The following is a 56,337-nucleotide window of genomic DNA, read 5'->3' as shown; positions in this document are numbered from 1 at the left end:
GGAAGGAGCCCCTCACTACCCGCCGGGCCACCTCAAGCCCGGACCGAGGCGGCCCCACTGCCACGGGCAGGCAGAAACGCCACCATGAGCCTCAGCGCTACAGCGACAGCGCGTGAAGGCCCCCATCCTTGCGCCTAGGTACAGGACATGTACTTCAGGCAGCACGCGAGAAGCGCCGCTGGTCACGCAGTAGGTACCTAAGAGAGGCTCGCCTGAACCCGAATCGCCACTCACGACGGAGCGACCGCGCACCGGCAGTACGTGCCGAAGTGCCCGTAAGGGACCCGTGGGCCCTACCGTTGCCCGTCCACCACGTACTTGCCGCCTTGCTGACGGCGGTCCTTCTCGTACGGGTCGATGGAGTTCGGCTCCGAAGTCTTCCTCGGCTCGAGGCCCGTCCGGTCGGTTTTGCCCGCCTCCTTGGCCGCGCCTTCCGTTTCCACGGTCTCGGGATTGGGGTCGATCTTCCCCCGGTCCTTGTTGGCGCTTTCCCAGTCGGCGAACAGTTTCTTGAGGTCGTCGGAAAGCTCGCCGTCCGTTTTCGCGTAGGCTTCGGCCGCCTTCCTGAGCTGTTCACCGGCGAGGATGAAGCGAGCACAGCTCGTCCTCATGAACTGTTCGACGGCGTCGCGGATCTCCAAGGTCGTGTCGTCGCCCGTGCACGTCTGCTCGTCACGGCCCGCGAGGTGCCGGTCGGCGATATCCGCCCCGGCGAGGATCCGCAGTTGTGCCGAATAGCCTTCGGCCGCTTCGAAGCAGGTTTGCGCCACCCGCAGGAGGAAGTGGACCTCGACCCTGATCCCCTTGTACTTCGCGCGGTCGGTCTGGTTCGGCAGCGTGTTCGCGGTGAGGTCGTAGAGTTCGAGGTTGTAGCTGTGCACCCCGGCCATCGCCTTTTGCAGCGCCAGCACATCCCCGCCGAAGTCGTCTTCGAGGCCGCTCAACGCGTTGTGTTCGTCCTGGATCGAGGTGGTGAGCTTCTGCAGGATGTCCTGGAGGGACATGGCGTCCTGCTCGACGGTGTGGCTCTTGAGGGCCGCGCCGACGAAGCCGGCCAAGGTGAGGACGGCGCCGGCCGGGCCGAGGACCTTCCCGCCCGCCTCGTTGACGGTGCTCACGACCTTGCTGAGCTTCGCCCCCGCGGCCAGCAGATTGCTCACGATCCCGTGGATCGCCTGCGCTCGATCGAGCTTCTCCAGGATCGCGTCCGCGGTGGAGATCGTGAGAGTGACCTTTTCGTCCAGTTTCTTGGTGGCCCAGTTGAGTCGTTTGATGATGTTGAGCCGGGTCACCTGGATCGTGGTGGCGCGCGTGGAGTACAGGGTGGACAGGCTGGCGAGGATGAGTGCCTGGTTCAGGATGGTCGGCGCGATCGAGGCGAAGAATCCGGCTTTGAAAGCCTTGGCGGCGAGCCCGGTCCACTCGATGAACCATTCCTCGTTCGCGCTGGTCGTACCGTCCAGCCACTCGACGTTCCGGACGACCTCGCCCTGCCCGAGCAGTTCGGTCACCCGCCCGTTCTTGTCCTGGAAACCGAGGTTGCCCGCGACGTTGAGGAACGTGTTGTGGGCGGTCTCCAGCTTCGTGAGATCAGGCCCTTCCAGCTGCGGGACGAACTTGGCGACTTCCTGCCGCCGGTTCCAGGCCAGCCGCTCGATCTGTGCCAGATTCCGTTCGACATGGCATTCCACGTACTTCTGGGTCTGCGGATTCCAGCCCTGGCAGTGGACGTCCTTGTAATGGCCGAGCATGCCGTCCATGACCCAGGTCAGGTATCCGCAGATGTCGTCGGAGCCTGCCAGGTGACCATACGATTCGGCGGGCCACTGCCAGGCCCATGGCTCCGCCGAGCACGGCACGGTGGTCGAGAGGTTCGTCATGGCGTCGACGGCGTCTTCCATCCAGCGTTTGGTGAGCGCCTTGAGGAGGTCGTCCAGCGCGCCGTCGAGCATCCTCTTGTACTCGCTGAGGGTCAGATACTTGCCGGCCATGGAGGCCCCCGCTTCCCGCTCCCTGTGACAAAGTCATGGGGAGTGTAACGGCGAAGGCGTGATCGCGCGGCCGAACCGGAGGAAAAGCGAAAAGCCCGGACATCCCCCTGTCCGGGCTCTTCACCTCGTCCCCCTTGCCCCTCGCTCAGGATTCGCCGGGCTGTTCCGGAGTCAGTAACCACGCGGCGGCGTAGACCGGGATCGCGAATCCGGCGGTGAAGAAGACGCCCGCCACTAGGGCGATGCGCAGGATCGCCGCGTCGACGCCGAGGTAGGCGGCCCAGCCGCCGGCGACGCCCGCGAGCATCTTGTCGGTACGGCTGCGGTAGAGCTTCTTGGTGGCCACGCTGTTCGTCATGGCTCCATGGTCGCCCCGGGACGACCCCCGGCACATCGGGGAACGGCCCCGACCCGACCCTGGAATCCGACCCTGAGGGGCACGAAAACCGGATGCTCCCGGGGTATCCGCGCGAGTACAACTTGCCGGGTGAAACACGACAGCCCCGAATTCGCCGCCATCGCCGAGCAGGGCACGATCCTGCGCTGCCAGGTCGGGTCCGGGCTGCACGGCACCGCCGTGCTCGGCCAGGACGACCGGGACGAACTCGGCATCTGCATCGAGCCGCCGGACCACGTGATCGGCCTGAAGCGGTTCGAGCAGTACATCTTCCGCACGCAGCCCGAAGGCGTCCGGTCCGGTCCCGGCGACCTGGACCTGATCGTCTACTCGCTGCGTAAGTGGCTGCGCCTCGCGGTCAGCGGGAACCCGACCGTCCTGTTGCCGTTGTTCGTGCCCGAGAACGAGATCGTGCGCACAGCGCGAGCGGATGCTGGGACTGCGGGGCAAGCCGGGACGGCCGGAGCTGATCGAGAAGTACGGCTTCGACACGAAGTTCGCCATGCACATGGTGCGCCTCGGCGTGCAGGGTGTGGAGCTGCTGGAGACCGGACGGATCACGCTGCCGGTCCCCGAACCGTGGCTGAGCTGGCTCCGTGAGCTGAGGCAGGGCAAGAAAACCCGCGAGGAAGCACTGGAGGCGGCCGAGTCCCTCGAACGCCGTCTCGACGAGCTCGTGCGCGTGGCGTCGCCGTTGCCGGCGGAACCGGACACCGGCTGGGTCGACGATTGGCTGGTGCGGACCTACCTCAGGGCATGGAAGATGCCTTGATGACGATCAAGGCGAAAGCGCTCATCTTCGGGGTCGCGGTGCTGACCGTGCTGGGAATCGGCACGGCGGGCGCCGCGCCCGAAGGCCATGGCGCGCAAAGCAGGCTCGACGTCGTGCAGGCCCGCGGCGAGCTCCGCGTGTGTTCGACAGGGGATTATCGCCCGTTCACCTATCGCGACGCCGCGGGCTCGTGGAGCGGGATCGACATCGACCTCGCGGGCGACCTCGCGAAGCGGCTCGGCGTCCGGTTCCAACTGGTTCAGACCACGTGGAAGACAATCGCCGACGACGTCGGGCGGAAATGCGACCTGGCGATGGGTGGCGTGTCGGTGACCTTGGACCGCGCGAAGAAGGGCTTCTACACCGTTCCCTATCTTCGGGACGGCAAGACACCGATCACCTTGTGCGAGAACGAAAAGCGGTTCCAGACCGTGGAGCAGATCGATCAGCCGGGCGTCCGCGTCATCGTGAACCCCGGCGGCACCAACGAACAGTTCGCCGACGCGAACCTCGAACGCGCGACCATCGTGCGCCATCCGGACAACAACACCATCTTCGCCGAGATCCTCGCCGGTCGCGCGGATCTGATGATCACCGACGCGACGGAAACCCGTTGGCAGGCGAAGCAGGATCCGCGGCTGTGCGCGGTGCATCCCGACCGGCCGTTCACCTTCTCCGAGAAGGCGTACCTGCTGCCGCGTGACGTCGTGTTCAAGGAGTGGGCCGACCAGTGGCTGCACCTCGCGTTGAACGACGGCACCTATGCGCGCATCGCGAAACCCTGGCTCGGCTGAAACCGGTTTGAACCACTTCCGTTACCCATCCGTATCCCTGGATGTGGGTGAGGAGGACTCAGACCGGAGGAAGACATCGATGATGAACAGCGCCGGGAAACACCGCAAGCGTGCGACGATCGGCATCGCGTCCGTTCTCGGGGTGGCCGCCATCGCCGCGGTGATGTTCGCGGTCAGCACTCCGGACGGGCAAGCCGCGGAAAGCTGTCAGGGACTGGACACCGCTCTCCAAAGCAACCTCGATTTCATCGCGGGCCAGCAGGCGGATCCGGACGCCGTCTCCGCGGCGCGGATCGCGAACCGGCAGGCCGTCGTCGACCTCATCCAGCAACGCCGCGAAGCCGCGGGTTGCACCGAAGAGGTATTGGCGGACGGCGGCGAACAAGCGCGGAACCCGGCCGCCGAGCAGGACGCCGGGATGGAAGAAGCAGTGGCGGGTGAAGGCGAAGTCGTTTGCCCTGGTTCCACGGTGACGCTGTCCGGCGAGGGCGGCGCGCCCGCCGCGTCCAGCAGCGAGTTCCCGCCGGGCACCAAGCTGAAAGTGACGAACCTGGACAACGACAAGTCCACGACCGTCGAGGTCACGGGCGTTTCCGGCAGTTGCGCGCTGCTGAACAACGCGGCCTTCGAACAGGTCCGCGAACCCGGGAAGTTCCTGATCCGCCGGGCCACCATCGAGCGGGTCGGCTGAGACACCCGCACCGGAACGGGGAAGACGCGGACGGATCCGGTGCGGAGGCGGCGCGAGTCCTCCTGGTCCCCTCGGCCAGGAGGGCTCGTGGTCGTTTGTATCTCGCTTGTACGCCCTTTCGGGACGCTTCTCACGAAGCGCCGAGAAAGGACATCCGATGAGATTCAGACGAGTGGTCACGGCGGCCGCCACCGCCTTGCTTGGCATGGCCGGGCTGGCGATCACCGCGACGTCGGCCGAGGCCGCCGTCGGACCGCGCCCCAACTTCCAGCTCCCGTTCCCCTGCAACCAGGTGTGGAACGGCGACAACGACAACAGCAGCGCGCACCGGGCCTACGAAATCGACTTCAACCGCGGCAGTTCGGCGGGGGCGGACCTCGGCGACACCGTGGTCGCGGCCGCGGCGGGCAAGGTCGTCATCTCGGCGCACCAGGGTTCGGAGAACGGCTTCGGCAACTTGGTGAAGATCGACCACGGTGGGGGATGGTCGACCTACTACGCGCATCTGAAGGTCCGTTCGGTCGCGCTGAACGCGCAGGTCGCGCAGGGGCAGAAGATCGGCGAGGTGGGCAACACCTCCAAGCCGGGCAACAACATCAGCCCCCACCTGCACTACGAAGTCCGCACCAACGACTCGTCGTGGCCGAGCAACATCAAGCCCGCGTACTTCAACGGTGTGAGGTTCGGCTACCCCAACGCCAACGTCACCTCCAAGAACACCTGCAGCGGCAACGGGAACCCCAACCCGTACGACGCCGTCGAGGTGTGCGGCGACGGTTACAAGGTCATCGACTCGCAGGCACTCGGCAGCGCGGCGACGACGTACCTGCTGTACAACGGCACGAACAAGAACAACTGCGTCACGACCATCAAGTCCACCTCGGTCGGCACGGGCAGCGCGGTTTCGGCCTTCCTCGAAGTGGAGGGTTCGGCGCGCAAGAGTGATTCCGGCAGCTTCGAGTACTACGCGGGTCCGGTGAGCGCGGCCGCCGGCGCGAAGTGCGTCAGGTGGGGCGGCTCGGCCGGGTCCGCCAGCTACGAGTCACCGCTGGAGCACTGCGGCTGACCGAGCCTTCCCGGTCCGGCAGCGTGAGATGAAGGACGCTTTCATTGCAAAATTTGCAATGAAAGCGTCCTTCATCTCATCTGAGGTGGGCGCGGACGCGGGTGAACCGGGCTTCCCAGGCCGCGCGGACCTCTGGAGCGGCTGCGTGCGCGGCGAACAGATCCGGGGCGGGAGCCTGGAGCGGCACCGGTAGACGTCCGTCCACAGGGGACAGTGAAGTGCCGCAGACGTCCCCGGTCAGCAGGGACATCGTGCCCAGACCGCAGGCGAAGTCCAAAGTGGGCAGTGCGCCCGCGAGCGCCAGCCCGGCGGCGAGCCCGACACTCGTCTCGACGGCGGAGGACACCACGCACGGCAGGCCGCAGGCTTCGGCGACCTCCAGCGCGCGCCGGACCCCGCCCAGCGGCGCGACCTTCAGCACGGCGATGTCGGCCGCGCCCGCCACGGCCACCTTGAGCGGGTCTTCGGCCCGGCGGATCGATTCGTCCGCGGCGATCCGCACGCCGACGCGGCGCCGGACGTCCGCCAGTTCTTCGATCGACGGGCACGGCTGCTCGACGTATTCGAGCCCGCCCGCCGCTCGGTCCAGTTCACCGATGGCCTTGACCGCGGTGTCCACGTCCCAGGCCATGTTCGCGTCGACGCGAACCGCGCCCCTCGGACCCAGCGCCGCCCGCACCGCCTCCACCCGGGCGCAGTCCTCGGCGAGGCTCACCCGCGGGTCGGCGACCTTCACCTTCGCCGTTCGGCAGCCCGACGCGGACACGAGTTCGTACGCCTTCTCCGCCGGCACCACCGGGACGGTCGCGTTCACCTCGACGCTCTCCCGCACCGGCGACGGCCATCCGCGTTCGCTCGCCTCCAGCGCGGAGGCGAGCCACGGCGCGCTTTCGGCGTCGGAGTAGTCGGAGAACGGGCAGAACTCGCCCCAGCCCGCGTCGCCGCGGATCAGCAGTCCTTCACGGACGGTGATGCCGCGGAACCGTGTGCGCAGGGGGATCGCGTAGACGTCCATCGACACCGATCATGCCACCGCTGGAATCATGTGCCGATTCACGCGATAACGGACAGAATGAGCGACGTGGCACTCGACTTTCGCGTGCTGGGGCCCACCGAGGTCACGGCCGACGGGCTGCCGGTTCCGTTGGGTGGCAGCAGGCCGCTCATCGTGCTGGCAGGCCTGTTGCTGCGCGCGAACACGGTGGTGACGGTCGAGGAACTGGGCCGCTGGCTGTGGCCGGACGACCGGCGGCGGTCCAAAGGAGCCCTGCAGACCTACATCCTGCGGGTCCGTCGCGCGCTCGGCGACGAGGTCACCATCCGCACCGAACGCGGCGGTTACCTGCTCGAACTCGACGAAAGCCTGCTCGACCTCGCCCGCTTCCGCGCGCTCGCCGCGGAGGGAGCGCGGGCCGCGGGAGACGGCGATCCGCGCCGCGCCGCGGACCGGTTCGCCGCCGCGCTGGCCGAATGGCGCGGCCCGGCGCTGCAGAACGTCCACTCCGAAGCGCTGCTTCGGGACGAAGCCGACCAGCTGGGCGAAGAGCGGCTACGCGTCCGCGAGCAGTGGGCCGACGCGCTCATCGCCCTCGGCGATCACGCCGCGGTCGTCCCCGAGTTGACCAGGTTGTGCCGCGAAAACCCGCTGCGGGAGCGGCTGCACGAGCAGCTGATGATCGCGCTCTACCGCTCCGGCAGACAGGCCGAGGCACTGAACGTCTACCGTCGGATCGGCGCGGTGCTGGCCGAAGAACTCGGCCTGGATCCCGGCGCGTCACTGCGGCGGGCGCACCACGCGATCCTGACCGGCGAAGAGTCCGGCGAGACCACATTGGACTCCGAGCTGACGCGGTACCGGCTCGGCTCCGAACCGCTGATCCCGCGTCAGCTGCCCGCGGATCTGCGGGTGTTCTCCGGTCGGCAGCGCGACCTCAAGGCACTGCACGAACTCGTCCCGGAAGCGCTGGACACCGAGCGGTCGACGTCCATCGCGTCGATCGAGGGGATGGGCGGCATCGGCAAGACGACCCTCGCCATCCATTTCGCGCACGAGGTCGGCGATCGCTTCCCCGGCGGACAGGTGTACCTCAACCTGCGTGGATACGGTCCCGGCGAGCCGGTCGAAGCCGCCGCCGCGCTCGAAACCATGCTCGTCTCCGTCGGTGTCCCCGCCGACCGGATCCCGGCCGGCGCCGACGGTCGCGCGGCCACCTGGCGCACCCACAGCGCGGGCCGCCGGATGCTCATCCTGCTCGACAACGCCGCGAGCACCGAACAGATCCGGCCGCTGCTGCCCGGCCCCGGCTGTCTGGTGCTGGTGACCAGCCGCTGGCAGTTGCAGGCGCTCGTGGCGACTCACGGCGCGCGTCGCGTCGCGCTGGGGGAGCTGCCGCACGAGGACGCGATCGCCCTCGTCGCTTCGACGATCGGGCTGGACAGGGTCACCGGAGACCCCGAGGCCACCGAACGGTTCGTCCGGTACTGCGGCGGGTTGCCGCTGGCCATCCGGATCCTCGCCGTGCGGGCGGCGCAGTTCCCGGACCTCCCGCTGCGGGAGTTCGTCCGGCTGCTCGAAGCCGAACAGGACAGGCTGGGCTCGTTCGACCTCGCCGACGGCGACGAGACGAACATCCGGGCCGTCTTCTCGTACTCGTACCGGGCGCTCGACGAACGAGCCGCGCGGATGCTGCGGCTCCTCGGCCTGCCCACCGGCGGCGACTTCAGCGCGGCCGCGGCCGCGGCGGTGGCCGGGGTCGACATCGCGGAAGCGCACGAGGATCTGGCGAAACTGGCCTCCGCGCACCTGATCGCGCGGTCCCGGCCCGGCCGGTACCAGTTCCACGACCTCATCCGCGCGTACGCGGCCGAACTCTCGGCGGAACTCGACGGACCCGAGGCGCGGAAGGGCGTGCTGGACAGGCTGCTCCACGCGTCGCTCGCTTCGGCGCTGAACGCGTCGCGGCTTTTGCGTTCGGACCGGCACTACCGGCTCGTCGAACCGGAGCGCTTCGACGGCGCCGGACTGAAGTTCGGGCACTACGAACAGGCGCTCGACTGGTTCGACGAGGAGGCGGGCAACCTCATCGCCGCGGTGAACGTCGCGTACCGGGAGCGGCGGTACCGGGAGTGCTGGCAGCTGGCGTGGCTGCTGCAGTCGTACTTCATCGTGCGGTCCCGGCTGGAGGACTGGCGTTCGGTGTTCGGCGTGGCGCTCCGCGCCGCCCGTGACATGGGGGACCGCTCCGGTGAGGCCGCCATCCTCAGCGGACTCGGAGTGGCCTGTGGGGTCGCCCGCCAATACGAAGACAGCATCGCTTACCTGAAGCAGGTCGTCGAACTGCAGCGGCAGGTCGGCGACCGGCAAGGCGAGGCGCGGGCCCTCTACAACCTCACGCTGGCCAGCCAGGACCCCGACACGGCCTGGGAATACGGGACGCGCGCGTTGCGGCTCATCCGGGAGAGCAACGTCGGCGCCGGCATGGAGGCCAGCGCGCTGCAGGCCCTCGGCGACATCTGCGCCCAGGCGGGCCGCTTCGAGCAGTCACTCGACTTCGCCGATCAGGCCTTGGCGCTGGAGGCGCACGCGCTCCCCGACGAAGCCCGCTTCACCCTGCACACCAAGGGCATCGCGCTCGTCGGGCTCGGCCGTGGCGACGAGGGCATCGCCTGCATGCGGCAGGCCGTCGAGATGTTCTTCGCCCACGGCGAGCTCTACGAGGCGGCCGACGTGCTGGCGCAGCTCGGCGGAATCCATCTGCGGCGCGGTGATCCCCCGGCGGCACGTGAATGCTGGCTGCGCTCGGTCCGGGTGCTGACCGAACTGTCGCATCCGGACGCCGAGGACGTCCGCACGAAGCTGGCCTCGCTCGTGAGCGACGCGGTCAAGGCGGAGTGAGGCACGGGCGACCGGCGTGCCGACCCCCAGTCGCAGCACGCGAGTACGCCCGTGACCTCAGTCCCTACCTAACAGGACACCGCTCACTGCGCGCTGACTGTGCAGCGTGCGCGGTCAAGCCAGGAGTTCCGCGAGGGCGATCGCGTTCTTCGGCGCCTCGACCTTGACGTCGTTGTCGAAGTAGACGTACGTGTCGCGGCTCCAGCCCTTGATCTTCCGGGCCCACTGCTTCAAGGCCTTGTCGCTGTACCCGCTGACGTACAGTTCCTCGTCGCCGTGCAGCCGGACGTACGCGAACTCGTCGCTCGTCATCTCGTCGACGAACGGGAACTTGCCCGCGGTGTCGGCGACCACGAGCGCGATGCCGTGTTTCCGGAACAGTGCGAGGCTTTCGGGCTCGGCGAAGCTCGGATGCCGTACTTCGACGGCGTGCCGGAGCTTCCGGCGCGGCTTCGGATCGGTGTGCGGTCCGGCCTTCAGCTTGTCGTCGTGCTTGTGCGCGAGCTCGGCGGCGGCGTGACTGGTGCGCGGCAACAGCTCGAAGAACCCCTCGACCCGCTCGGCGTCGAACGTCAGCCGCGGTGGCAACTGCCAGAGGAACGGACCCAGTTTCCGGCCGAGCGCCAGCACGCCGGACGCGAAGAAGTTCGCCAGTGGCGTCTCGACGTCACGCAGCTGCTTCATATGCGTGATGAAGCGGCCGCCCTTGACGGCGAAGACGAAGTCGTCCGGTGTCTGCTCGGCCCACGCCCGGTACCGCTCGGGACGTTGCAGCGAGTAGAACGAGCCGTTGATCTCCGCCGAGTTCATCCGGGACGACAGGTATTCCAGCTCGCGCCGCTGCACCAGGCCGCGAGGGTAGAAGTCCCCGCGCCACGGTGGGTAGCGCCAGCCCGAAGTGCCGACTCTGAGCTCCGCGACGTCGATCACCGCCTTCCCGCGTTGCCCTGATTCCCCCTCTCCCGCGCGCGCAAACGCGCCCTCACGCCCACGAGAACCGCCACCTGCGGGTCTGGACCAGGCTGGAAGCGAATTCGCGCAGATTGCCCGGCTGACCGGCGAACGCGGGCAGGCAGAACGAACGGTGCTCGGCGGCGACCGTGAGCGCGCGGCCCTGGGTGCGCGGCGGCGCGGCCACCGACAGCTCCATCGAATCGAAGCCCAGCACCGTGAGCGTCGCGCCGAACCGGTCTTCCCAGCTGCGCAGGACCGCGGACAGCTCGTGGACCTGATCGGTCGCCTTGATCATGCCCGTCCAGCCGAGGATCGCCGGGATGTCGGCGGGCCGCTCGGTCTGCACCAGCGCCAGCCGATGCTGCCCGCGCGCGGCGAGGATCGAACCGGTGTTGCCCGCCTCGGCCAGCGGATCCGCCCGGCGCGACGGACGGCGGGCCAGCCCTGGGAACTTCGCGCCGAACGGGCGCAGGCAGGCGCCGTCGCAGCACGACGTGTCCCACCAGCGGGCCAGCACCTCCGCCGGATCCACCGAGGAGATCCGGTGATCGGCGGGAGCGAGCCTGCCGCGGTCGTCGATCCAGTCCTCGCCGTTGGCCGCGAAACGCTGGTCGTGCGGGATCAGCACCGGCCACAGCCCGGAGCGGTCGAACTCCGCGACGCAGCCGGTGTAGCGCTCCGGCCTGGCCAAAGGCAGATCCGAAACCCAGATCCGGCCGTGCCACCGGCCGGGCGGCAGGGTCTGGACGGGCGGCGTACCCGGGCGGAACGGTGCGATCGTCATCGGCTTCCCCTCGAACTGGTGTTCGGTCAACTCTACCCGAACACTAGTTCGAAGCACCGACAGTTTTCGATACCCCGTTTGCGGGATGTCGCGGGTGCCGCCTCATGCGTCACTGGTGTCACAGTGGCCACAGAAGGAGTGTCCACAGTGGACTTTTCGCGTGGTCGGCAGCGCCACAAGCGGCGCGTGAAGGACCCCTTTCCTCGGCTCAGCCGAGGAAACTCGACCTTCACACCTTCCGGCGCCCCATGCGAGCAATCGTGGTCAGGCGGGCTGGATTCTGGTTGTGGTCGACCGTGGAGGCCGTTCCGTGAAGGCCTCCTTACCTACCCTGAAGGTAGTGAAGGAGGCCTTCACGGACTTCGAGGCCGCCGGGAGCGAAGCGATAGCAAAGGTCCCTTGCTCTCTTTTCGCGGGCCAGGCCCGGGTCCCTACATGGGGCGCAGCAGGTCGTCCGCGTCCACGATCCGGTACGCGTAGCCCTGTTCGGCCAGGAACCGCTGCCGGTGCGCCGCGTACTCCGTGTCGACGGTGTCCCGCGAGACGACCGAGTAGAAGTGCGCCTGCCGTCCGTCGCCCTTGGGCCGCAGGAGCCGTCCGAGCCGCTGGGCCTCTTCCTGCCGCGAGCCGAACGTCCCGGAGATCTGGATCGCGACCGAGGCCTCCGGCAGGTCGATCGAGAAGTTCGCGACCTTCGAAACGACCAGCGTCCTGATCTCACCGCGCCGGAACGCGTCGAACAGTTCCTCGCGTTCCTTGTTCCGGGTCGCGCCCTGGATCACCGGCGCGTCGAGTTCGTCGCCGATCATCTCCAGCTGGTCGAGGTAGGCCCCGATGACCAGTGTCGGCTCGCCAGGATGCCGGTCGACCAGCGATTTGATCACCTTGGTCTTGGTGTCCGCGGTCGCCGCCAGTTTGTACCGCTCCTCGGCCTCGGCGGTCGCGTAGGCGAGCCTCTCGGCGTCCGTCAGGGTCACCCGGACTTCGGTGCATTCCGCCGGCGCGATCCAGCCCTGCGCCTCGATGTCGCGCCAGGGGACGTCGTATCGCTTCGGGCCGATCAAGGAGAACACGTCGCCTTCGCGCCCGTCTTCGCGCACCAGGGTCGCTGTCAGCCCGAGCCGCCGCCGCGATTGGAGGTCCGCGGTCATCCGGAACACCGGCGCGGGCAGCAGGTGGACCTCGTCGTAGACCACCAGGCCCCAGTCCCGCGAGTCGAACAGGTCCAGGTGCCGGTACTCGCCCTTGGTCTTACGCGTGACCACCTGGTACGTCGCGATGGTGACCGGCCGGATCTCCTTCTTCTCCCCGGAGTATTCGCCGATCTCCTCCTCGGTGAGCGAGGTGCGCGCGATCAGCTCCCGCTTCCACTGCCGTCCGGCGACGGTGTTCGTCACCAGGATCAGCGTGGTCGCCTTCGCGTGCGCCATGGCCGCGGCGCCGACCAGCGTCTTGCCCGCGCCACAGGGCAGCACGACGACGCCGGACCCGCCCGCCCAGAACGCCTCGGCGGCCTTGCGCTGGTAGTCGCGCAGCTCCCAGTCGACCTCGGCCAGTTCGATCGGGTGCGCCTCGCCGTCGACGTAGCCCGCCAGGTCCTCCGCGGGCCAGCCGACCTTCAGCAGCGCCTGCTTCAGCCGTCCGCGTTCGGACGGGTGCACGATGACGGTGTCCTCGTCGATGCGCGCGCCCAGCATCGGGCTGATCTTCTTGTGCCGGAGGATCTCCTCCAGCACCGCGCGGTCGATGGTCGACATGACCAGGCCGTGCGCCGGGTGGTTGGCGATCTGCAACCGGCCGAACCGGCCCATCGTGTCGACGATGTCGATGAGCAGCGGCTGGGGCACGGGGAACCGTGAGTAGGACGTCAGCGCGTCGACGACCTGTTCGGCGTCGTGGCCGGCCGCACGGGCGTTCCACAACGCCAGCGGCGTGATCCGGTAGGTGTGGACGTGCTCGGGCGCGCGTTCCAGTTCGGCGAACGGCGCGATGGCGATCCGCGCGTCGTCGGCCTGGCTGTTGTCGACCTCGAGGAGCACGGTCTTGTCGGATTGGACGATCAGCGGGCCATCGGTCACATCGTCCTTTATACGTTCCGGCCACACCGGCTCCCGTCGCGGCACCGCTGGTGGAAGGATGTGCGTCAGGTGAGGAGGAGGGGACCTTGACGACAACACCGACCGGCGGCCCGCCCGAGTACGACCCGTTCAACGCGCCCGCGCCGCTGCCTCCGATGCCGGAGGTGGGACCGCCGACACCGTTCCCGAAGCCGCGACCGCTGAGTGTGCCTGCCAAGGTTTCGATCGTGCTCGGCGTCGTCGCCGCGCTGGGCCTGGGGAGCCTGGCCGCCTGGGGGATTTCGCAGTCGAGCAGGTACGCCAAGGTCGAGGCGGGCAAATGCCTGTACCTGACCGACGAGGCGGGCGGCAACCAGAGCTACACGACCGCCAGCTGCACGTCGAGCCGTGCGACCTTCCGCGTCGACGAGGTGCGCACGGGCTCGTCCGACTGCCGCGATTCCGACTACATCCAGTTCGAGCTGTACGGGAGTTCGTCGAGCAAGAAGGCCCAAAAGACGCTCTGCCTGGCGCTGAACGTCGAGACCGGGGACTGCCTGCGCGACGTCGTTCACGAGACGCGGATCGCGAAGGTGCGCTGCACGGACATCAGCGCGGAGGCGCGGGCAGTCGTGACGCGGGGGTCGTCGGAGAGCGCCTGTTCGTCGGACGACACGGCGCTGCACTACACCGGGCCGCCTGAGCGCACAGTGTGTTTGCGGCCGACCGGGGAGAACATCTAGAGACGCGGTCTTGATCGGGTTTCCAAGCCAGGCCTGGGTGCGCCGAATGAGCCACTGGCACCAGCGGGACTGGCGCCGTGTTGCTTGCCCGGCATCGGCTCAAGGCCGCGGCACCAGCGCCTGCACGTCGAGCCGGGCGCCGATCATGCCCGAGTTGTGCATCAGATCGGCGACGCGTTGCAGCCGGATGCCGTTGAGGGAGACCGGGTAGGTCCCGAGCGAGATCAGCGAAGCCGTGGTGCGGTCGATGTCGGAGAACGTCGGCAGCGCGTCGCGGACGACGGCGGAGTCGGCCGCTCGCACCTGCGCTTCGCCGAGCACCTTCCGGAACACCGCGAGCGTGCGGGCGTTGCCCTGGCCGAAGGCCCCTGACGAGACGTAGGCCGACATCGGGAAGTCCAGGGTCGCGCCGCGGGCGCCGTCGGCGAGGATGCTCGCCCCGAGTTCCTTCTCGGCCCTGGTGATGTACGGCTCCACCATCCACGCGGCGTCGACTTCGCCCGCCTGCAACGCCTGCGGCATCCGGTCGAACGGGTGCTGTTCGAACTGGATCCTGGTGACGTCGATGCCCGCGGTCCCGAAGACCGAGCGGGCGGCCAGCACGCCGATGTCGTCGAGCATGTTCACCGCGATCTTCGGTGACTTCTTGAGCGTCGGCTCGGTGTAGTCGGAGCCAGGGAGTGTGACGAGCGCCATGGTGTTGCGGCCGGCGGTGTAGGCCTCGCCCTGGAGTTGCAGTGGTGTCCCGGCCGCGGCGGCGCGGAAGATCGAGACGTCGCTGGCGAACGCGATGTCGACTTCGCCCGCGGCGAGCTTGCCGATCGCCTGGTCGCCGGGAACGTCGACGAGGGTGACGGAAAGGCCCGCGGCGGTGAACTTCCCTTCGGCGACGGCGACCCGCAGGGGTGCCGTGTCGATGGGGCTTCCGACGCCGACGCGTAGTTCCGTCCGTTCGAGTGGCGCGTCGGTGCTTGCGTCACCACCTGAAAACACTCCGCAACCGGCGGTCGCCAGCAGGGCCGCTACCAGCGGAATCGCCAAGACGCGCATCTTCGTCACCGCTCACCTACCGAGAGAATGTGCTCCTCCTTCTGGATCGTATGGTCCGTGCCCCATACGATCGCCTGCGGGAGACGCCGGATTGCGCGGCTTTCGATCGTCCTCGAACCTTGTTACTCTACAGTAGGTTCGGGCTCTCGTCCCCGATGTCAGCCATGGGAAAGGGTCCCGTGGTGGGAAAAGGAAACCAGGTGGCCCGTCGCGACAAGCGTCCCCGTGGGGGCGACGCGGCGGAACGGCATCCTCGTGTCGGCGGACGATGGCGGCTCCGGAACTGGCACCTGCGTACCAAGCTCTTCGTGGTGCTCCTGATCCCCGCGCTCGCGGTGGTCGCCCTCGTCGGGCTCCGGGTCGACTCGGATCTGCGTGACGCCCGGCAGCTGGCCGAATTCGCCACCCGCGGCCGGGTCGACAGCACCGTCGCCGAAGCCGTGCACCAGCTCCAGCGTGAACGGGACCTCACCGTCCGGTTCGTCGCGGGCGATCGCAAGGGCGACGTCTCCGAACTGACCGAGCAGCGCAAACGTGCCGACGAAGCCATCGGCACGTTCGACCGCACCCTCGGCGAAAGCAAGAACAGGCTCGGCGACAAGGCCGCGACGAGTCTGCAACTGACCAGCGACCGCCTGCGTGTGCTCACCGGACTCCGGTTTTCCGCGGAACACTCGGCTTTTCCCGCCGACGCGGTGCTGCGTTCCTACAGCGAACTGATCTCCGGCCTGCTCGACATCAGCGATGCCACCGCCGCCGACGTGTCCGATCCGGATCTGGGGAAGCTCCGCCTCGCGGGCAACGCCCTCGCGCGGGTCAAGGATCAGATGTCGGTCAAGCGCGCGATCATGGCGGCCGCGCTCGCCCAGGGCGGTCTCAACCGCGACCGGACCCGCGCGCTCCTCGGCGCGGAGGCCGAACTCGCCGCCGCCCGCAACGACTACCGCACCTTCGCGACACCCGAGCAGCAGCGGATGTACGACGACACGGTGATCGGCCTGATCGTCGACATCGGCAACGACATGGTGGAGTCGGCGCTCATCCGCGCCGAGAACGATCAGGGGCTCGGCGGCCTGGACCCGAACCAGTGGGACACCTCGGCCACCTACACGGTCAATCTGGCCCACCAGGTGCAGCAGGCGCTGCTGGTCCAGTTGCAGGAACGCACCGACGCCCTCGCGGCACAGGCGAGAACGTCCGCGATCTGGGACGGCGGCATCGTCCTCGGCGTCCTGCTCGTCGCCGGCGTGCTGTCCGTGATCATCGCGCGCTCGCTGTTGCGGCCGCTGCGGATCCTGCGCCGCAGCGCGCTCCAGGTCGCCGAACACCAGCTCCCGGCGGCCGTCGAAGGTCTGCTCAGCGATCCCGAACCGCAGCCGGAGAACCTGCGGCGCCGGCTGGCCGTCGCGCCGGTCCCGGTGTTCAGCCGAGAGGAACTCGGCCAGGTGGCGCGCGCGTTCGACGCGGTGCACGGCGAGGCGGTCCGGCTCGCCGGGGAACAGGCCATGCTGCGGGAGAACATCAACGCGATGTTCGTGAACCTGTCGCAGCGGAGCCAGGATCTGGTCGAGCGGCAGCTGTCCGTGCTGGACCGCATGGAGGCCGACGAACAGGATCCCGACACGCTCGCCGGCCTCTTCGAGCTCGACCACCTCGCGACCCGGATGCGCCGCAACAGCGAGAACCTCCTGGTGCTCTCCGGGACCGACGTCGTCCGTGAGGACGGTGGCGCCGTCGTCGCCGACGAGATCATCGGCGCCGCGCTCTCGGAGGTCGAGCACTACCAGCGGATCGAACTCGGCGCCGCGCCGCGGATCGCGGTGCGCGGCGAAGCCGTCAACGACCTCGTGCACGTGGTCTCCGAACTGCTGGAGAACGCGACCCGCTATTCGGACCGGAGCACGATGGTGCAGGTCGAGGGGCACGAGACCGAACGCGGCGAATGGCAGATCGACATCACCGACCACGGCGCCGGGATGCCGCAGGCGGAGATCGACCGCACCAACGCGCGGCTGGCGAACCCGCCGGACGTCGACGTCGAGGTCTCCCGGCGGATGGGCCTGTTCGTGGTCGCGACACTGGCCGTCCGGCACCGGATCGACGTCCGCCTGCGGTCCGCCGACGGTGGCGGGATCACCGCGGTGGTCGTCGTGCCCGCCGCGCTCATCGTCGAAGCGCCCCAGCCCGCCCAGCTGCCGGAGCCCCCGCCCGTCGTCGTCGTTCCCGAGCCGGAACCCGAGCCGCCGCTGGAAGTCCCGCCGCTGCCCGAACTCCAGGAGAGCGTCGAGGAGTCGCGGTTCGCCGCGCCGGTGCTGGATCCCGGGCCGCTGCGGCGCGCTCCCGTCGTCGAACGCGAGACCCAGCCGGAGTGGCCTTCTTCGGACGACGACGCCGTCAACCATCTCGAGCTGGACTCGCCGACCGAGCGGATGCCCAAGTACCAGAGCGTGCTTTCGCAGTGGTTCGACCACGGCGGCCCGCGCGAAGGGCCTTCGCCCGCCGAACCCGGCCCGCCCTCCTTGCCCTCGTTCGAACCGGTGAAGGCGGCCGAGGAGAGCGCCGCGCGGGAGGAACCGGCGCAGGACCCGGACGAGCCGACCGAGCCGACGCTGAAGCCGGTGCCGCCGAAGGAAAAGAAGCCGGAGCCGGAACCCGCTTGGCCGACACCCGCCGAGCTGGAACAAGAGGACGGGGCGGAGGAGACCTGGCCGGTGCTCCCCGCCGTCGTTCCCGAGGCCCGGTCGCAGGACGACAGGCCGGAGAAGCCGCGAGGGGAGAGGCCGATACTCTCACTTTCCCCCGAAGCGGTCCGCGAACGGATGACCAGCCTGCAAGGCGGATTCCGGCGCGGTCGCCACGCCAGGGGTGAAGACAACCCTTCGGATTGAGCGAATGTGCGGAGCTGCGATGTACCCGGAAGGCGACCCTGAGCTTGAACCCGCCTCCATCGCGGCCGCCGCGGGTTCACCGACAGACACTGAGCGAATTGGAAGGTCCATGAGCCCGAAAACCGGCCTGCTGGAAGTGATCGCGCTGACCGCGGCGGACGCGGAGCGCGCACAGGATGGCGGGGCCGATCGCCTCGAACTGGTCAGCGACATGGCCAGCGACGGTCTCACGCCGTCGGTCGAGACGCTGCGCGACGTACTCGCCGCCACCGACCTTCCGGTGCGGGTCATGCTGCGTGACAACATGTCCTTCGCCGCCGGTGATCTCGACGGACTGCGCGTGGACGCCGTGCGGCTGATCGACGCGGGCGCCCGGGAGTTCGTGCTCGGTTTCCTGGACCTGGAAAGCGAAATCGACGTCGACGCCTGCGAGACCTTGGTCAAGGAACTCGACGGGCTGCCGTGGACCTTCCACCGCGCCATCGACCGCGCGCGGGACCCGTTGCGCGCCTACGATCAGCTGACCGCGCTCGGCTGCGACACGGTGCTCGCGGCCGGGCATCCGCACGGCGTGGCGCACGGACTTTCGGTGCTGCAGCGGCTCGCCCGCCGTTCGGACGGGCCGCGGCTGCTGGTCGGCGGGGGCCTGCGGGCGCAGCAGGTGCATCTGCTGCGGGCCGGTGGGGTGGGCGCGTTCCACGTCGGCAGCGCGGTCCGTCCCGGCGGCTGGGAGTCCGATGTGGACGTCGCGGCCGTTCGCGAGTGGGCGGCTCTGGTCAAGGAGTAGGCAGGCCCGAGCAGGCAAGTACGTGAAGGCCCCCTTCCTTGCGCCAGACGCAAGGAAGGGGGCCTTCACGTACTTCCGGATACGGTCGAACTCCTGGCATTGACCCTCGAAGTCGGCAAGGAGGCCTTCGCCGCATCGCGCCCGCGCCAGACCGTATGCGAGGGGTCAGGTTCAGACCACATACGGTGATACGAGGTTGCATCTTCAACTATCGGGTTCCGACCAGATACCGTGTGGTCATGGCTACCCGCACCGTACGTGACGCGACCAGGGAACTGCTGCGCGATCTGGGCCTGACCACCGTTTTCGGCAATCCCGGCACGACCGAGATCGCCTTCCTGACGGAGTGGCCGGACGACTTCACCTACGTGCTCGCGCTCCACGAGGCGTCCGTCGTCGCGATGGCCGACGGGTACGCGCGGGCGACGAGGCGGGCGACGCTGGTGAATCTGCACTCCGCCGGCGGGGTCGGCCACGCGCTCGGGCACATCTTCACCGCGTACCGCAACAACGCGCCGCTGATCATCGTCGCCGGCCAGCAGACCAGGTCGCTCCTGCCGGACGATCCGTTCCTCGGCGCCGTCGAGGCGGCGAACTTCCCCAAGCCGTACGTGAAGTGGAGCTGCGAACCGGCGAGGGCCGAGGACGTCCCGGCGGCGCTGGCGCGGGCGTATCACGTCGCGACCCAGGCGCCGATGGGGCCGGTGTTCGTCTCGGTGCCGGTGGACGACTGGGACGTCGAGACCACGAAGCCGATCGTCTCCCGGCCGACGATCCGCGGTTTCGCGCCCGATCCGTCCGCTTTGGACGAATTGGTGTCCGCTTTGGACGCCGCCGAGCATCCGGCGATCGTGGTCGGCGCGGGTGTCGACGACGAGGGCGCCGTACCGGATCTCGTCGAGCTGGCCGAGAAGGTCGGCGCGGGCGTCTGGGCGTCGCCGATGGCGGCGCGTTGCTCGTTCCCCGAGGACCACCCGCAGTTCTTCGGTTTCCTGCAGCCGGAACGCAAAGCGCTCGCGAGCGCGCTGATCGACCACGACCTCGTGGTCGTCATCGGCGCTCCGGCGTTCATCTACCACGTGTACCGCGGCGAGTCGGAGATCTCGATGCCGCCGCTGTTCCTGGTCAACTCCGACGAGCAGGTCCTCGCCAGGGCCGAGGCGGGCACCGGCATCCGCGCGACGCCGAAGCTCGCGATCCGCGCGCTGCTGGAGCGCGCCACGCCGCGGGAGGCGCCGAAATCCCGCACCCGGCTGGAAAAGCCCGCCGCGGTCACCCCGATCACGCCGAGCTTCGCCTACTCGGTGATCTCGGAAGTCCTGCCGGACAACGCGATCGTCGTCGAAGAGACCCCGAGCCACCGCAACGAACTGCACGACCACCTGCCGATCAAGTCCACCGACTCTGGCTTCTTCACCGTCGCCAGCGGCACCCTGGGCTACGGCCTGCCCGCCGCCGTCGGCGTCGCGCTGGCCCGTCCGGACCGCAAGGTCGTCGCCATCCTCGGCGACGGGTCGAGCATGTACTGCGTCCAGGCACTGTGGACGGCGGCGCAGCACCACCTGCCGGTGACGTTCGTGATCTTCGACAATTCGCAGTACGCCGCCGTGCGCATCCTCGGCGAGGCCGCGGGCGGCGAGAAGGTGCCGGGCGTCGACCTCGGTGGCATCGATTTCCCCGCGCTGGCGAAGAGCCTGGGGCTGGGAACGTCGGTCGTCGAGAAGGCCGAAGACCTCAAGCCGACGCTGGAAGCCGCGCTGCCGGACGAGCGGCCGCATCTGGTGCACGTCCGCATCGACGCGAACCCGCGCACGCTGTACTGAGGCGCTGGGGCCGCCTCGTGATGTAGCGAAGGCCTCCTTCCCCGCCATCAGGGTAGGCAAGGAGGCCTTCGCTACTTGGACGTTGTGAAGCCGTTGCTAGTACGTGAAGGGGGCCTTCATGTACTTGTCGAGGCGTAAGGCAAATGTGTCGTGTGCCGGGGTTGGCGGCAGGGCCAGGGCCTGGCGCCTTCTCGACTGTCCATAAGGGACACGTTCCGAGACGGCAGAGCCCGATTTGTGCGGATTTGCAGGGGGGTCGTGAGTGGCGATTCGGGTTAGAACCCGAATCGCCACTCACGACCCTCGTCGCGAACCGCGCATCTGGTCATCCCCTCGACGCGTCAGCTCTTCGCGCGCACCTCGGAGGCGGCAGCGTCGGCTTCGGCGTCCTGCTGCGCGAGTTCGTACTCGGCCGCGTCGGAAGCCGCGGTGACGGCGGCGGCGTTCTCGGGGGTGCCACCGTGCAGCAGCCGCGCCACTTCACCGCGCAGCGTCACGAACTCGGCGGACTCGCGCGTGGTGATCTGGTCCCGCTCCGCGGGCAGCCCGACCGGCAGATCCGCGACGATCTTGGCGGGCGACTTCGACAGCACCAGCACCCGGTCCGAGAGGTAGACACTCTCGTCGATGTCGTGCGTGACAACGAGAACCGTGCTGCCGTTCTCGCGCTGCACGCGCCGGGTCAGGTCCTCGAGTTCGAATCGCGTCTGCGCGTCGACCGACGCGAACGGCTCGTCCATCAGCAGCAGGGCGGGGCGGCTGGCCAGCGCTCGCGCGATCGACACGCGCTGCTGCATACCGCCCGAGAGCTGCCACGGGAACTTCGAGCCGACTTCGGAAAGACCGACCGAATCCAGCGCCTCCTGCGCCCGCGTCCGGCGCTCCGAGCGGCTCAAGTTACGCCACCGCAAGGGGAATTCGACGTTCTTCGCGACCGAGAGCCACGGGAACAGTGAGCGGCTGTAGTCCTGGAACACCACGGCCAGATCCTCCGGCACGCCGGAGACGTCGTCGCCGTGCAGGCTGACGCGGCCGGACGTCGGCTTGATCAGCCCGGCGATGCAGCGCAGCAGCGTCGACTTGCCGCAGCCCGACGGGCCGACGATGCTCGCGAGCTGTCCCGCTTCCACGGTGAACGACAGATCGTTGACCGCGATGTGCGCCTTTTCTCCCGCGCCGTAACGGTGGTTCAGCCCGGAGACTTCGAGCATGGTTGACATCTTGCTGACCCTTCGAAAACTAGAGACGGCCGTTGCGGGTGGGCTGCCAGCGGAGCACTCTCTGCTCCACCGCGAGGAAGGCCGCGTTGAACCCGAAGCCGAGGAGCCCGAGCAGGACCAGCCACGACCACATGAGCGGGAAGTCGAACGCCTGCTGGGCGTCCATCAGTGACCGGCCGATGCCGTTGTAGGAGCCGACCAGTTCCGAGATCACCATCAGCAGCAGGGAAATGGACAGGCTCAGCCGCAGCCCCGCGAAGATCTTCGGCCCGGCGGCAGGCAGCACGATCGAGCGCACCCAGTACGACCGCGGGGTCCGGAACGATTTCGCGGTGTCGATCTTCACCTGGTCCACCGACCGGACCCCGTCCACGGTGTTGAGCAGCACCGGCCAGATCGCGCCGAAGATGATCGATCCGGTCTGCATGCCCGGCCCGAGTCCGAAAAGGACGATGAACACCGGGATCAGCGCGGGCGGCGGCACCGAGCGGAAGAACGCGAAAAGCGGTCCGACGTAGTCCATCCCGGTCTTGGACCGGCCGAGCATGACCCCCAGCGCGACGCCGAGGGCGCCGGCCAGCAGCCAGCCGCCGAGTGTCCGGCCGAGGCTCGGCAGGACGTTGGCGAACACGGTGTCGGTGAGGAACAGTTGTGAGGCCGGACCGGTGAACCACAGTTTCGCCGAGGCGGTCAGGATTTCGGTCGGCGGCGGAAAGAACGGGCTCTCCGCGAGCCGGGTCGCGAGCTCCCAGATCCCGAGCAGGGCGAAGAAGAGCAGCCAGTTGCGGACGAGGATGCCGATACCCCGGCCCACGCGCCTGCCGACGCGGCTGGTCAGCGTGAGGGTCGTCACGAGACCGCCTCCCGGTCGACCGTGCTCCAGCGGAACGCCCGCCTGCCGATCATCTCGAGTCCGCCGTTGATGAGGAAGCCGAGCGCGCCGACCACCACGGTGCCCGCGAGCACGAGGTCGAACCTGGTGGAGCCGGTGCTGGCCTGCATGATGAAGTTGCCGATGCCGAGTTTGGCCCCGGCGAGGAATTCGGTGCTGACCACCGCGATCAGCGCGATGTTGGCGGACAGCCGGACCCCGGTGAACACGAACGGCGCGGTATGCGGCAGCGCCACCGACGTCAACGTCCGGAACTTGCTGGTACCGCAGGCTTTCGCGGTCTCCTGCAGGACGGGGTCGATCTCGCCGAGCGCGTAGATCGTGTTGAACATGATGGGCCACAACGACGCGTACACGGCCAGCGTGATCTTCGCTTCGGGGCCACCGCCGATCAGCAGGAGCACCAGCGGGATCAGCGCGACGGCGGGGATCGGCCGCAGGAACTCGATGACCACCGCGGTCGCGGTGCGCAGGCCGGGGATGCTGCCCAGCAGCAGACCGGCGGGTACGGCGACGGCGACCGCGATCAGCAGGGCGATCGCCCACGCGAGGAACGTGGCGATCAGGTCCCGGATGAACTGCGTCTCGCCGAACTGTTCGAAGATCGTCACGAGGACGACGGTCGGCGGGGGAAGGAACTCTTTACGGACCAGGCCGGCCTGGACGATCACTTCCCAGATGAGGAAGAAACCGGCCAGACCGGCCAGAGCACGGAGAAGTCGTGGCACCTTGACCTTTATCCAGCTTGAGGGGCGAGCATCGGAGCGGCGTCGAGCTTGGCCGAGATCACTCCGGTCTGCAGCAGCAGATCCGGCACGCGCTGCAGCCGGCGGGCGTCCAGGGTGGCCCCGAACGTCGGCAGCGTCAGCAGTGAGGCGGTTTCGGCGTCGACCTTGGCGTACTTGACGATCATCGGTTCGATCTTGGAGCGGTCGGCCGATTCGCGCACGGCCTTGGCCAGTGCGCGCTGGAACGCGGCCAGCGTCTTCGGGTTCTTGTCCACGAAGGAGCCGAGCGCGCCGAAGCCCGCCAGGGGGAAGTCCGTGGTGGCGCCGGTCGCGATGTCGACGACCGGGGTCGCGCCGACGACCTTGGACGCCTGGGTCAGGAACGGCTCGGGCAGGTAGCCCGCGTCGACCTGGCCCGAGCCGAGCGCGGCGGCGATGTTCGGCAGCGCCATCGGCACCCACTGGACCTTGCTGGTGTCGACGCCGTGGTCCTTCATCACCGAGACGGTGAGCAGGTGGGAGGCGGTGTTCTTGTCGGTGATCGCGATCTTCTTGCCCGCGAGGTCGTTGATCGTCTTGACCGTGGAGTTCGGCACCGTGACGACCGCGTTGCTCTTGGGGCTGGCCGACACGGAGTCGGCGACGAGCCGGATGTCGGCGGCGCCCTTGCTCTTCGCGACGAAGAACGGCATGTAGGTGGAGAAGGCGATGTCGACCTCGCCACCGATCATCTTGGTCATCGCCTGCTGACCGCTGGGGGCGTCGACCGCTTCGACCTCGAGACCTTCGGCCTTGAAGTAGCCGGCTTCCTGAGCCAGCCGCAGCGGCGCGAGGTCGACGACGGGCAGCAGGGCCACCTTGATCTTCGACTTCTCCAGCGAGCCGTCACCACCGGACGCTTTGGACGTGTCGTCGCCGCCGAGGGCGCCACAGGCGCCCAACGTGGCCAGCATGAGCGCGCTCAGGGCGACGCCGACGGCACCTCGGCCTCTACGCGCACCACTTCTGCTCATGGCGTTTCGAAACAAAGCCAGCTCCTCGGAAACAATGAATCACCGTTGGGGTTTTTTCATCCGTGTCGTGGCTTCGATTCGCCAGGCACGCGGTCACCTTAGAGATTTGCCCACCTGCTCACAATGGGTGTTGTCAGCGGGTGATCATTTTAGGCCATTCGCCCGATCACCGGATCACCCGCTTGGACAACATTACTTTCAGTGATCGAATTACGGGTGGAACCGCAATTCGGGGTAACCGCGTGTCATCAACTGGTGGTCTGCGGCGCGATCATCGGGCCGACGTCGATCTTGGTCTGGATGGCGCCCATCTGCAGGAGCAGGTCCGGCACCCGCTGGATGCGGCGGGGGTCCAGGGTGGACTGGAAGGTCAGCAGCGTGGTCAGCGCGGCGGTGTCCTGGTCGATCTTGGCGTACTTGACCAGCAGCGGCTCGATCTTGGAGCGGTCCGCCGCGTCCCGGGTGGCCTTCTGCATGGCGCGCTGGAAGGCGGCCACGGTCTTCGGGTTCTCGTTCACGAACTTGCCGAGCGACCCGTAGCCCGCGGTGGGGAAGTCCTGGGTGGCGCCGGTGGCGGTGTCCACGACCGGGACGGTGCCCGCCTGCTTCGCGGTCTGGGTGATGAAGGGCTCGGTCAGGAAGCCGGCATCGATGTCACCGTTCTTGAGCGCGGTCCCGATGTTCGGCAGGGGGATCGGCACCCACTGCACCTTGCTCGCGTCGACGCCGTGGTCCTTCATGACCGATTTGGACAGTGTGTCCGACACGGTGTTCGGCGCGGTGATGCCGATCTTCTTGCCCGCCAGGTCGCTGACGCTCTTCACCGTCGACGTCGGCAGGGTGACCAGCATCGTGCTCTTCGGACCGGCGGAGGAGGCGTCCGCGACCAGCTTGATGTCCGCGGTGCCCTTGCTCATCGCGATGAAGAACGGCGTGTAGCTCGCGTACGCGATGTCGACCTCGCCGCCGATCAGCTTCGTCAGCGAGACCTGGCCGGTCGCGGCTTCGATGGCCTCGACGTCGAGACCCTCGTTCTTGAAGTAGCCGCCGTCCTGCGCGAGGCGCAGCGGGGCGAGGTCGATGGTCGACATCACGGCGACCTTGATCTTCGACTTCTCGAGGTTCCCCGAGCCGCCGGAAGAGGAGGACGAATCGTCGCCGCCGAGGAGGCCGCAGCCGCTGGCCGATACCGAGACGACGGCCGCCATCGCGAAGGCGAGGGCTCCACGCCGGCCCAGGCTGACGCTCAAGGCCTTCTTCGAGCTTGCAGAGCCAAGCAAAGGGGTGCTCCTGATCAAGGGAGGGACACGTGATGACGTGGCCTGATGTGGAATTCGGAAGTGACTCTTTGTCAAGCCACGGGCCCACTGTAGAGAACGGACACAGCGCTCACAATGGGTGGTCATCCCATGATCCCAAGTGGTAACGATCACCCGAACAGGTTGTTTGTCAGAAGTGAACACAACGGGGCGTGTTCGCGGCGGGGACTTGTTGCCAACTGAGCGCCAACGGGTCAAGACCCGTACGGGGTCTTCTTGCACGTCTTGACCGAAGGGTTACATCTGGCCCTTCCGTTCGCTACCCTCATGCACCGGTAGTGAGGTGTGGACCACTGATGTAGTGAAAGAGAGTGCCTTGGATGGCCGAACGCTCTGGACCTTTCCCGAGGTGCAAGGCACTCTGTGTCGAACACGTTGAACACGTCCGTGCTTCACTGGTGCGTCCCCGCGCACTGGCGGGTTGGGCCGAATAGACCAATGGCGTCAGGCAGGGTTTCGGTCAAGTGCACTTGAGAGACTGCGTCAAAGACGACTTCCGCATTTCCAGGAGTGGACCCGCACGCCGTGCGCGCTCCTCCAGGGTGACGGGAGCGAGCGGATAGTGGTCTCCGACAACCGACCCAGACAGCAGCAGTACGGCATGTCCAAAATGGGCTTTCCCGGCCCGGATGAAGATGATGGTGGTGCGGCGGTGCCGAACGAAGACACCGCGGGGGTGGGAGGGGCCCCTGCGCGGGATACCGGAGACGGTCCTGGCGGGAAGGCCGGGTCGTTCCTGGGCCTGCGTAACTGGCGTCTGCGATCGAAGCTCGCGGCCGTTCTGATCATCCCGACGCTGACCGCGCTCGCGCTCGGCACGCTGCGCGTGATCGACGACAGCGGCGAGGCGGCGAGGTTCCAGGACACGGCCGACCAGGTCGCGTTCGCCGACAAGATCACGCTCGTGGTGCACGAGCTGCAGAGCGAACGCTCGCTCGCCGTCGCCAAGATCGCCTCCGGTGACGCGTCGCGCCAAGCCGGTCTCGACGCGCAGATCTCCAAGGTCGACCGCGCGGTCGACGATCTGCGGGCTTCGGCGAACCAGATCAACCCGGACGATCAGGACACAAGGGACCGTTATTCGCGTGGTCTGCAGCGGCTCGACGCCCTGCGCCCGCTGCGCGGCGCGATGAACACCTCGCTGCTGGGCGACACCCCGGTCCTCATCGCCTACTCCGGCATCCTCGACTCGCTGGTCCAGCTCGGCCGCGAGGTGACGACCGCGGTGGCGAACCGCGACGTGCTCCGGCTCGGTGTGACCGTGCAGGCCGTCAGTGAGGGCAAGGAGTTCATCGCCCGCGGTGACGCGGCGCTACTGATCGCCTCCTTCCGCTCCTCGTTCCCCGGCGACCTGTTCGACCAGGCGCGTTCGGCGGTCGCGAGCGGTGACGCCTCGACGGCGGCCTTCCTCGCCAACGCCAGCCCCGAACAGCGGCAGCTCTACTCGGACACCTTCTCCGGCCCCGAGGTCGACGACCGCCGCCGGATCACCACGATGGCGTTCTCGCTGCACCAGCAGAACGAGCCGCCGTCGATCGACAACGTCGCGCTCGGCAACGACAGCCGGGTCGCGCTGGACAAACTCCGCGCGGTCGAGACCAATCTGCTCGGCCAGCTGCGGGCACAGGCCGACGAACTGGCGACCGACGCGATCAACTCGGCCTGGATCGGCGGCGCGATCGTGCTGCTGGCCCTGCTCGCGGCGCTGTTCCTGATGCTCGTCATCGCCAGGCTGATGCTGCGCCCGCTGCGGATCCTGCGGAAGACCGCGCTCGACGTCGCGTACACACGACTGCCGGAAACCGTGCAGGCGATCCTCGACGACCCGGACCCGGTCAACGCCTCGAAGCGCTCGGTCGAGCCGGTGCCGGTCACCTCGCGTGACGAGATCGGTGAAGTGGCGCGGTCCTTCGACGTCGTCCACGCGCAGGCCGTCAAGATGGCCGCCGAGCAGGCCCTCCTGCGAGAGAACGTCAACGGCATCTTCGTGAACCTGTCCCGCCGGTCGCAGCGGCTGGTGGAACGCCAGCTCGGCGTGATCGACCGGCTCGAGGCCGACGAGCAGGATCCGGACCACTTGGCCAGCCTGTTCGAGCTCGACCACCTCGCCACGCGGCTGCGCCGCAACGGTGAAAGCCTCCTGGTGCTCTCGGGCGCCGGTCTCGCGAAGTCGGTGCCCAAGCCGGTGCCCGCCGCCGACGTCATCGGCGCCGCGGTCTCGGAGATCGAGCAGTACGCCCGGATCGAGATCGGGATCGTCCCCGAGGTCGCCGTCCAGGGCCTGACGATCCACGACCTCGTGCACGTGCTCGCGGAACTGCTGGACAACGCCACCTACTTCTCCGAGCCGGAGACGAAGGTGACCGTCCGCGCGGTGATCACCCGCAAGAAGGCGCTCGCCATCCAGGTCACCGACCACGGTGTCGGCATGACCGAGGAGCGGCTCGCCGAGGTGAACCAGCGCCTGGCCGACCCGCCGGACCTGGACGTCTCGGTGACCCGGCGGATGGGCCTGTACGTGGTCGCGCGCCTGGCGCGCCGCCACGGCATCGAGGTCCGGCTGCGGGAGAACGAGGACATCGAGGGCGGCGTGATCGCGCGGGTCGTCGTGCCCGCCGAACTGCTCACGCAGATGCGGCCCGGCGTGCGGACCCCGCCGCCGTCGAACCGCTCGGAAACGTCGATGCCTTCGATGCCGTCGGTGTCCGAGATGTCGACGTCGCTGCCGAACATCCCCGCTTCCGACCGCGGCCTGGAGATGACCCCGCCGCCACCGTCGAAGCCCCCGGCTTCGCAACCGATCGCGCAGCAGGGCGGGCTCGTCCCGCTCGACCAGCCGATCAGCCTCGACGACCTGGTCGCGGGCAAGAACGCGGCCGGACCGTTCCTCAGCCCGGCGGTCCCCGCCGAGGAGACCCCGGCGTGGCCGACGGCGGACGACATCTCGCCGCCGAACGGCGACGGCGCCTCCAGCGGCACCGAGACCCAGTTCTCGTCGCTGGTGCTGCCGAAGCGGGAGCCGAAGTACACCCCGGTCGAAACGCCGAACAGGGCAATGGGGTCTTCGGGGTCTTCGGAGTCCGAGCGGTCTTCGGACGAAGGCAAGTCGGCGCTCGACGACGACGTGCCCACCCGGCGGCTGCCGATCTACCAGTCGGTGCTGTCCCGTTGGTTCAGCGAAGGCGACGAGGCAGGCGCCGACACCCCGACCACCTACACGGAGCCGGTCGAGCCCGACCTGCCCGAGCAGACCCGCGACACCGCCGCCGACGTGGTGGAACCCGACGTCGAGGACACTCCCGAAGAGGCATTGCCCACTCGGACCCCTCGGACTGTTCCGCCGGAGACCGCGCTCCAGGACAATGGCTGGCGCAGCGCGTCGGACGACGGCTGGCAGGCGGCGCAGGTCCTGTACGAAGAGCGGAACGACGAGATCACCCCGGCCGGCCTGCCCAAACGGGTGCCGAACCAGTACCTCGTCCCCGGCTCGATCGGCGGGAACGAGCCGAAGAAGGAAGACTCGTTCGCCGACAAGACCTCCGGAATGCCGGGAACGGGTGCGATCGCCCGCTCGGCGACTGCGGCGAGGAGTCGGATGGCAAGCTTCCAGCAGGGCTACAAGTCGGGACGGCACGCGTTGAAGGATCGTCCGATCGACGCGCTGGATGACAACGGCGTTCCGGTGACCGGCGGAGGTTCCTCCGCCGATGACAGCAGTAAGGAGTGACAGTGACACGGGCGGGTGCGATGCAGCCGGGTGGTCCGGCGCAGCCTGGCGGCCAGGCGCAGGGTAAAGGACACACGAGCAGCTTTGCCTGGCTGATCACGGATTTCGTGCACCGGGTCCCGGGCGCGGCGCATGCCGTGGTGGTGTCGGCGGACGGTTTGCTGCTGGCCTCTTCGAAGGGACTTCCCAAGGACAGGGCCGATCAGCTGGCCGCGGTCGCGTCGGGGCTCACGAGCCTCGCACGCGGTGCGGCGAAGGTGTTCGAAGGCGGCACGGTCGCGCAGACGGTGGTCGAGATGGCCAACGGCTTCCTCTTCCTGATGTCGGTGTCCGACGGGTCCTGTCTGGCGGTCCTCGGATCGCCGGAGAGTGACATCGGCCTGGTCGTCTACGAGATGACCCTGCTGGTGGAACGGGTGGGGCAACAGCTGACACCGGAGATGCGCGCGCAGCTGCAGGGCGCGTCGGTCCGCCGCTGAGCGACCGGGAACCGAGGAGAATGCCGTGGACGACGGGCGCTTGAGGGGCGATGGCCGGCTCGGTGACGACTTCTCCGGCGGGTGGTCGGAACGTGACGACGGCCGGGAGGACTGGACGTCCTTCCGGGACCGGGTCGACCGCGAATGGCGATCGCGACGGGCACAGGGGTCGGACAACGACCCCGTGTCCCCGGACGAGGCCTCCCGCTGGCTGACCGATTCGAACGCGGGACAGGGACCCGCCGATTTCAGCGTCACGGACTACCGGGAACGCCTGCTCGGCGGCCCCGGGGCCGAACTGTTCGGTGGTGGCAGCGGCCCGCTCTACGATTCCGGCGAGTTCGCCAAGTTCTCCTTCGACAAGGAGGAGGAACGCCGGGCGGCCGCGGCCGCCGCGGATCCGCTCGCCGCGGCACTGCCGCAGCAGGCACAGAACGAATACGTCGACGAGCAGTACACCACCGACGTCGAATCATCCGGCCTGGTCCGGCCGTACTTCCGCACGCGGGGACGGACCAAGCCGACGTACGACCTTGCCATCGAGGCGTTGATCTCGACCAGTGAACAGGGACGTGTGCTCGACCGGGTACGCGTCCCCGAACATCGGTCGATCTGCGACCTTTGCCTGGACACCCGGTCCGTCGCCGAAGTCGCGGCGCTGTTGCGCCTGCCGCTCGGCGTGGTCCGGGTGCTGATCGGAGACGTGGCCGGCCTCGGCCTGGTCCTGGTGCACACTGCCAGCCAGAACGTGGGTGACCGGCCCAGTATCGAGTTCATGGAGAGGGTGCTCAGTGGGCTTCGGAGAATTTGACTCCGACGCGAATGCGCCGCAGGTGGCCGGGCCGACGTCGTCGGCCAAGATCGTGGTCGCTGGCGGATTCGGCTCGGGGAAGACCACGCTGGTCGGAGCGGTTTCGGAGATCGATCCGCTGACCACCGAGGCCATGATGACCGAGGCCAGTACCGGCGTCGACGACAATTCGGCCACCCCGAACAAGTCGACGACGACCGTGGCCATGGACTTCGGCCGGATTTCGCTGGACTCGGATCTGGTGCTGTACGTGTTCGGTACGCCGGGCCAGCACCGGTTCTGGTTCATGTGGGACGACCTCGCGGTCGGCGCCATCGGTGCCGTCGTGCTGGTCGACACGCGGCGGCTCGCCGACGCGTTCCCGTCGATCGACTTCTTCGAGAACCGGAAGCTGCCGTACGTCGTGGCGATCAACTGCTTCGACCGGCTGCTGCACCACCAGATCGAGGACGTCCGGCACGCGCTGACGATCTCGCCGTCCGTGCCGATCATGGCCTGTGACGCCCGGGAACGTGACTCCGCCAAGCAGGTGTTGATCTCGGTCGTGCAGCACGCCATCGCACACGATTCGGCGTTGCGCGCGGGATAGCGACAGGCGAAACCCCGGAGCGGATGCGGCCGTTGGAGTGAACTCGGCAGGCTTCACCCGCTTCGGGGAGTGGCGCCACCAACCGGAGCGGACGCGGGGCGATCCCTTTCACGCGATCCGGTGCTGAAGGCGCCCGAACGGGTGACCGGAACGGCGATGACCTGGGCGGACGCCGGTTCACGTCCGGTCGCACCCGGCCACCACGGGGTGACCCACGAATGCGTGGTTCGCGATGGGTCGACGCGGTGAGCGGCCGGACGTTTACGTTCGGTTAACGCCGATGGCCGGGTGGCGGACTCGACACGATCGACGGGACGAATACGCTGGGTGGAGGCGTCTTTCGGACCGCCGGTACCGGGATCGGTGCTGGTCGGGGAGAGTCGCCCGGACCACGTCGCCCAGGTGGTCTTGACGCAGCGAGGAGGGACTTGTGACGGCATCCGGACAGCAGCAGAGCTCGTTCGGCTGGCTCATCACGGATTTCGCGCGCCGGGTTCCCGGTGCCGCGCACGCCGTGCTGGTCTCGGCGGACGGTCTTCTCCTCGCGCCGTCGGAAGGGCTGCCGCAGGAGCGGGCCGAACAGCTGTCCGCGGTCGCCTCCGGGCTGATCAGCCTCACCGCCGGCGCCGCCCGCTGCTTCGACGCGGGCGGGGTCAACCAGACCGTCGTCGAGATGGAACGCGGCTACCTCTTCCTCATGTCGGTCGCCGACGGCTCCTCACTCGCCGTACTGGCCGCGCCGACCTGTGACATCGGCACCGTGGCCTACGAGATGACCCTGCTCGTCGAGCGGGTCGGCCAGCAGATCACGCCCGAGCTGCGCGCGCAGCTGCAGGGCGGCGTACGTGGGTAAGCGCCGATGAAGATCACCGGATTCACCGAACCGGAACCCTCCGGCTGGGACTCCCTCTACCAGGGCACCGAACGCGAGGCCTTCGATTCCCCGAGCCGGTTCGAGCTGAGCTCGATCAGCACGGTCATGCCGCGACGCCCGCCCGCCGCCCCGCCCCCCGCCCCGGCGCCGATGCCTTCGCCCCTTCGCCAATCGCCGCCGCCGCGCGTCACCGCCGACGACGCCGCGCCCGCTTCGGTCTACATGCCGCCGTCGCCGGGCTCGCGGGTCCGGCCCTACACCCGCACCGGCGGACGCACCCGCACCGCGCACGACCTGGCGCTGGAGGCGCTGGTGTCGACCAGCGACGACGGTCGCCGGTACCGCGGCGTGCGGACCCCCGAACACCGCCAGATCTGCGACCTCTGCCTCGATACCCGGTCGATCGCGGAGATCGCCGCGCATCTGCGGCTGCCGCTTGGCGTGGTGAAGGTGCTCGTCGGCGACATGGCGGACGCCGGTCTGGTGCTGATCCACCAGACGGAACTGATCCTCGGCGACTCTTCTTCGCGCGCTTTCATGGAGCGGGTGCTTCAGGGCCTTCGCGCCCTCTAACCCCCCGCAATTAGTCACCTACTTGCGCTCCGAACAGCCCGCAAGTAGGTGACTAATTGCGGGGGTCAGTCTTCGACGAGGGCAGCCGACGTGATCCGGTGCAGCGGGTAGCGCTCGTGGTCGGTCCCTTCGAGGACCCCGCCGCCGACCCGCAGCGGCCGCACCACCCGCTGGCTCGCCGTCCCGCGTGAGTCGACGAAGCCGATCCACACCTCGCGGCGCTCCATGGTCGCCTGGGACAGCAACGCCAGCGTCGCGGACGTGTCCCCGGCGCCGCCTCCCTGTGGCGCGCGCACCGTCTCGCCCCGGCGGCGCGCCGAAGCGGCGTCACCGGCCCGGACGTGCGCGACGATCTTGCCGACCTGGTCGTCGGTCAGCCCGGCAGGCTCTCCGGGGGCCCGGCGCGCGGCACGCGCCTTCGCGGGCAGGCGACGTCCGGAAGGCCTGATGTCCATGACGCGTCCGTCGGGACCTTCGGCGGCAGGAGCGAACCCGGCGGCGCGGAGCGCGTCGAGGACTTCGGCGAGCGGGTACGCGCTGATGAGCACTGTCGGCGCGATCATGCGCAAGCCGTACTCCGTCGCGACCGGGCTGCCCATGACCTCCGCGAGCAGCGACGCGTCGTCGCAGCGCAGGAACGATTCGGCGGCCCCGCCGCGCAGCCGCCCGTGCCGCCGGGCGACGTCGTCGATCAGGTAGCTCAGCGATTGGGGCACCGGCGTCGCCGACCGCGTCGTGAACAGCTGGTGCAGTTCGCCCGCGGTCCGCCCGGTGTCGAGCGCGCGCCGCACGGACGTCTCGGTGATCCGGTAGACGGTCGCGTGCCCGGAGGATTCGATGTCGGCGACGGCGGTCATGTCGGCCGCGAGTTCGGCCTCCAGCGGACCCGGCGCGACCACCGTCAGATCGGCCTGGACCAGGACGTGGTCCACCGGACGCGGCAGTGCGTCGATCATCGCCTCGACCGCTCCCGGCCGATCCTCGGCCAGCAGTGCCCGGGTCGCCGTGGTGAGCCCGCCGAGCCCGATCAGGCCGAGTGCGGCCCCCTCCGCCATCGTCCAGCGCACGGTCTCGTCCCGCAGCCGCCCGCCCCGCCGCGGCGCGCGCCAGGCGAGGGCGGCGACCAGTTCGTCGGTGCTCTTCACGCCCGCGCCGTCGGGAAGCGCGGCGAGGGCGAGGAGGATCCGCCGCCGCGACGCAGGCGCCAGCGGACGGCGCAGATCCTCCGACAGCGGCGCGATCGGCTTGTCCTTCGCGTCCCGCCCGCCGGCGAGGCCGGGCAGCCGGGGCAGTTCGAGCCAGGCCTGCGCGACCGTCATCCAGCGCTGCGCGGTCGGCGACGCGAGCCACGAATCCGTGAGCGTCGTCGGCACCCATTCCGGCGTGGTCGCTTCGCTGTCGGCCACCAGCCCGGCGCCGACCGCGATCTCCGCCAGCAGGGTCACCCGTGTCTCGTCGACGTCGAGATCCTTGGCGAGCTTCTTCAGTTCGCGGACCCCGAGCCCGCCGGACTTCAGCACCGGCGGCGGCGTCTCCGACCACGCACGAAGCATGCTTTCGGTCTGGCGCAAGAACTCCATCGCCTCGCCGGCCGCCGTCGCGTCCACTGTGGACGGCTGATGCGGATGCGTGGGGAGCTCCGGTTCGCGCAGCGACGCCGGGTCGAACACCGACCCGCCGCGCAGCGCGATCCCGATCTCGCGCGGCAGCTCGACGGTCTGGTCGTCCCGGCGCAGCAGCAGGCCACGCGCGAGCAGGCGCTGGACAGGGTTCCGCGCCCGCTCCAGCGGGACGTCGGCCGACGCGTCGCGGGTGCGGCCGATCGGCGGCCCGGCGGCCAGCGTCGTCAGCAGGGCTCGTTCATCCTCGCCGGCCTCCGCGAGCGCGGCCTCGATGTCCGTTCCGGCGAGCGAGGGCGACGACGACCCGAGCCCGGCCGGGAAGGGCCCGAGCGCGTCACGGGCCGACGGCGGGACGCGCAGCGCGTCGTCCTCACCCCAGACCAGGGCCCGCTTGCGCAACAGCGCCAGCGGCTCGCCGATCTTCGTGCCCACGAGCCGCGCGACCTCGGCCGCGGCGACCGGATCGGTGTCCGCTCCGGCCAGCAGGAGAGCGTCGAGGACGGAGAGAGTGAAGGTGTCGAGGTCTTCGCAAGCACGCGCGACGGAGCCCGGCGTGCCGGCCCGGGTGGCGAGCACGATGGTGTCGGACGGGGGTGGCGTGGACAGGTCGCGACGCGTGCGCAGCAGTGCGGCGAGAGCGTCGTCGGACTCCTGGCGCAGCCAGTCCGCCAGGGATGGCGCGGGCATAGACGACCAGGATACCGGGCGGGTGGTGGCCCGCCAGTGGCGTTCGGGCAGACTGTCCCGTGAGAACGGCTTGACCATGCTCTGGAGGACGTTGTGGCGAAGGGCGATAACAAGAAGCGCGCGGGCATCGACCCCACGTGGCCCGGTGAAGACGGGGAGCACCCCGTCACCGAGCTCGCGTCCGATCGGCAGGGCGCGCTGTCCCCGTTCGGCGACGTGACCTTCCCGCTCGAGAACGTGCCTTACGTGCACCCCGAGACCGAGATCAACCGGTAGAAAAAGCTACTCGCCGGTTACCCCTGCGAAGGTCCGTGGCGGCCGTCACGGGAGTAGGTTTTCGATCGACCTATTCGAGCGTTCCTCAGCGGGGGTAGTGCCATGCCGGTTCCCGGTCCCGGATATTCGATCACCGTCCGGGTGGAGGCCCCCGCGTCGTCCACCGCGGCGGGTGACCTGACGACCGCCGTCGGCAGGGTCGGCGGTGTGCTGACCGCGTTCGACGTCGTCGAGTCGCACCCCGAGTCGATCGTCGTCGACATCAGCGCCAACGCCCTGTCGGAGAACCACGCGCAGGACATCACGCAGACCCTGGACTCGCTGCCGGGCGTGCGCGTGCGCAAGGTCTCCGACCGGACGTTCCTGATCCACCTCGGCGGCAAGATCGAGGTCACCCCCAAGGTGGCGCTCCGTAACCGTGACGATCTCTCCCGCGCGTACACGCCGGGCGTCGCCCGCGTCTGCCAGGCGATCGCGGCGAACCCCGAGGACGCGCGCCGCCTGACCATCAAGCGCAACACCGTCGCGGTGCTCACCGACGGCTCCGCGGTGCTGGGCCTCGGCAACATCGGCCCGGCCGCCGCGCTCCCGGTGATGGAGGGCAAGGCGGCGCTGTTCAAGAAGTTCGCCGACGTCGACGCGTGGCCGGTCTGCCTGGACACCCAGGACACCGAAGAGATCATCATGATCGCGAAGGCGCTCGCGCCGGTCTACGCGGGCATCAACCTCGAGGACATCGCCGCGCCGCGCTGCTTCGAGATCGAGAAGCGCCTGCGTGAGCAGCTCGACATCCCGGTGTTCCACGACGACCAGCACGGCACCGCGATCGTCGTGGTCGCCGCGCTGCGCAACGCCCTGCGCGTGGTCGGGAAGAACATCGAAGACTGCAAGATCGTCGTCAGCGGCGTCGGCGCGGCGGGCTCGGCGATCATCCGCTTGATCCTCGGCAAGAACCCGGGTGACATCGTGGCCGCCGACATCGACGGCATCGTGCACTCCGCGCGCGGCAACCTCGACGAGAACCTGACCTGGATCGCCGAGCACACGAACAAGGAGCAGCAGGCGGGCACGCTGCACGAGGCGCTCGTCGGCGCCGACGTGTTCATCGGCGTCTCCGCGCCGAACCTGTTCGGGGCCGAGCAGGTCGCGACCATGAAGTCCGACGCCGTCGTGTTCGCGCTGGCCAACCCGGACCCGGAGATCGACCCGCTGGAAGCGCAGAAGCACGCGGCCGTGGTCGCCACCGGCCGCAGCGACTTCCCGAACCAGATCAACAACGTGCTCGCGTTCCCCGGTGTCTTCCGCGGTCTGCTCGACGCGCAGGCGCACCACATCGACGACTCGATGCTCCTCGCGGCCGCCGACGCCATCGCGGACGTGGTGGACAACGGCAAGCTGAACGCTTCGTTCATCGTGCCCAGCGTGTTCGACAGCGCCGTCGCCCCCGCCGTGGCCGAAGCCGTGAAGAAAGCGGCTAAGGCCGTCAAAGCTGCTCAGTCTGCCGAGCGCTGACGAAACCGGCTTCGGGAGACCCCGTAGCCGGAAGTGATACCAAATCTCCCTTGCTCCATTCGGAGTCCTCGTCATCACTGAGGCCGACCTCGTGGCCGACTTCAGGGTGACGACTCCGCGCCCGGCCCGCTCATAGGCTCGATCCCGACCAAGAAGTCGATCATGACGGGGGTTGGGGATGAATCGCTCTGTCCTGAGCAGGATCGGGACACTCACGGCCGCGGCGGCGACCGTGGCGGTACTCGTACCGGCCACGGCGTCCGCCGCGGTCTCGTCTGTGCGCTGGGGGCCGTGTCCGGAGGACGTGGCCGCGCCAGGGGTCGAATGCGGCACCTTGCCGGTCCCGCTCGACTACCGGAAGCCCGACGGCGCCACCATCGACATCGCCGTTTCGAAACTCGCCAGCACCAAGCCGGCGAAGCGGCGCGGGATCATGCTGACGAACCCGGGCGGCCCCGGCGGGCCCGGGCTGTCGATGCCCGCCGAACTGCGGGCGGCGGGCATGCCGTCGAGTGTGCTCGACGCGTACGACGTCATCGGGTTCGACCCGCGCGGGATCGGGCGCAGCACACCGGTCACCTGCGATCTCAAGCCCGAGCAGCAGGTGAGCAACGTCCCGCCGTACGCGCGCGACGCGGCGGCGGTGGCCGAGCGGGCGACGTACGTGGCCGGTATCGCGAAGCAGTGCGGTGAGTCGAAGACAGCCGCGAACCTGCCGTACATCACCACGGCCAACACCGCCCGCGACATGGACCGCGTCCGGGAAGCCCTCGGTGAGAAGAAGCTCTCGTACTACGGCGTCTCCTACGGCAGCTACCTGGGCGCCGTGTACTCGACGCTGTTCCCGCAGCAGACCGATCGCGTCGTGATCGACAGCGTGACCGGTCCTGGCGGGCTCGATCCGGCCACCTCGCGTCGCCTGGCGGAGGGGTTCGAGGACCGCTTCCCGGACTTCGCGAAATGGGCGGCGGCGCGGCACGCGAGCTACGGGCTGGGCCGCACGCCGCAGCAGGTGACCGCGAAGTTCTACGAACTCGCCGCCAAACTCGACGGCGGCGCGGTCCCTGGCGTGGACGGCGCGGCGTTCCGGATGGGCACGTTCGGCGCGCTCTACTCGACCAGGTCCTTCCCGGTGCTCGCGCAGCAGTGGCAGGCGTTCGATGGCGAAGGCGTCTCGAAGCAGGCCGCCGAGACGGCGCAGATCGACGTGTCGCAGCTGCTGTCCGGACAGTTGCACGTGGTCTGCAACGACGCGAACTGGCCGGAGGACGTCGGGACCTACCAGCGCAACGTCGCCAAGGACCGGGTGAAGTACCCGATGTTCGGCGCGGCGGGGGCGAACATCTGGGCCTGCGCGTACTGGCCGTCCGAGCAGATCGAGCCGACGGTACGGATCGGCGACCGGGGACCGTCGAACATCCTGATGGTGCAGAACCTGCGTGACCCGGCGACTCCGCTGAGCGGTGCCAAGGAGATGCGCCGCGCACTCGGTGACCGGGCGCGGATCGTGACCGTGGACGAGGGCGGGCACGGCGTCTGGCTGAGCGACGAGAACGCTTGCGGCAACAACGCCGTCAACCGGTTCCTCGTGGAGGGCAAGCGTCCGGTGCGCGACACGGCCTGTGCCGCGGACAAGGGAGGGCTCTTCGCTTCGATGACGCCGGAGCAGCGGCAGGAACGCGAGAAGGCGCTCGACGAGGTTCGCTCGAAGCAACGGATGTTCTGAGGACTAGCCTGCTTGGCGTGAGTGAACTCAGCCACGTCGACCATACGGGCGCCGCCCGTATGGTCGACGTTTCCGGCAAGACGCCCACCGCCCGCACCGCGCTGGCGGGCGGCACCGTGCACACCACGGCCGAGGTGCTCGGCCTGCTGGCGACGGACGGGCTACCCAAGGGCGACGCCCTCGCGACCGCCCGGATCGCGGGCATCATGGGCGCGAAGAAGGTGCCCGAGCTGATTCCGCTGTGCCACCAGATCGCGCTGTCCGGGGTGAAGGTCGAGTTCGCCCTCGCCGAGACCGCCGTGCACATCACCGCGACCGCGAAGACCGACGACCGGACCGGCGTCGAGATGGAGGCGCTGACCGCCGTCGCCGTCGCCGGGCTGACCCTGCACGACATGATCAAGGCCGTCGATCCCGCGGCGACCCTCGACGATGTCCGCCTGATCCGCAAGGACGGCGGCAAGACCGGGACCTGGGAGCGGCCGTGAACCGCGTCGCGAGGGTGATCGTGGCGTCGAACCGTGCCGCGAAGGGTGTCTACGAGGACACGACCGGTCCGGTCATCACGGACTGGCTCGCCTCACGCGGCTGGGACGTGCCCGGGCCCGTGGTCGTCGAGGACGGGGAGCCGGTCGGTGAAGCGTTGCGCGACGCCGTCGCGGCCGGGGTCCAGGTGATCGTGACGACCGGCGGCACCGGCATCTCGCCGACGGACCGCACCCCGGACGTCACCCGCGCCGTCCTCGACTACGAACTCCCCGGCGTCGCGGACGCGATCCGGGCCGCCGGACTGCCCAAGGTGCCCACGGCCGTGCTCTCACGCGGGATCGCCGGCGTCGCCGGCCGGACCCTGGTGGTGAACCTGCCCGGCTCACGCGGCGGCGTGAAGGACGGCCTGGGCGTACTGGACGGGATCCTCGACCACGCCGTCGACCAGCTGGCGGGCGACGACCACCCACGGGAGGCACAGCAGTGAGCGTTCGGGTCGCACGGATCGCGGTGGTCGACGAGCCGCTTTCGGTCGAAGAACACGCCCGGCTGGTGGACGACGCGGCCGCGGGCGCCGTGGTCACCTTCGGCGGGGTCGTTCGGGACCACGACGGCGGGCGTTCGGTGGAACGGCTCGCCTACGAAGGCCACCCCAGCGCCGCCGACGTGCTCGCGGAGGTCGTCTCGGACCTCTCGGGAAAGTGGACCGGCGTACGCGCGGTCGCTGTCAGTCACCGGCTGGGCGCGCTGGCCATCGGGGATGTCGCGCTGGCCTGCGCCGTGGCGGCCGAGCACCGGGGCCAGGCCTTCGCGGCCTGTTCGGAGCTGGTCGACGAGGTCAAAGCGCGGTTGCCGGTGTGGAAGCACCAGCACTTCAGCGACGGCAGCGACGAGTGGGTCAACTCGCCGTAGCGAGGTGACCGAGCCGTGAGCGGCGTGCAATGAAAGGTCCTTTCCTCGCAAAATTTGCAAGGAAAGGACCTTTCATTGCACGCGCGCGGGCGGCCGGGCCTGGGGCGCCGGACCCCCGGACACGACAAGGCCCCACCGCCGGGGGAATGGCGCGGTGGGGCCTTGTCAGTCGTGACGTGGCCGCGCGGGGAATCCCGCGGGCATCACGACTTACCGGTGCTCAAGAGCTCACTTGGTGGCGAGCTTCTGGCCGACGACGATGAAGTCGGCGTTCGGCACGTACTCCTTGTTCAGGTCCTGCAGCTTCTGGAAGCCGCCCTGGACGTTGAACTTGGAGGCGATCTTGGACAGCGTGTCGCCGGCCACGACGGTGTAGTCACCCGCCGGGTTGGAGCTCGCGACATTGGCGGCGGCCGGGGCCGGGGCCTGCTGCTTGGTGACCGGAGCGGTCGACTTCTTCGGGGTCACCTTCTTGGTGGCCTTCGGGGCGGTCGACTTGGCCTTGGCGGGGCTGGCGGAGCCGCCCTTCTTGCCACAGTGCGGCCACGCGCCGATGCCCTGGCCCTGGAGGACCCGCTCGGCGACGGCGATCTGCTGCTCGCGCGACGCGTTGTGCGCGCTGCCGGTGCCACCGTAGGCGCGCCAGGTGCTCTGCGAGAACTGCAGACCACCGTAGTAGCCGTTACCGGTGTTGGTGTTCCAGTTTCCGCTGCTCTCGCACTGCGCGATGGCGTCCCAGTTGGTCGCCGACGCGGGGGTCGCGGCGATGGCGAGGGGGGCGCCGACCGCGACGCCCGCAATGGCAACGCGAGCGATGTGACGGGTGGCGGCGGACATCTTGCGGTGCTTGCCTCGGTAAGACATGTGAGTACATCTCGCTTCCTGCGCCTACGAGTCTGTGCTGAGGGAAGGACTCGCGGGTCCTGGCCGGCCGTCTCAGGCCGGCTGACTTCGCCGGACGCACGCCGCGTCGGCTCTGTCCCCTCGTCCCTGTCCGGAAATGCTTTCGCTCGGGGTTGGGTCCGGGAATCCGTTGGACAGGGCTCGGCGCTACGGGTTCCCGGTGTTGCGTGGTCGGTCGGGGCCAACCGAAAAGCGACGGTACGTAACGAACGGCCTGATCGGAAATTATTCGAGCTGTGACCTACATCACAGTAACAGCACGCAACCCATAACGATTCGGCTGTTTATGCAGGTCAGCGGGCCGTTATCGGACCGTTTCCTGGCCGAGATAATTCACGGATCGTGAGGCTTGCATCACGTGGATTAAGGGCTGACTGGCCCATTCGTGCGCCTTCGCGCGCTATTGGGCCGCGCACTTTAGCGAGACCTCAAGAAGTTCGCCAGCCCTGGCAGGTCGTCCGTATTCAGGTGGTCGACTCCGGCGTCGGCCAGCTCTTTCCAAAGCGCGTCACGTGCGGGGCCGGCGGTGTCCGGCGTCGCCCAAAAGCGCACTCGCTGGCCCGCCGCGTGGGCGCTTTCGACCATTTCGTGTAGTTTTGCCCGCTCCGCGGCCGGGAAGGGGCCTTCGCCGGTCCAGGTGAACAGCCCGGTCCAGGAGTCCGAGACCAGCGGGGTCATCCGGCGGTCCGAGCCGATGCCGAGGTCGTTCTGGTCCTTGATCCGGCCGTCGTAGAAGGCGAGCCGGAACTTCTGCCCGAGCATCACGTCCTTGGGCCGCCCGCCGGAGATCACCGCGGTGACGGCCCGCTTCTGCACGTGCCCGAACGCGTACAGAGAGAAGAGAAAGGAGTAGCGCGGGTCGTACAGCCGCTTTTCCAGCGCCGCGTACGTGCTGTTCGCGTCCCCCTTGACGTCGATCAGCAACTGGAACTCGACACGCTGCCGGTAGACGCCGACGCCGTGGTTGGCCAGGACGCGCTTGCGCAGCGGCTCCAGGTAGAGCGACTCGAGTGTGCGGTCCGGGCGGGTGTCGGCGAGGTCGTGCGCGACCAGCAACTGCCCGTCCACCAGGAAGATGTCGGCCTCGACGCTGGTGAAGCCCTGGTCGAGCGCGTCCTGCAGCGGACGCGTGTGCTCGTAGTCGTTGTGGCTGTGCGCCTGCGGCAGCGGCCGGACGCCGCGCTCGGAGGCGGAGGCGGGGGCGGTCGCGAGGCTCGTGGCGGCGACCGCGGCGAGCAGCGCGGCGAGGACACGGCGGGGAGTGATCACTGGCGCATCCTCGGCGGCTTCGGCGACCGGCCGGTGAATTCCGGACGGACCGCAGGTCAAAGGCCCCGGAACGGCTCGCGGGGGAGCAAGGGACCTTTGCTCTCACTTTCCCGCGTTTCCGCAGGTCAGCCGCCCGCGAACGGCGGCAGGACGTCCAGTTCGGCGCCCTCGGTCAGCGGCCGCGTGAGATCCCGCACGGCGACGCCGTCCAGCAGGTATGAGACCGCTTCGAGCAGCTTCGCGAGCTTTTCCGGGTGAAGTTCACGCAGTCGGGCGACGGCGTCGGCGACGCGGGCGCCGTCCGGCAGGGTCACCTTCTCCTCGTCGAGGCCGGCGGCCGCGCGAGCCGAGGCGAAGTACCGCACCACGATGGTCACCATGTCAGCCGCCGATCGCGCTCATCGGCCGGATCGGCTGCGCGAACCCGGCCTCGTTGATCTCGTGTCCGGCGAGCTTGCCCCACATGGTCGCCCGCCAGGCGTCCGCCACCTCTTCTTCGCGCGCGCCCGCGCGCACGAGGGCGCGTAGGTCGGTCTCGTCGTTGCTGAACAGGCACGAGCGCACCGCGCCGTCCGCGGTCAGCCGGGTGCGCTCGCAGGCGCCGCAGAAGGGGCGGGTCACCGACGCGATCACACCGACGTCGCCCGGTCCGCCGTCGACCAGCCAGCGTTCGGCGGGCGCCCCGCCCCGCGCGGCGGGGAACGGCGACAGCGAGAACTCCTCGCCGAGCATGCCGAGGATCTCCTCGGCGGTGATCATGTCGGCCCGGTTCCAGCCGTGCTGCGCGTCCAGCGGCATCTGCTCGATGAACCGCAGGTGGTAGCCCTCGGCGAGGCAGAACTTCAGCAGCGGCACGGCCTGGTCCTCGTTCAGTCCGCGCATCAGGACCGCGTTGACCTTCACCGGGTCCAGCCCGGCCTCCCTCGCGGCGGCCATGCCGGCGAACACGTGCGGAAGCCGGTCGCGGCGCGTGATCGTCTCGAACAGCGCGCGGTCGACGGTGTCCAGCGAGACATTGATCCGGTCCAAGCCGGCGTCGGCGAGCGACTTCGCGCGCTTCGCGAGCCCGATCCCGTTGGTGGTCATGGAAAGCCTCGGCCGCGGTTCGAGTGCCGCGACGCGCTCGACGATCTTCTCCAGCCCTTGGCGCAGCAGCGGTTCGCCGCCGGTGAGCCGGATGTCGGTGACGCCGAGCCGTTCGACGGCGATCCGCAGCAGGAATACGAGTTCGTCGTCGGTCAGCACGTCCGCGCTCGGCATCCATTCGAGCCCCTCGGCGGGCATGCAATAGGTGCAGCGCAGATTGCACTTGTCGGTGAGCGACACCCGCAGGTCGGTCGCGACCCGGCCGAAGGTGTCGATCAGCGCGGGATTGTCCGGCCTGGGCACGGTTGGGCCGCCGCGTGTACCGGGGACACGGGGAAACCCGAGATCGACTGCTGTCATTGTCACCAGACTAACCCCGAACGGGGCGAAACCGACTGTCTAGAATCCCTTTTCGCATCGAATCGGAAGGGTTTCCGGATGGCGAAATATCCGCTCTCGGCGGAGGAATTGGCCAGGTTCGCCGATCTCGGCAGGGAAGGCGGCACGCTGACCGTCCTCCGGCACGCGCGCATCGCCGAGCGGATGGGCCTGTCGGCCACCGATCACAAGGTCCTCGAGCTCGCCGGCCAGGCGCCGGGACCGTTGACAGCGGGCAGGATCGCCGAACTGACCGGGTTGTCGACGGGTGCTGTGACCGGCGTCATGGACAGGCTCGAAAAAGCAGGCCTCGCCCGCCGCGTCCGCGACACCGTCGACCGCCGGAAAGTCCTGATAGAGGTCGTTCCGGACGCGCTGGAGCGGCACGCGCCGCTCTTCGAATCCGCGTACACGAACATGAAGAACGTCCTCGAACGATTCTCCCCCGAGGAACGGAAAGTGCTCGAACGTTTCCAGAGCGCGTTGCTCGATGGCCTCCGCGACGAACTCCCCGGCAGTTCCTCGCCCGCGTAGCTTTTCCGCATCTGCGGAAGTAACCTGCCAGACATGCCGCAATTCCGGTTGTCTGAAGCCGCTCGCCTGCTCGGCGTCAGCGATGACACCGTCCGCCGCTGGGTGCGCGCGGGCCAGTTGACCGCGTTCGACGACTCGGCGGGCCGCAAGGTCGTCGACGGCGCCGAACTCGCCGCGTTCGCCAAGGCGCAGGCCGAACAGCCCGAGGATCCTTCGAGCGTCGGCCGCTCCGCGCGGAACCGGTTCGTCGGGCTCGTCACCGAAGTGATCACGGACAAGGTGATGGCACAGGTCGAGCTGCAATGCGGCCCGCATCGCGTGGTCTCGCTGATGAGCGCCGAGGCCGTCCGCGAACTCGGACTGCGGCCGGGGGTGCTCGCGGTCGCCGTCGTCAAGGCGACCACCGTCTTGATCGAAACCCCGGAAGGAAGCCGATGAGGAAGCTCGGCCCCGTCCTGCTCGCGTTGGCGCTGGCCGCGACGGCCTGTGGTTCGGGCGGGCCCGTCACCGCGTCCGTCGAGGCGAGGACGCTCACCGTGTTCGCGGCGGCGTCGCTGACCGAGTCGTTCGGGGTGCTGGGCAAGCGGTTCGAGGCACAGAACTCCGGGGTGACCGTGAAGTTCAGCTTCGAGGGCTCCTCGGCGCTGGTCCAGAAGCTGACTCAAGGCGCGAAGGCGGACGTCTTCGCGTCGGCGGACCAGGCCAATATGGACAAGGCAGCCAAGGGCGACGTGATCGACGGGCAGCCGTCGGTGTTCGCCACCAACCGGCTCGCCATCGCGGTCGGTAAGGGCAATCCGAAGGGCATCAAGAGCCTGGCGGATCTCGCGAAGGACGGGCTGACCGTGGTCGTCTGCGCGCCGCAGGTGCCGTGCGGGTCGGCGGCGAAGAAGGTCCAGCAGACGTCCGGGGTCACGCTCAAGCCGTCGAGCGAGGAGCAGGACGTCAAGTCGGTGCTCGCGAAGGTGCGGTCGGGCGACGCCGACGCCGGGCTCGTCTACGTCACCGACGCGACCTCGGCGGCCGCGAACGTGGACAAAGTGGACTTCGCGGAGGCTGCGGGCGCTGTCAACGACTACCCGATCGCGGTGGTGAAGGACGCTCCGCAGGCTCAGCTCGCCGGGCTGTTCAGGGACTTCGTCCTGGGCGAGGAAGGCAAGAAGGAACTCGCGAAGGTCGGTTTTGGCGCGCCCTGACCCCGCAACTCGTCACCTGCTTGCGATGGATGCGCGCGCAAGTAGGCGGCGAATTGCGGGGGGAGCGGTGCCGTGGGTGCTGTGGCCGCCGGCGGTGTGCGCGCTGGCGCTGGTGGTGCTGCCGGTGGTCGGCCTGCTGGTGCGCTCGGACCTGAGCCGCTTCCCGAGCCTCGTCACCTCGACGTCGTCGCTGAACGCGCTCAAGCTCTCGCTGATCACCGCCGGACTGTCCACTGTGGCCAGTGTGCTGCTCGGGGTCCCGCTCGCCGTGGTTCTCGCGCGCTCGCGGGCGCGCGGCGTGCGCGTGCTGCGCGCGGTGGTGCTGCTGCCGCTGGTCCTGCCGCCGGTGGTCGGCGGCCTGGCACTGCTGTACCTGTTGGGCCGCAAGGGTTTCCTGGGCATCCTGGTGACCACGCTGACCGGTGAGCAGGTGCCGTTCACCACGGCCGCGGTGGTCATCGCGCAGACGTTCGTCGCGATGCCGTTCCTGGTGGTCAGCCTCGAAGGGGCCCTCCGCAGCGCCGGTGACCGGTACGAAAGGGTCGCCTCGACGCTGGGTGCCAAGCCGTGGACGGTGTTCCGCCGGGTCACGCTGCCGCTGCTGCTGCCCGCGCTCGGTTCGGGCATCGTGCTGAGCTTCGCGCGGGCGCTGGGCGAGTTCGGCGCGACGATCACCTTCGCCGGCAGCCTCGAAGGCGTGACCCGGACCCTGCCGTTGGAGGTCTACACGCAGGCCGAGGTCGACGTCGACAGCGCGGTGGCGCTCGCGTTGCTGCTCATCCTGGTCGCCGTCGCGGTGATCGCGCTCGCCCGGCCGCGCGCGCTCGAAGGGGTCCGGTCGTGACCCTTTCGGCGGAGATCGCCCTCCGGCGCGGCGAGTTCACCTTGGACGTCGGTTTCGAAGTCCCTGACGGCGGTGTGCTCGCGCTGCTCGGCCCGAACGGGTCGGGGAAGTCCAGTGTGCTCGGTTGTCTCGCCGGCCTGCTCCGGCCCGATCGCGCGCGGATCACCCTCGACGGCCGCGACCTGGCGGGCCTGCCGCCGCACGCGCGCGGTATCGGCCTGCTCTCCCAGGACGCCCTGCTCTTCCCGCATCTGTCCGCTTTGGACAACGTCGCCTTCGCGCCGCGATCGACCGGCACCGGACGCGCCGAGGCCAAGAGGCTCGCGCGGGAGTGGCTGACCGAAGTGGACGCGCTCGAACTGGCCGGACGGCGGCCCGCGCAACTCTCCGGCGGGCAGGCGCAGCGGGTCGCGATCGCGCGGGCACTGGCGGCCGAGCCGGGACTTCTGCTGCTCGACGAGCCCTTCGCCGCGCTGGACGTCGACGCGGCACCCGCGATCCGAGGGCTGCTCCGGCGGGTGCTGCGTTCCGGACCGCCGACCGTGCTGGTCACCCACGACCCGCTCGACGCGCTGGCGCTGGCCGATCACGTGGCCGTCCTCGGCGACGGCCGGATCGTCGAACGCGGCGAGACCCGCAAGGTGCTCTCCGCGCCGCGCACGGCGTTCACCGCGCGGATCGCCGGGCTCAACCTGGTGCCCGGCATCGCCGTTGAGGGCGGTTTGCGCACGTCAGGCGGGCTGTCGCTGGCCGGGATCCCGGCGGAGGACGTCGTCGTCGACGAGGCGGCCGTGGCCGTCTTCGCCCCCAGCGCCGTCGCGGTGTACCTGCGGGACGGTGAGCACCGGGGCAGCCCGCGCAACACCGTCGAGGGAGTCGTCGACGCGCTCGAACCGCACGGACCGGTGATCCGCGTCCGGACCCGCGGTGACGACTGGGCGGCGGGTCTCGCCGCAGACCTGACCCCCGCCGCGGTCGCCGAACTGGCGCTCGAACCCGGGACACCGGTCAATCTTTCGGTCAAGGCGGCGTCCGTGGCTGTTCACGCGGTCTCCGATCATTAGGGTGGGACCCATGAACGAGCGCCGTTGGACATACCTCAGCGACATGGATGGCGTGCTGGTCCAGGAGGAGCACCTCGTACCCGGCGCGGACGAGTTCCTCAAGGAACTGCGCGCCAACGACATCGGCTTCCTGGTGCTGACCAACAACTCGATCTACACCCCGCGCGACCTGCGGGCGAGGCTCGAGCGGACCGGTCTCGACATCCCCGAGGAGGCGATCTGGACCTCCGCGCTGGCGACGGCGAAGTTCCTCGCGTCGCAGCGGCCGAACGGCTCGGCGTTCGTGATCGGCGAAGCCGGGCTCACCACGGCGCTGCACGAAGTCGGCTACGTGCTGACCGAACGCGACCCGGACTACGTCGTCCTCGGCGAGACGCGCACGTACAGCTTCAGCGCGATCACCCGCGCGATCAGGCTCATCGAGGGCGGCGCGAAGTTCATCGCCACCAACCCCGACGCCACCGGCCCGAGCATGGAGGGCTCGATGCCCGCCACCGGCTCGGTCGCCGCGCTGATCGAAAAGGCCACCGGCCGCTCTCCGTACTACGTCGGCAAGCCGAACCCCCTGATGATGCGCTCGGCGCTGCGGCGGCTCGGCGCGCATTCGGAGTCGACGCTGATGATCGGCGACCGGATGGACACCGACGTCCACTCGGGAATCGAGGCCGGTTTGCAGACGATCCTGGTGCTGACCGGCATCTCCTCGCGGGAGAGCGCCGAGCACTACCCGTACCGGCCGACCAAGATCATCGACTCGATCGCCGATCTGGTCGGGCGCACCGGCGACCCCTTCGCCGAAGGCTGAGCGACACATCCGGATGCGGAGGGCTTATCGTCAGACGATGCACGACGATCAGCCCGCGTCCCCGACCTATGTGGTCGGTGACGTGCACGGACACCGGGACGAGCTTGCCGAGACGCTCCGGGAGAAAGGGCTGCTCGACTCCGACGACGACTGGGCAGGTGGCGAAGCGACCCTCTGGTTCCTCGGCGACTTCGTCGACCGTGGACCCGACGGTGTCGGCGTGATCGACCTGGTGATGCGGCTCGAAAGGCAGGCCGCCGCTGCGGGCGGGCGCTGCGGGACGCTGCTGGGCAACCACGAGATCCTGCTGCTCGGGATGTACCACTTCGGCGACACGGAGGTGCCGTCCGACTTCGGGCCGCGCAGCTTCGCCCGCAGCTGGGAGATCAACGGCGGACTGCTCGAAGACCAGGACAGGCTCACTCCGCAGCATATCGAATGGCTGACCTCCCGCCCGTTGCTGACGCTGGCCGCGGACCACCTGCTGATGCATTCGGACACGCTCGAGTACCTCGGGTGGGGCGAGAACATCGACGAGATCAACGCGCGTGGCCGTGAGATCCTCCAAGGCAGCGACATCCAGGCCTGGTGGGACGTGTGGCGGCGGATGACTACGCGCTACGCCTTCCGCGGCCCCGAAGGCGCCGACGTCGCGCAACAGCTCATGGACCGGCTCGGCGGCGAGCGGATCGTGCACGGGCACAGCGTCATCGCCGACCAGCTCGGCATCCACCCCGCGCAGATCGAGGGGCCGTACCTCTACGCGGGCGGGAAGGCGCTGGGGATCGACGGCGGGTTGTTCGTCGGCGGCCCCTGCCTCATCGTTTCGCTGCCTTGGGAGCCCGAAGACTGAGCCATCAGGCCTCGTGAGTGGCCTCCCCGCGCGCGCAATGAAGGACGCTTTCATAGCAAAATTTGCAATGAAAGCGTCCTTCATTGCAGGGCCCGGGGGCGCCTCACGGTGGGGCCGGGGGCAGTCAGGGGAGCTCCACGATCTCCTTGCCCAGCGGCATCAGCGAGACCGGGATCATCTTGAAGTTCGCCACGCCCAGCGGGATCCCGATGATCGTGATGCACAGCGCCACCCCGGTCAGCACGTGCCCGATGGCGAGCCAAAGCCCGGCGAAGAGGAACCAGATGACGTTGCCGATCGTCGACGCGGCCCCGGAGTCGCGCCGGTCCACCACGGTGCGGCCGAACGGCCAGAGCGCGTAGGCAGCGATCCGGAACGACGCCAGCCCGAACGGGATGGTGACGATCAGGATGCAGCAGATGACACCGGCGACGATGTAGCCGAGTGCCATCCACAGGCCGCACAGCACGAGCCAGATGACGTTCAGGATCAGGCGCATCAGACGTGCAACTCCCCGCTGGCCACGGTGACCGCCTGGCCCGAAAGCAGGACGCGGTCGCCTTCGAGACTCATCCGCACGATGCCGCCGCGGGCCGAGGCCTGTTCGCCGACGAGCTTGTCCCGGCCGAGGCGAGCGGCCCAGTACGGCGCGAGGACGCAGTGCGCGGAGCCGGTGACGGGGTCTTCGTCGATGCCGACGCCCGGCGCGAAGAACCGGGTGACGAAGTCGATCCCGTCGACGTCGCCGGGGGCGGTGACCATCAGCCGCCCGTTCCAGTGCCCGCGCAGCGCGGCCAGATCCGGTGCGAGCGAGCGCACCACGGACGCGTCGTCCACCACCGCGAACAGGTTGTGCTTACTGCGCCCGACGTACTCGAAGGAGACGCCCGGCAGGATCGGCGACAGGTCGTCGCCGGACTCGCGGGGCGGATCCGACGGGAAGTCCATCGACACCCAGCCGTCTTCGGCGCGGCAGCGCAACTCGCCGCTTCTCGTCGTGAAGGTCTGCTCGCCGCCGAGGACGTGCGTGGTCGCCAACGTCGCGTGCCCGCACAGGTCGACTTCGGTCTCCGGCGTGAACCAGCGAAGCGACTTCGGGCCTTCGCCACCGACCTCGACGAAGGCCGTCTCGGCGTGCTTCAACTCGGCGGCGACCGACTGCATCCAGCCCGCGTCGCCCGGCGAGTCCAGCAGCACGACGCCGGCGGAATTACCGGCGAAGGCTTCGGAGGTGAAGGCGTCGACGATGTAGAGGCGCATGATCCCGACGATATCGGCCACGACCCGGCCCGGCCTCCGGGTTTCCCCTGAGGTGGTCTCCACTTGCAGGTGGCCGTGGTCACGCCGCGTTCTTAGACTCGACGCGTCGATGCCGCCGAACGCAGGAGTTTCCATGCCTGACGCCCCCGCATTACCGAGCTATGCATCGGGAATCTCGGACACCCCGCTGCTGGGGGACACCATCGGGGACAACTTCGATCGCACCGTCGCCGCCTTCGGCGACCGGGACGCGCTCGTCGACCGGGCGGCCGGGAAACGCTGGACCTACGACGAACTCGCCGCCGAGGTGAACGCGCTCGCGTCGGGTCTGCTGGACCTCGGGATCGCCAAGGGTGACCGCGTCGGCATCTGGTCGCCGAACCGGTGGGAGTGGACCTGCGTCCAGTACGCCACCGCGAAGATCGGTGCGATCCTGGTCAACATCAACCCGGCGTACCGCTCGCACGAACTCGAGTACGTGCTGAACCAGGCCGGGATCAAGCTCATCGTGGCCGCGAACTCGTTCAAGACCTCGGACTACGCGGGCATGATCGCCGAAGCGGGGCCGAAATGCCCGGCGCTGGAACACGTCGTGCTGCTCGACGGCCCCGCGTGGCCGTCACTGCTGGAGATCGGTGCCAAAGCCGACCACGCGCCGCTGGCCAAGCGTCAGAGCGAGCTCTCCGCGGACGACCCCATCAACATCCAGTACACGTCCGGCACCACGGGTTTCCCCAAGGGTGCCACGCTCAGCCATCACAACATCCTCAACAACGGCTACTTCGTCGGCGAACTCTGCAACTACACCGAAGCCGACAAGATCTGCATCCCGGTGCCCTTCTACCACTGCTTCGGCATGGTGATGGGCAATCTCGCGGCGACGAGCCACGGCGCGTGCATGGTCATCCCGGCGCCCGCGTTCGAGCCGAAGGCCACCCTCGAAGCCGTCGCGGCCGAGAAATGCACGTCCCTGTACGGGGTTCCGACGATGTTCATCGCCGAACTGGCCGACCCGGACTTCGCTTCCCACGACCTGTCCTCGCTGCGCACCGGGATCATGGCGGGCTCGCCTTGCCCGGTCGAGGTGATGAAGCAGGTCATCGATCGGATGGGCATGGCGGAGGTGTCGATCTGCTACGGCATGACCGAGACGTCGCCGGTGTCCACGCAGACGCGCGCGGACGATTCGGTGGAGCGGCGGGTGTCGACGGTCGGCCGGGTCGGACCGCAGCTGGAGGTCAAGGTCGTCGATCCGGAGACCGGGCTGACCGTGCCGCGCGGCGAACCGGGCGAACTCTGCACCCGCGGCTACTCGGTGATGCTCGGTTACTGGGAGCAGACAGACAAGACGGCCGAGGCGATCGACGCGGCCCGGTGGATGCACACCGGCGACCTCGCGATCATGGACGCCGACGGGTACGTCAACATCACCGGCCGTATCAAGGACATGGTCATCCGAGGCGGCGAAAATCTGTACCCGCGCGAGATCGAGGAGTACCTCTACACCCACCCGGACATCCTCGACGCGCAGGTCATCGGCGTCCCGGACGAGAAGTACGGCGAAGAACTGATGGCGTGGGTCCGCATGCGCGAGGGTGCGGAACCGCTGACGGCCGAAGCGGTGCGGGAATTCTGCGAGGGGAAGCTGGCGCGCTACAAGATCCCGCGGTACGTCCATGTCGTCGAAGAGTTCCCGATGACGGTCACCGGAAAGGTGCGCAAGGTCGAGATGCGCGCGGAGTCGATCAGCATCCTCGGGTTGGAAAAGGCGGCCACCGCCAAGCACGCCTGACATATCGAGGCAACCTGTCACAGTTTCGGCGCGTGTTCCCTTCGCGGTGGATCCGAACCGCCGCGAAGGGGAGAAAAATGAAACTCGAGCGAAGCAGAAGAGTTCTCGCCCTGGGCGCCTCGCTGGTCGTCCTGCCGCTGATGCTGCCCGGCCTGGCGGCCGCCGGCGTCGCGACCGCCCCGATCGACCTCGGAACCCTGCCGGGAGACCAGTACAGCCAGGTCAACGCGGTCAACGACGACGGTGTCATGGTCGGCTCGTCGACGCCGTTGGAAGGTCAGATCAAGTACCACGCGGCGAAATGGGACGCGCTGGGCCGTATTTCCGCGTTGCCGAGCCTCGGCGGTGAGCAGAGCAAGGCGACGGACGTCAACAGCGCCGGGGTCGCGGTCGGCTGGGCGGACAAGGACTTCTCGAACCAGGCGGCGGTCAAATGGTCGCCGGACGGGACGGTCACCGCGCTGCCGTACCTGCCCGGCGGGGATTACGCGACCGCGAACGCGATCACCGACGGCGGGGTGATCGTCGGTGCCGGGCGTGCCGCGGACGGCAAGATCCACGCCGTGCGGTGGAACCCGGACGGCCAGGTGGTGGATCTCGGCGGGCTGCCGGGCGGTTCCTACGCCAACGCGGATTGGATCACCCCGGACGGCCGGACCATCGCCGGAACGGCGTCCGACTCCGCCGGGCGCAACCACGTCGTGCGCTGGAACCTCGCCGGTGCGATCACCGATCTTTCCCCCGGCAACCCGTACAGCACTCCGGAGGACATGAACGACTTCGGCGTGATCGTCGGCAGTGCCGAGCTGAACGGCAATCCGAAGCCCGTGCGGTGGGAGCTCGACGGGCGGATGACCTGGCTGGAGTACCCGGAGAGCGGGCCGGCCTGGGCGAACGCGGTCAACGACGCCGGCGCCGCCGCCGGCGGCGGGTACCTGGTGTTCGGCACGGAGAGCCCGGTCAAGTGGGACCAGGCCGGGACCCGGACGACGCTGTCGACCCAACGCGGACTGGGTTACGACATCGACCGGGAAGGGACGGTCGTCGGACTGGAGAACAACATCGCGACGAAGTGGGACTCCGCCGGCACGCGGACGGTCCTCGGCACGTTGCCGGGCGGTACTTACAGCGTCGCCGACCACATCACGGCGAACGGGACGATCGTCGGCTTGTCCGACAACGAGAACGGCCGCACGCACGCCGTCTACTGGCCCGCCGGGTGACCTCCGAACGCGCGTGAAGGCCTCCTTCCCTCGGCTCAGCCGAGGGAAGGAGGCCTTCACGCGCTAGGCCGCGGTGTTGGCAGCAGCCTCGGCGATCGCCTTCGCGTCTTCTTCGCCGAAGGTCTCTTCGAGGTTCTCCGGCGAATAGTCGAGGTCGATCTGCTCCACCGGCATCCCGCGCGCGGATTCGATCGCGCCGAGACGCCGCTGCGCCCGGTCCGCCGCGTACTGGATGATCTCCTCCGGATCGTTGTCGAACGGGATCTCCTCGAACTGGTCCTGCACCCACTGGATCATGCCCAGCGCGTGGGGAAGCAGTTCGCCCATGCGTTGCTGCACCGCGTCCCACAGCGAGTCGTCCCCGGCGACGTGACGGCGGCAGGTGAAGGTGCCCCAGGCCATGTGGCGGCGTTCGTCGTCGCCGATGCGGCGCACCAGTTCCTGCATTCCCGGCAGGATGTCGCGCTGGGTGCAGATCAGCTGCCACGAGTAGTACCCGGTCAGCGCGAGACTGCCTTCGATGACGTGGTTGTAGGTGACGCTCGCGCGGATCTGGTTGAGCGGACTGGGATCGTCCTCCAGCGCCCGCAGCGACCGCGGCAGCTCCTCGTAGAAAAGCTTGCGGTAGTGGGGATTCTCCGCGACGTACGGATGCAGGTCCTCGGTGAGCCCGACGGCGTCCATCCAGCGGCGGAACACCTCGGTGTGCTTGGCCTCTTCGAAACAGAACTGCGTCAGGTACATCTCGTCGCCGAAGCGGCCCGTCGCGGACATCGCCCGCATGAACGGCTGGATGTCTTCGGTGACGGCCTCTTCGCCCGCGATGAACTGCGCCACCAGGTAGGTCGCCGACCGCTGCTGCTCCGGGTTGAGGGTGTCCCAGCCCTCGCGTTCACGGGAGAAGTCGATGTCGGCGGGGTTCCAGAACTTGTCGTTGCCCTTGACGAACAGCCGCAGCGGGAACGAGTCCCAGTTCAGCCCGCCCTTGCGCAGTGAGGAAAACCCGGTCCGCAGCTCGGAAAGAGTGCCGGTCATGACGTCCCCTTCGAATCGGTGGTCAGCGCCCGTATCGCGGGTGCCAGCACGGCGACAACGGAAGCCGCCGCCTCGTCGGCCGAATGCGTCGGCATGACGAGATGGGACAGGGAAAGCCGCACGACGGTCTCCGCCAGCAGCGCGGCGGACTCCGGCGAGAGCGACGGCTCGAACTCGCGGTACTGCCCGGCCGCGACCTCGGTGGCCGCGGTCAGGATCGGTTCGCCCTTGGTGGTGAGCAGCGGAAGGAGGTCCTCGCCCGCTTCGGTGCCCAGCGTGGTGGCGACGAGCCGGTTCTCGCGGGCGTGCTCGATCGTGTAGACGACCGCCTCGCGGATCCCGTCGCGCAGATCCCGCGCGTGCTGGACGCGCAGCCGGATGCCCTCCAGGAATTCCGACGTCGTCCGGAGGACCACGGCCTGGGCGAGCGCGGCCTTGGTGCCGAACTCGTTGTAGACGGTCTGCCTGCTCACCCCAGCGCGCGCGGCGACGTCCGCCATCCGCAGGGCCGTGAAGCCGTGTTCGGTGAGCAGCTCGGTCGCCGCGTCGAGCAGCGCCTCCCGTAGAGAGGCCTTGGTCCGGTCGGAGAAGCTCGTGATCTCGCCCACACTTTCAGCTTGACACAGATCGCATCGATGTCAAAGAAGTTGACGAGCTTCCATCCGGTGTAAATCAGTCGGTGGTGGCGGCTACCGTGATCGGGTGGGCATCACCGTGGGGTTCGACCTCGACATGACCTTGATCGATCCGCGGCCGGGCATGGTCGCGGTGATGAACGCGCTCGGCGTGGAGTCCGGCCTGCCGCTGGACGGCGAGTTCTTCGCGGCCAACCTCGGCCCGCCCCTCGACGACAGCCTGCGCGGCTTCGGGGCGCCGGAGGAACGCATCCCGGAGCTCGTGGCACGGTTCCGCGCGATGTACCCGGAGACCGTCGTGCCGGTGACGGTCGCGATGCCCGGGGCGGCCGAAGCACTGCACGCGGTCCGCGAGGCGGGCGGGCGCACGGTCGTCGTCACCGGCAAATACGGGCCCAACGCGAAACTCCACCTGGATGCCCTCGGGCTCGAGGTCGACGTCCTGGTCGGAGAGCTGTGGTCGACGGAGAAGGCCGCCGCGCTCACCGAGCACGGCGCCCGTGTCTACGTCGGGGACCACCTCGGCGATATCCGCGGCGCGCTGGCGGCGGGCGCCGTCCCGGTCGGGGTCACGACGGGCCCGTGCACCAAGGACGAACTGCTCGCGGAAGGAGCCGACGTGGTGTTCGACTCGCTGACCGAGTTCCCCGGCTGGTTCAGCTCTTTCGGCGAGCCTCGCGAACCAGGGCGATCAGGCCGAGGGCCAGCCCCAGCGGAGTGATGACGCCCGCCGCGGCGGACAGCCACACCGGCAGGTTCTCCAGTCCGGCGGCGAACAGGACGAACACCGCTGTGACGGCGATCATGCCGAGCGCGAACAGGCCGATGCCCACGCGCATCAGGATCGGTTTGCCGGGCTTTTCGGGGACGGCCACAGCGGCCTCCTTTACTGCGGTCTCCATGAACCAAAGGGTATCCGCCGGTATCCGCTTCTCCACAGGGCATGTGTCGAGATACGCTTATGGGACGCGCGCCCTGGGTACGCCCCCGGGCGCGTTCGTTGTGAGCGGGACAGCAAAGGATTGGTGAGGGAAGTGCCGACCGGCAAGGTCAAGTGGTACGACGCGGAGAAGGGTTTCGGTTTCGTCACCCAGGATGGGGGCGCCGACGTCTACATCCGCAAAGCCGCGCTGCCACAGGGCGTCGAAGGACTCAAGGCCGGGCAGCGCCTCGAGTTCGGTGTCGCCGACGGCCGCCGCGGGCCGCAAGCGCTCTCCGTCCGGCTGCTGGACCCGCCGCCCTCGGTCGCCGAGGCGCGCCGCCGCCCCGCCGAGGAGCTGCACGGGCTCATCGAGGACATGATCAAGCTGCTCGAGCTC

The 56,337-nt window shown here is 68.8% G+C and carries 53 protein-coding genes and 2 pseudogenes (1 of these 55 cut by a window edge); 33 read left to right on the top strand and 22 right to left on the bottom strand.

Annotated features, from left to right (window positions below):
- Positions 1–293 precede the first annotated feature (293 nt).
- Together DL991_RS06925 and DL991_RS06920 are read right to left on the bottom strand one after the other, a co-directional pair.
- Positions 294–1,991, bottom strand: a complete 1,698-nt coding sequence (locus DL991_RS06925; protein WP_125782138.1) for a hypothetical protein — start codon at positions 1,989–1,991, stop codon at positions 294–296.
- Between the two features lie 145 nt (positions 1,992–2,136).
- Positions 2,137–2,349, bottom strand: a complete 213-nt coding sequence (locus tag DL991_RS06920) for a PspC domain-containing protein (RefSeq protein WP_125782136.1) — start codon at positions 2,347–2,349, stop codon at positions 2,137–2,139.
- A 6-nt stretch (positions 2,350–2,355) separates the two neighbouring features.
- Here DL991_RS06920 and DL991_RS43705 point away from each other — a divergent pair.
- The 5 genes and pseudogenes from DL991_RS43705 to DL991_RS06900 form a co-directional block, all read left to right on the top strand.
- Positions 2,356–2,751: pseudogene (locus tag DL991_RS43705) on the top strand (DNA polymerase beta superfamily protein); the annotation flags it as partial.
- Positions 2,752–2,818: 67 nt separating this feature from the next.
- A complete protein-coding gene (locus DL991_RS43700) occupies positions 2,819–3,160 on the top strand; it encodes a nucleotidyltransferase domain-containing protein (protein ID WP_255431417.1) in 342 nt (113 codons plus the stop codon).
- Positions 3,160–3,954, top strand: a complete 795-nt coding sequence (locus tag DL991_RS06910) for a transporter substrate-binding domain-containing protein (RefSeq protein WP_125782134.1) — start codon at positions 3,160–3,162, stop codon at positions 3,952–3,954. The genes DL991_RS43700 and DL991_RS06910 overlap by 1 nt, the downstream gene beginning before the upstream one ends.
- Before the next feature lie 79 nt (positions 3,955–4,033).
- The gene (locus tag DL991_RS06905; RefSeq protein ID WP_125782132.1) at positions 4,034–4,645 is read left to right on the top strand and encodes a hypothetical protein; all 612 of its coding nucleotides are present in this window, start codon (positions 4,034–4,036) and stop codon (positions 4,643–4,645) included.
- A gap of 157 nt (positions 4,646–4,802) precedes the next feature.
- A complete protein-coding gene (locus tag DL991_RS06900; RefSeq protein ID WP_233598694.1) occupies positions 4,803–5,711 on the top strand; it encodes a M23 family metallopeptidase in 909 nt (302 codons plus the stop codon).
- 76 nt (positions 5,712–5,787) lie between these two features.
- On the opposite strand, the gene DL991_RS06895 is transcribed toward DL991_RS06900, so the two are convergent.
- Complete coding sequence (locus DL991_RS06895; protein WP_125782130.1) at positions 5,788–6,726, bottom strand: o-succinylbenzoate synthase; 939 nt, start codon at positions 6,724–6,726, stop codon at positions 5,788–5,790.
- Between the two features lie 57 nt (positions 6,727–6,783).
- On the opposite strand from DL991_RS06895, the gene DL991_RS06890 reads away from it, so the two are divergent.
- The gene (locus tag DL991_RS06890; RefSeq protein ID WP_125782128.1) at positions 6,784–9,606 is read left to right on the top strand and encodes a BTAD domain-containing putative transcriptional regulator; all 2,823 of its coding nucleotides are present in this window, start codon (positions 6,784–6,786) and stop codon (positions 9,604–9,606) included.
- Positions 9,607–9,720: 114 nt separating this feature from the next.
- Here the strand turns inward: DL991_RS06890 and DL991_RS06885 are convergent, their stop codons facing one another.
- From DL991_RS06885 to DL991_RS06875, 3 genes are all read right to left on the bottom strand, one after another.
- The gene (locus tag DL991_RS06885; protein WP_125782126.1) at positions 9,721–10,536 is read right to left on the bottom strand and encodes a DUF72 domain-containing protein; all 816 of its coding nucleotides are present in this window, start codon (positions 10,534–10,536) and stop codon (positions 9,721–9,723) included.
- Positions 10,537–10,588: 52 nt separating this feature from the next.
- On the bottom strand, positions 10,589–11,344 hold the full coding sequence (locus tag DL991_RS06880; protein WP_125782124.1) for a DUF4253 domain-containing protein: 756 nt from the start codon (positions 11,342–11,344) through the stop codon (positions 10,589–10,591).
- A 431-nt stretch (positions 11,345–11,775) separates the two neighbouring features.
- A complete protein-coding gene (locus DL991_RS06875; RefSeq protein ID WP_125782122.1) occupies positions 11,776–13,422 on the bottom strand; it encodes a DNA repair helicase XPB in 1,647 nt (548 codons plus the stop codon).
- 86 nt (positions 13,423–13,508) lie between these two features.
- Here DL991_RS06875 and DL991_RS06870 point away from each other — a divergent pair, with 86 nt between their 5' ends.
- Positions 13,509–14,144, top strand: coding sequence for a hypothetical protein (locus DL991_RS06870; protein WP_125782120.1), 636 nt, complete (start codon positions 13,509–13,511; stop codon positions 14,142–14,144).
- 99 nt (positions 14,145–14,243) lie between these two features.
- Here DL991_RS06870 and DL991_RS06865 read toward each other — a convergent pair whose 3' ends face one another.
- Positions 14,244–15,203 (bottom strand): ABC transporter substrate-binding protein, encoded by a 960-nt coding sequence (locus DL991_RS06865; protein ID WP_125782118.1) that lies wholly within the window; start codon positions 15,201–15,203, stop codon positions 14,244–14,246.
- A 191-nt stretch (positions 15,204–15,394) separates the two neighbouring features.
- Here DL991_RS06865 and DL991_RS06860 point away from each other — a divergent pair, with 191 nt between their 5' ends.
- The 3 genes from DL991_RS06860 (at position 15,395) to mdlC (ending at position 20,692) form a co-directional block, all read left to right on the top strand.
- Positions 15,395–18,082, top strand: coding sequence for a nitrate- and nitrite sensing domain-containing protein (locus tag DL991_RS06860; RefSeq protein WP_199753851.1), 2,688 nt, complete (start codon positions 15,395–15,397; stop codon positions 18,080–18,082).
- 109 nt (positions 18,083–18,191) lie between these two features.
- Complete coding sequence (locus DL991_RS06855; protein ID WP_125782114.1) at positions 18,192–18,869, top strand: copper homeostasis protein CutC; 678 nt, start codon at positions 18,192–18,194, stop codon at positions 18,867–18,869.
- Positions 18,870–19,108: 239 nt separating this feature from the next.
- Positions 19,109–20,692 carry a benzoylformate decarboxylase gene (gene mdlC, locus DL991_RS06850; RefSeq protein WP_125782112.1) on the top strand — a complete coding sequence of 528 codons (1,584 nt, stop codon included), beginning with the start codon at positions 19,109–19,111 and terminating at the stop codon, positions 20,690–20,692.
- Positions 20,693–21,033: 341 nt separating this feature from the next.
- On the opposite strand, the gene DL991_RS06845 is transcribed toward mdlC, so the two are convergent.
- The 5 genes from DL991_RS06845 to DL991_RS06825 form a co-directional block, all read right to left on the bottom strand.
- On the bottom strand, positions 21,034–21,912 hold the full coding sequence (locus DL991_RS06845; RefSeq protein WP_125782110.1) for an ABC transporter ATP-binding protein: 879 nt from the start codon (positions 21,910–21,912) through the stop codon (positions 21,034–21,036).
- A gap of 19 nt (positions 21,913–21,931) precedes the next feature.
- The gene (locus tag DL991_RS06840; RefSeq protein WP_125782108.1) at positions 21,932–22,765 is read right to left on the bottom strand and encodes an ABC transporter permease; all 834 of its coding nucleotides are present in this window, start codon (positions 22,763–22,765) and stop codon (positions 21,932–21,934) included.
- Positions 22,762–23,532, bottom strand: a complete 771-nt coding sequence (locus DL991_RS06835; protein WP_125782106.1) for an ABC transporter permease — start codon at positions 23,530–23,532, stop codon at positions 22,762–22,764. The genes DL991_RS06840 and DL991_RS06835 overlap by 4 nt, the downstream gene beginning before the upstream one ends.
- A gap of 8 nt (positions 23,533–23,540) precedes the next feature.
- The gene (locus tag DL991_RS06830; RefSeq protein ID WP_125782289.1) at positions 23,541–24,485 is read right to left on the bottom strand and encodes an ABC transporter substrate-binding protein; all 945 of its coding nucleotides are present in this window, start codon (positions 24,483–24,485) and stop codon (positions 23,541–23,543) included.
- A gap of 308 nt (positions 24,486–24,793) precedes the next feature.
- Positions 24,794–25,636: an ABC transporter substrate-binding protein gene (locus DL991_RS06825; protein WP_370305769.1), complete on the bottom strand. Its 843-nt coding sequence runs from the start codon at positions 25,634–25,636 to the stop codon at positions 24,794–24,796.
- On the opposite strand from DL991_RS06825, the gene DL991_RS43940 reads away from it, so the two are divergent.
- From DL991_RS43940 to DL991_RS06795, 7 genes are all read left to right on the top strand, one after another.
- Positions 25,626–25,871 carry a hypothetical protein gene (locus tag DL991_RS43940; protein WP_370305767.1) on the top strand — a complete coding sequence of 82 codons (246 nt, stop codon included), beginning with the start codon at positions 25,626–25,628 and terminating at the stop codon, positions 25,869–25,871. The genes DL991_RS06825 and DL991_RS43940 overlap by 11 nt on opposite strands.
- Positions 25,872–26,465: 594 nt before the next feature.
- The gene (locus tag DL991_RS06820) at positions 26,466–29,591 is read left to right on the top strand and encodes a nitrate- and nitrite sensing domain-containing protein (RefSeq protein WP_125782104.1); all 3,126 of its coding nucleotides are present in this window, start codon (positions 26,466–26,468) and stop codon (positions 29,589–29,591) included.
- Positions 29,592–29,611: 20 nt separating this feature from the next.
- Positions 29,612–30,070: a roadblock/LC7 domain-containing protein gene (locus DL991_RS06815; RefSeq protein ID WP_085939650.1), complete on the top strand. Its 459-nt coding sequence runs from the start codon at positions 29,612–29,614 to the stop codon at positions 30,068–30,070.
- Between the two features lie 25 nt (positions 30,071–30,095).
- Positions 30,096–30,881 (top strand): DUF742 domain-containing protein, encoded by a 786-nt coding sequence (locus DL991_RS06810; RefSeq protein ID WP_125782102.1) that lies wholly within the window; start codon positions 30,096–30,098, stop codon positions 30,879–30,881.
- A complete protein-coding gene (locus tag DL991_RS06805; protein WP_125782100.1) occupies positions 30,862–31,470 on the top strand; it encodes an ATP/GTP-binding protein in 609 nt (202 codons plus the stop codon). The genes DL991_RS06810 and DL991_RS06805 overlap by 20 nt, the downstream gene beginning before the upstream one ends.
- 430 nt (positions 31,471–31,900) lie before the next feature.
- Complete coding sequence (locus DL991_RS06800; protein WP_020631857.1) at positions 31,901–32,323, top strand: roadblock/LC7 domain-containing protein; 423 nt, start codon at positions 31,901–31,903, stop codon at positions 32,321–32,323.
- A 6-nt stretch (positions 32,324–32,329) separates the two neighbouring features.
- Complete coding sequence (locus tag DL991_RS06795; RefSeq protein ID WP_125782098.1) at positions 32,330–32,917, top strand: DUF742 domain-containing protein; 588 nt, start codon at positions 32,330–32,332, stop codon at positions 32,915–32,917.
- Between the two features lie 65 nt (positions 32,918–32,982).
- Here the strand turns inward: DL991_RS06795 and DL991_RS06790 are convergent, their stop codons facing one another.
- Positions 32,983–35,226 carry a helicase-associated domain-containing protein gene (locus tag DL991_RS06790; protein ID WP_125782096.1) on the bottom strand — a complete coding sequence of 748 codons (2,244 nt, stop codon included), beginning with the start codon at positions 35,224–35,226 and terminating at the stop codon, positions 32,983–32,985.
- A gap of 93 nt (positions 35,227–35,319) precedes the next feature.
- On the opposite strand from DL991_RS06790, the gene DL991_RS06785 reads away from it, so the two are divergent.
- From DL991_RS06785 to DL991_RS43865, 5 genes and pseudogenes are all read left to right on the top strand, one after another.
- Complete coding sequence (locus DL991_RS06785) at positions 35,320–35,502, top strand: hypothetical protein (protein WP_125782094.1); 183 nt, start codon at positions 35,320–35,322, stop codon at positions 35,500–35,502.
- A 102-nt stretch (positions 35,503–35,604) separates the two neighbouring features.
- A complete protein-coding gene (locus tag DL991_RS06780; protein ID WP_125782092.1) occupies positions 35,605–37,014 on the top strand; it encodes an NAD-dependent malic enzyme in 1,410 nt (469 codons plus the stop codon).
- 178 nt (positions 37,015–37,192) lie between these two features.
- Positions 37,193–38,740, top strand: a complete 1,548-nt coding sequence (locus tag DL991_RS06775; RefSeq protein WP_125782090.1) for an alpha/beta hydrolase — start codon at positions 37,193–37,195, stop codon at positions 38,738–38,740.
- A gap of 17 nt (positions 38,741–38,757) precedes the next feature.
- Positions 38,758–39,228 (top strand): cyclic pyranopterin monophosphate synthase MoaC, encoded by a 471-nt coding sequence (moaC, locus tag DL991_RS06770; protein ID WP_125782088.1) that lies wholly within the window; start codon positions 38,758–38,760, stop codon positions 39,226–39,228.
- A pseudogene (locus DL991_RS43865) lies at positions 39,225–40,141 on the top strand (molybdenum cofactor biosynthesis protein MoaE). The gene moaC and the pseudogene DL991_RS43865 overlap by 4 nt, the downstream one beginning before the upstream one ends.
- A 228-nt stretch (positions 40,142–40,369) precedes the next feature.
- On the opposite strand, the gene DL991_RS06755 reads toward DL991_RS43865, so the two are convergent.
- From DL991_RS06755 to moaA, 4 genes are all read right to left on the bottom strand, one after another.
- A complete protein-coding gene (locus tag DL991_RS06755) occupies positions 40,370–41,005 on the bottom strand; it encodes a transglycosylase family protein (RefSeq protein ID WP_125782082.1) in 636 nt (211 codons plus the stop codon).
- A 456-nt stretch (positions 41,006–41,461) separates the two neighbouring features.
- Positions 41,462–42,313, bottom strand: a complete 852-nt coding sequence (locus DL991_RS06750; protein WP_125782080.1) for a phosphatidylinositol-specific phospholipase C/glycerophosphodiester phosphodiesterase family protein — start codon at positions 42,311–42,313, stop codon at positions 41,462–41,464.
- Between the two features lie 125 nt (positions 42,314–42,438).
- Entirely contained in the window at positions 42,439–42,693 is a 255-nt protein-coding gene (locus DL991_RS06745; RefSeq protein WP_199746731.1) for a MoaD/ThiS family protein, read from the bottom strand.
- Position 42,694: 1 nt separating this feature from the next.
- Entirely contained in the window at positions 42,695–43,759 is a 1,065-nt protein-coding gene (moaA, locus tag DL991_RS06740) for a GTP 3',8-cyclase MoaA (RefSeq protein ID WP_199753850.1), read from the bottom strand.
- Between the two features lie 78 nt (positions 43,760–43,837).
- Here moaA and DL991_RS06735 point away from each other — a divergent pair, with 78 nt between their 5' ends.
- From DL991_RS06735 to DL991_RS06705, 7 genes are read left to right on the top strand one after another with little or no spacing between them, the layout of a single operon-like run.
- Positions 43,838–44,311, top strand: coding sequence for a MarR family winged helix-turn-helix transcriptional regulator (locus tag DL991_RS06735; protein WP_125782078.1), 474 nt, complete (start codon positions 43,838–43,840; stop codon positions 44,309–44,311).
- Positions 44,312–44,344: 33 nt separating this feature from the next.
- Positions 44,345–44,749, top strand: coding sequence for a molybdopterin-binding protein (locus tag DL991_RS06730; protein ID WP_125782076.1), 405 nt, complete (start codon positions 44,345–44,347; stop codon positions 44,747–44,749).
- On the top strand, positions 44,746–45,507 hold the full coding sequence (modA, locus tag DL991_RS06725; RefSeq protein ID WP_125782074.1) for a molybdate ABC transporter substrate-binding protein: 762 nt from the start codon (positions 44,746–44,748) through the stop codon (positions 45,505–45,507). The genes DL991_RS06730 and modA overlap by 4 nt, the downstream gene beginning before the upstream one ends.
- 25 nt (positions 45,508–45,532) lie before the next feature.
- Complete coding sequence (locus DL991_RS06720; RefSeq protein WP_199753849.1) at positions 45,533–46,351, top strand: ABC transporter permease; 819 nt, start codon at positions 45,533–45,535, stop codon at positions 46,349–46,351.
- The gene (locus tag DL991_RS06715; protein ID WP_125782070.1) at positions 46,348–47,415 is read left to right on the top strand and encodes a sulfate/molybdate ABC transporter ATP-binding protein; all 1,068 of its coding nucleotides are present in this window, start codon (positions 46,348–46,350) and stop codon (positions 47,413–47,415) included. The genes DL991_RS06720 and DL991_RS06715 overlap by 4 nt, the downstream gene beginning before the upstream one ends.
- A gap of 10 nt (positions 47,416–47,425) precedes the next feature.
- Positions 47,426–48,220, top strand: coding sequence for an HAD-IIA family hydrolase (locus DL991_RS06710; RefSeq protein WP_125782068.1), 795 nt, complete (start codon positions 47,426–47,428; stop codon positions 48,218–48,220).
- A 37-nt stretch (positions 48,221–48,257) separates the two neighbouring features.
- Positions 48,258–49,073 (top strand): metallophosphoesterase family protein, encoded by an 816-nt coding sequence (locus DL991_RS06705; protein WP_125782066.1) that lies wholly within the window; start codon positions 48,258–48,260, stop codon positions 49,071–49,073.
- Positions 49,074–49,197: 124 nt separating this feature from the next.
- Here DL991_RS06705 and DL991_RS06700 read toward each other — a convergent pair whose 3' ends face one another.
- Positions 49,198–49,572: a YccF domain-containing protein gene (locus DL991_RS06700; RefSeq protein ID WP_125782065.1), complete on the bottom strand. Its 375-nt coding sequence runs from the start codon at positions 49,570–49,572 to the stop codon at positions 49,198–49,200.
- A complete protein-coding gene (locus DL991_RS06695) occupies positions 49,572–50,333 on the bottom strand; it encodes a PhzF family phenazine biosynthesis protein (RefSeq protein ID WP_125782063.1) in 762 nt (253 codons plus the stop codon). The genes DL991_RS06700 and DL991_RS06695 overlap by 1 nt, the downstream gene beginning before the upstream one ends.
- A gap of 133 nt (positions 50,334–50,466) precedes the next feature.
- Between DL991_RS06695 and DL991_RS06690 the strand changes: the two genes are divergently transcribed.
- Both DL991_RS06690 and DL991_RS06685 read left to right on the top strand, forming a co-directional pair.
- A complete protein-coding gene (locus DL991_RS06690) occupies positions 50,467–52,125 on the top strand; it encodes an AMP-binding protein (protein WP_125782061.1) in 1,659 nt (552 codons plus the stop codon).
- Positions 52,126–52,202: 77 nt separating this feature from the next.
- Complete coding sequence (locus DL991_RS06685) at positions 52,203–53,348, top strand: hypothetical protein (protein WP_125782059.1); 1,146 nt, start codon at positions 52,203–52,205, stop codon at positions 53,346–53,348.
- A gap of 63 nt (positions 53,349–53,411) precedes the next feature.
- Here the strand turns inward: DL991_RS06685 and DL991_RS06680 are convergent, their stop codons facing one another.
- Together DL991_RS06680 and DL991_RS06675 are read right to left on the bottom strand one after the other, a co-directional pair.
- Entirely contained in the window at positions 53,412–54,383 is a 972-nt protein-coding gene (locus DL991_RS06680; RefSeq protein WP_125782057.1) for a R2-like ligand-binding oxidase, read from the bottom strand.
- Positions 54,380–54,991, bottom strand: a complete 612-nt coding sequence (locus DL991_RS06675; RefSeq protein ID WP_199748727.1) for a TetR/AcrR family transcriptional regulator — start codon at positions 54,989–54,991, stop codon at positions 54,380–54,382. Before DL991_RS06675 ends, DL991_RS06680 begins: the two co-directional genes overlap by 4 nt.
- A 94-nt stretch (positions 54,992–55,085) precedes the next feature.
- Between DL991_RS06675 and DL991_RS06670 the strand changes: the two genes are divergently transcribed.
- A complete protein-coding gene (locus DL991_RS06670; RefSeq protein WP_125782055.1) occupies positions 55,086–55,739 on the top strand; it encodes an HAD family hydrolase in 654 nt (217 codons plus the stop codon).
- On the opposite strand, the gene DL991_RS06665 is transcribed toward DL991_RS06670, so the two are convergent.
- Positions 55,675–55,920 carry a hypothetical protein gene (locus DL991_RS06665; RefSeq protein ID WP_125782053.1) on the bottom strand — a complete coding sequence of 82 codons (246 nt, stop codon included), beginning with the start codon at positions 55,918–55,920 and terminating at the stop codon, positions 55,675–55,677. The two genes, DL991_RS06670 and DL991_RS06665, sit on opposite strands and share 65 nt — an antisense overlap.
- A 132-nt stretch (positions 55,921–56,052) precedes the next feature.
- Between DL991_RS06665 and DL991_RS06660 the strand changes: the two genes are divergently transcribed.
- Positions 56,053–56,337, top strand: the 5' portion of a protein-coding gene (locus DL991_RS06660) for a cold-shock protein (RefSeq protein ID WP_016337551.1). Its footprint extends 102 nt past the window's final position; the window shows 285 of its 387 coding nt (coding positions 1–285); the start codon lies at positions 56,053–56,055; its stop codon lies off the right edge, out of view.

The sequence above is a fragment of the Amycolatopsis sp. WAC 01375 genome, from assembly GCF_003947325.1.
GTDB lineage: Bacteria > Actinomycetota > Actinomycetes > Mycobacteriales > Pseudonocardiaceae > Amycolatopsis.
This window is presented reverse-complemented; position numbering and strand designations above follow the sequence as displayed.

What these genes read in the sequence shown, in the direction of transcription:
- DL991_RS06925 (WP_125782138.1), bottom strand. Translation starts at nt 1,991, where the DNA reads ATGGCCGGCAAGTATCTGACCCTCAGCGAGTACAAGAGGATGCTCGAC.
- DL991_RS06920 (WP_125782136.1), bottom strand. Translation starts at nt 2,349, where the DNA reads ATGACGAACAGCGTGGCCACCAAGAAGCTCTACCGCAGCCGTACCGAC.
- DL991_RS43700 (WP_255431417.1), top strand. Translation starts at nt 2,819, where the DNA reads ATGCTGGGACTGCGGGGCAAGCCGGGACGGCCGGAGCTGATCGAGAAG.
- DL991_RS06910 (WP_125782134.1), top strand. Translation starts at nt 3,160, where the DNA reads ATGACGATCAAGGCGAAAGCGCTCATCTTCGGGGTCGCGGTGCTGACC.
- DL991_RS06905 (WP_125782132.1), top strand. Translation starts at nt 4,034, where the DNA reads ATGATGAACAGCGCCGGGAAACACCGCAAGCGTGCGACGATCGGCATC.
- DL991_RS06900 (WP_233598694.1), top strand. Translation starts at nt 4,803, where the DNA reads ATGAGATTCAGACGAGTGGTCACGGCGGCCGCCACCGCCTTGCTTGGC.
- DL991_RS06895 (WP_125782130.1), bottom strand. Translation starts at nt 6,726, where the DNA reads ATGGACGTCTACGCGATCCCCCTGCGCACACGGTTCCGCGGCATCACC.
- DL991_RS06890 (WP_125782128.1), top strand. Translation starts at nt 6,784, where the DNA reads ATGAGCGACGTGGCACTCGACTTTCGCGTGCTGGGGCCCACCGAGGTC.
- DL991_RS06880 (WP_125782124.1), bottom strand. Translation starts at nt 11,344, where the DNA reads ATGACGATCGCACCGTTCCGCCCGGGTACGCCGCCCGTCCAGACCCTG.
- DL991_RS06855 (WP_125782114.1), top strand. Translation starts at nt 18,192, where the DNA reads ATGAGCCCGAAAACCGGCCTGCTGGAAGTGATCGCGCTGACCGCGGCG.
- mdlC (WP_125782112.1), top strand. Translation starts at nt 19,109, where the DNA reads ATGGCTACCCGCACCGTACGTGACGCGACCAGGGAACTGCTGCGCGAT.
- DL991_RS06845 (WP_125782110.1), bottom strand. Translation starts at nt 21,912, where the DNA reads ATGTCAACCATGCTCGAAGTCTCCGGGCTGAACCACCGTTACGGCGCG.
- DL991_RS06830 (WP_125782289.1), bottom strand. Translation starts at nt 24,485, where the DNA reads ATGCTGGCCACGTTGGGCGCCTGTGGCGCCCTCGGCGGCGACGACACG.
- DL991_RS43940 (WP_370305767.1), top strand. Translation starts at nt 25,626, where the DNA reads ATGGTCGACATCACGGCGACCTTGATCTTCGACTTCTCGAGGTTCCCC.
- DL991_RS06825 (WP_370305769.1), bottom strand. Translation starts at nt 25,636, where the DNA reads ATGTCGACCATCGACCTCGCCCCGCTGCGCCTCGCGCAGGACGGCGGC.
- DL991_RS06820 (WP_125782104.1), top strand. Translation starts at nt 26,466, where the DNA reads ATGTCCAAAATGGGCTTTCCCGGCCCGGATGAAGATGATGGTGGTGCG.
- DL991_RS06815 (WP_085939650.1), top strand. Translation starts at nt 29,612, where the DNA reads ATGCAGCCGGGTGGTCCGGCGCAGCCTGGCGGCCAGGCGCAGGGTAAA.
- DL991_RS06795 (WP_125782098.1), top strand. Translation starts at nt 32,330, where the DNA reads ATGAAGATCACCGGATTCACCGAACCGGAACCCTCCGGCTGGGACTCC.
- DL991_RS06790 (WP_125782096.1), bottom strand. Translation starts at nt 35,226, where the DNA reads ATGCCCGCGCCATCCCTGGCGGACTGGCTGCGCCAGGAGTCCGACGAC.
- DL991_RS06780 (WP_125782092.1), top strand. Translation starts at nt 35,605, where the DNA reads ATGCCGGTTCCCGGTCCCGGATATTCGATCACCGTCCGGGTGGAGGCC.
- DL991_RS06775 (WP_125782090.1), top strand. Translation starts at nt 37,193, where the DNA reads ATGAATCGCTCTGTCCTGAGCAGGATCGGGACACTCACGGCCGCGGCG.
- DL991_RS06755 (WP_125782082.1), bottom strand. Translation starts at nt 41,005, where the DNA reads ATGTCTTACCGAGGCAAGCACCGCAAGATGTCCGCCGCCACCCGTCAC.
- DL991_RS06745 (WP_199746731.1), bottom strand. Translation starts at nt 42,693, where the DNA reads ATGGTGACCATCGTGGTGCGGTACTTCGCCTCGGCTCGCGCGGCCGCC.
- moaA (WP_199753850.1), bottom strand. Translation starts at nt 43,759, where the DNA reads ATGACAGCAGTCGATCTCGGGTTTCCCCGTGTCCCCGGTACACGCGGC.
- DL991_RS06735 (WP_125782078.1), top strand. Translation starts at nt 43,838, where the DNA reads ATGGCGAAATATCCGCTCTCGGCGGAGGAATTGGCCAGGTTCGCCGAT.
- DL991_RS06730 (WP_125782076.1), top strand. Translation starts at nt 44,345, where the DNA reads ATGCCGCAATTCCGGTTGTCTGAAGCCGCTCGCCTGCTCGGCGTCAGC.
- modA (WP_125782074.1), top strand. Translation starts at nt 44,746, where the DNA reads ATGAGGAAGCTCGGCCCCGTCCTGCTCGCGTTGGCGCTGGCCGCGACG.
- DL991_RS06720 (WP_199753849.1), top strand. Translation starts at nt 45,533, where the DNA reads ATGGATGCGCGCGCAAGTAGGCGGCGAATTGCGGGGGGAGCGGTGCCG.
- DL991_RS06710 (WP_125782068.1), top strand. Translation starts at nt 47,426, where the DNA reads ATGAACGAGCGCCGTTGGACATACCTCAGCGACATGGATGGCGTGCTG.
- DL991_RS06705 (WP_125782066.1), top strand. Translation starts at nt 48,258, where the DNA reads ATGCACGACGATCAGCCCGCGTCCCCGACCTATGTGGTCGGTGACGTG.
- DL991_RS06700 (WP_125782065.1), bottom strand. Translation starts at nt 49,572, where the DNA reads ATGCGCCTGATCCTGAACGTCATCTGGCTCGTGCTGTGCGGCCTGTGG.
- DL991_RS06695 (WP_125782063.1), bottom strand. Translation starts at nt 50,333, where the DNA reads ATGCGCCTCTACATCGTCGACGCCTTCACCTCCGAAGCCTTCGCCGGT.
- DL991_RS06690 (WP_125782061.1), top strand. Translation starts at nt 50,467, where the DNA reads ATGCCTGACGCCCCCGCATTACCGAGCTATGCATCGGGAATCTCGGAC.
- DL991_RS06685 (WP_125782059.1), top strand. Translation starts at nt 52,203, where the DNA reads ATGAAACTCGAGCGAAGCAGAAGAGTTCTCGCCCTGGGCGCCTCGCTG.
- DL991_RS06680 (WP_125782057.1), bottom strand. Translation starts at nt 54,383, where the DNA reads ATGACCGGCACTCTTTCCGAGCTGCGGACCGGGTTTTCCTCACTGCGC.
- DL991_RS06665 (WP_125782053.1), bottom strand. Translation starts at nt 55,920, where the DNA reads ATGGAGACCGCAGTAAAGGAGGCCGCTGTGGCCGTCCCCGAAAAGCCC.